Origin of the sequence: Sediminibacterium roseum (assembly GCF_009939005.1) — a bacterium.
GTDB classification, from domain to species: Bacteria; Bacteroidota; Bacteroidia; order Chitinophagales; family Chitinophagaceae; genus Sediminibacterium; species Sediminibacterium roseum.
Genome location: NZ_JAACJS010000015.1, coordinates 1,053,395 through 1,111,065, shown reverse-complemented (window position 1 = coordinate 1,111,065; position 57,671 = coordinate 1,053,395). Strand labels below are relative to the sequence as shown.

General features: G+C 46.4%; 52 protein-coding genes and 1 pseudogene (2 of these 53 running past the window's edge). 30 read left to right on the top strand and 23 right to left on the bottom strand.

Annotated features, from left to right (window positions below; translation table 11 throughout):
- Together GWC95_RS16045 and GWC95_RS16040 are read right to left on the bottom strand one after the other, a co-directional pair.
- Nucleotides 1–2,045, bottom strand: partial view of a hypothetical protein gene (locus tag GWC95_RS16045; protein ID WP_161819730.1) — the 5' portion only. The gene continues 346 nt to the left of window position 1, outside the view; only the first 2,045 of its 2,391 coding nucleotides appear in the window; the start codon lies at nucleotides 2,043–2,045; the stop codon falls past the left edge of the window.
- 133 nt (nucleotides 2,046–2,178) lie between these two features.
- Nucleotides 2,179–4,599: a hypothetical protein gene (locus GWC95_RS16040; protein WP_161819729.1), complete on the bottom strand. Its 2,421-nt coding sequence runs from the start codon at nucleotides 4,597–4,599 to the stop codon at nucleotides 2,179–2,181.
- A gap of 199 nt (nucleotides 4,600–4,798) precedes the next feature.
- Between GWC95_RS16040 and GWC95_RS16035 the strand changes: the two genes are divergently transcribed.
- The 16 genes from GWC95_RS16035 (at nucleotide 4,799) to GWC95_RS15960 (ending at nucleotide 17,717) form a co-directional block, all read left to right on the top strand.
- On the top strand, nucleotides 4,799–5,347 hold the full coding sequence (locus GWC95_RS16035) for a YceI family protein (protein WP_161819728.1): 549 nt from the start codon (nucleotides 4,799–4,801) through the stop codon (nucleotides 5,345–5,347).
- Nucleotides 5,348–5,357: 10 nt separating this feature from the next.
- Nucleotides 5,358–6,047 carry an SDR family NAD(P)-dependent oxidoreductase gene (locus GWC95_RS16030; RefSeq protein ID WP_161819727.1) on the top strand — a complete coding sequence of 230 codons (690 nt, stop codon included), beginning with the start codon at nucleotides 5,358–5,360 and terminating at the stop codon, nucleotides 6,045–6,047.
- A gap of 9 nt (nucleotides 6,048–6,056) precedes the next feature.
- Nucleotides 6,057–6,512 (top strand): DinB family protein, encoded by a 456-nt coding sequence (locus GWC95_RS16025; protein WP_161819726.1) that lies wholly within the window; start codon nucleotides 6,057–6,059, stop codon nucleotides 6,510–6,512.
- 115 nt (nucleotides 6,513–6,627) lie between these two features.
- The gene (locus tag GWC95_RS16020) at nucleotides 6,628–6,978 is read left to right on the top strand and encodes an NADH-quinone oxidoreductase subunit A (RefSeq protein ID WP_161819725.1); all 351 of its coding nucleotides are present in this window, start codon (nucleotides 6,628–6,630) and stop codon (nucleotides 6,976–6,978) included.
- Nucleotides 6,969–7,514, top strand: a complete 546-nt coding sequence (locus GWC95_RS16015) for an NADH-quinone oxidoreductase subunit B (protein ID WP_161819724.1) — start codon at nucleotides 6,969–6,971, stop codon at nucleotides 7,512–7,514. Before GWC95_RS16020 ends, GWC95_RS16015 begins: the two co-directional genes overlap by 10 nt.
- 8 nt (nucleotides 7,515–7,522) lie before the next feature.
- Entirely contained in the window at nucleotides 7,523–7,975 is a 453-nt protein-coding gene (locus GWC95_RS16010) for an NADH-quinone oxidoreductase subunit C (protein WP_161819723.1), read from the top strand.
- Nucleotides 7,976–7,979: 4 nt separating this feature from the next.
- On the top strand, nucleotides 7,980–9,113 hold the full coding sequence (locus tag GWC95_RS16005) for an NADH-quinone oxidoreductase subunit D (RefSeq protein ID WP_161819722.1): 1,134 nt from the start codon (nucleotides 7,980–7,982) through the stop codon (nucleotides 9,111–9,113).
- Nucleotides 9,114–9,212: 99 nt separating this feature from the next.
- Nucleotides 9,213–10,289 (top strand): NADH-quinone oxidoreductase subunit NuoH, encoded by a 1,077-nt coding sequence (gene nuoH, locus GWC95_RS16000; RefSeq protein WP_161819721.1) that lies wholly within the window; start codon nucleotides 9,213–9,215, stop codon nucleotides 10,287–10,289.
- Nucleotides 10,290–10,380: 91 nt separating this feature from the next.
- The gene (locus tag GWC95_RS15995) at nucleotides 10,381–10,857 is read left to right on the top strand and encodes a 4Fe-4S binding protein (RefSeq protein ID WP_161819720.1); all 477 of its coding nucleotides are present in this window, start codon (nucleotides 10,381–10,383) and stop codon (nucleotides 10,855–10,857) included.
- Complete coding sequence (locus tag GWC95_RS15990) at nucleotides 10,854–11,450, top strand: NADH-quinone oxidoreductase subunit J family protein (RefSeq protein WP_161819719.1); 597 nt, start codon at nucleotides 10,854–10,856, stop codon at nucleotides 11,448–11,450. Before GWC95_RS15995 ends, GWC95_RS15990 begins: the two co-directional genes overlap by 4 nt.
- Nucleotides 11,447–11,761, top strand: coding sequence for an NADH-quinone oxidoreductase subunit NuoK (gene nuoK / locus GWC95_RS15985; RefSeq protein ID WP_161819718.1), 315 nt, complete (start codon nucleotides 11,447–11,449; stop codon nucleotides 11,759–11,761). Before GWC95_RS15990 ends, nuoK begins: the two co-directional genes overlap by 4 nt.
- A 4-nt stretch (nucleotides 11,762–11,765) precedes the next feature.
- Nucleotides 11,766–13,694 (top strand): NADH-quinone oxidoreductase subunit L, encoded by a 1,929-nt coding sequence (gene nuoL / locus GWC95_RS15980; RefSeq protein ID WP_161819717.1) that lies wholly within the window; start codon nucleotides 11,766–11,768, stop codon nucleotides 13,692–13,694.
- Nucleotides 13,695–13,701: 7 nt separating this feature from the next.
- A complete protein-coding gene (locus GWC95_RS15975) occupies nucleotides 13,702–15,186 on the top strand; it encodes a complex I subunit 4 family protein (protein WP_161819716.1) in 1,485 nt (494 codons plus the stop codon).
- A 9-nt stretch (nucleotides 15,187–15,195) separates the two neighbouring features.
- Nucleotides 15,196–16,608 carry an NADH-quinone oxidoreductase subunit N gene (locus GWC95_RS15970; protein WP_161819715.1) on the top strand — a complete coding sequence of 471 codons (1,413 nt, stop codon included), beginning with the start codon at nucleotides 15,196–15,198 and terminating at the stop codon, nucleotides 16,606–16,608.
- Between the two features lie 11 nt (nucleotides 16,609–16,619).
- Nucleotides 16,620–17,006, top strand: a complete 387-nt coding sequence (locus GWC95_RS15965; protein ID WP_161819714.1) for a hypothetical protein — start codon at nucleotides 16,620–16,622, stop codon at nucleotides 17,004–17,006.
- Between the two features lie 81 nt (nucleotides 17,007–17,087).
- On the top strand, nucleotides 17,088–17,717 hold the full coding sequence (locus GWC95_RS15960) for a peptidylprolyl isomerase (RefSeq protein ID WP_161819713.1): 630 nt from the start codon (nucleotides 17,088–17,090) through the stop codon (nucleotides 17,715–17,717).
- On the opposite strand, the gene GWC95_RS15955 is transcribed toward GWC95_RS15960, so the two are convergent.
- Nucleotides 17,718–18,713: a LacI family DNA-binding transcriptional regulator gene (locus tag GWC95_RS15955; protein WP_237722180.1), complete on the bottom strand. Its 996-nt coding sequence runs from the start codon at nucleotides 18,711–18,713 to the stop codon at nucleotides 17,718–17,720.
- Nucleotides 18,714–18,956: 243 nt separating this feature from the next.
- On the opposite strand from GWC95_RS15955, the gene GWC95_RS15950 reads away from it, so the two are divergent.
- The 6 genes from GWC95_RS15950 to GWC95_RS15925 all read left to right on the top strand — a co-directional run bounded on the left by GWC95_RS15950 (nucleotide 18,957) and on the right by GWC95_RS15925 (nucleotide 29,300).
- Entirely contained in the window at nucleotides 18,957–20,582 is a 1,626-nt protein-coding gene (locus tag GWC95_RS15950; protein WP_161819711.1) for a sodium/sugar symporter, read from the top strand.
- Between the two features lie 232 nt (nucleotides 20,583–20,814).
- On the top strand, nucleotides 20,815–21,702 hold the full coding sequence (locus tag GWC95_RS15945; RefSeq protein WP_161819710.1) for an inositol oxygenase family protein: 888 nt from the start codon (nucleotides 20,815–20,817) through the stop codon (nucleotides 21,700–21,702).
- Nucleotides 21,703–21,886: 184 nt separating this feature from the next.
- Nucleotides 21,887–24,898: a SusC/RagA family TonB-linked outer membrane protein gene (locus GWC95_RS15940; protein ID WP_161819709.1), complete on the top strand. Its 3,012-nt coding sequence runs from the start codon at nucleotides 21,887–21,889 to the stop codon at nucleotides 24,896–24,898.
- 11 nt (nucleotides 24,899–24,909) lie between these two features.
- Nucleotides 24,910–26,607: a RagB/SusD family nutrient uptake outer membrane protein gene (locus tag GWC95_RS15935; RefSeq protein ID WP_161819708.1), complete on the top strand. Its 1,698-nt coding sequence runs from the start codon at nucleotides 24,910–24,912 to the stop codon at nucleotides 26,605–26,607.
- Between the two features lie 167 nt (nucleotides 26,608–26,774).
- The gene (locus GWC95_RS15930) at nucleotides 26,775–27,689 is read left to right on the top strand and encodes an alpha/beta hydrolase (RefSeq protein ID WP_161819707.1); all 915 of its coding nucleotides are present in this window, start codon (nucleotides 26,775–26,777) and stop codon (nucleotides 27,687–27,689) included.
- Nucleotides 27,690–27,857: 168 nt separating this feature from the next.
- A complete protein-coding gene (locus tag GWC95_RS15925; protein WP_161819706.1) occupies nucleotides 27,858–29,300 on the top strand; it encodes a Gfo/Idh/MocA family protein in 1,443 nt (480 codons plus the stop codon).
- Nucleotides 29,301–29,686: 386 nt separating this feature from the next.
- On the opposite strand, the gene GWC95_RS15920 is transcribed toward GWC95_RS15925, so the two are convergent.
- From GWC95_RS15920 to GWC95_RS15900, 5 genes are all read right to left on the bottom strand, one after another.
- Nucleotides 29,687–30,313: a response regulator transcription factor gene (locus GWC95_RS15920; protein WP_237722179.1), complete on the bottom strand. Its 627-nt coding sequence runs from the start codon at nucleotides 30,311–30,313 to the stop codon at nucleotides 29,687–29,689.
- 33 nt (nucleotides 30,314–30,346) lie between these two features.
- Nucleotides 30,347–31,168 (bottom strand): sensor histidine kinase, encoded by an 822-nt coding sequence (locus GWC95_RS15915; protein ID WP_161819704.1) that lies wholly within the window; start codon nucleotides 31,166–31,168, stop codon nucleotides 30,347–30,349.
- A complete protein-coding gene (locus GWC95_RS15910) occupies nucleotides 31,132–31,779 on the bottom strand; it encodes a hypothetical protein (RefSeq protein ID WP_161819703.1) in 648 nt (215 codons plus the stop codon). The genes GWC95_RS15915 and GWC95_RS15910 overlap by 37 nt, the downstream gene beginning before the upstream one ends.
- 53 nt (nucleotides 31,780–31,832) lie before the next feature.
- Nucleotides 31,833–32,327, bottom strand: a complete 495-nt coding sequence (locus tag GWC95_RS15905; protein ID WP_161819702.1) for a hypothetical protein — start codon at nucleotides 32,325–32,327, stop codon at nucleotides 31,833–31,835.
- A 320-nt stretch (nucleotides 32,328–32,647) separates the two neighbouring features.
- The gene (locus tag GWC95_RS15900) at nucleotides 32,648–33,304 is read right to left on the bottom strand and encodes a response regulator transcription factor (RefSeq protein WP_161819701.1); all 657 of its coding nucleotides are present in this window, start codon (nucleotides 33,302–33,304) and stop codon (nucleotides 32,648–32,650) included.
- Nucleotides 33,305–33,483: 179 nt separating this feature from the next.
- Between GWC95_RS15900 and GWC95_RS15895 the strand changes: the two genes are divergently transcribed.
- Nucleotides 33,484–33,783: a hypothetical protein gene (locus GWC95_RS15895; RefSeq protein ID WP_161819700.1), complete on the top strand. Its 300-nt coding sequence runs from the start codon at nucleotides 33,484–33,486 to the stop codon at nucleotides 33,781–33,783.
- Between the two features lie 16 nt (nucleotides 33,784–33,799).
- Here GWC95_RS15895 and GWC95_RS15890 read toward each other — a convergent pair whose 3' ends face one another.
- From GWC95_RS15890 to GWC95_RS15865, 6 genes are all read right to left on the bottom strand, one after another.
- A complete protein-coding gene (locus tag GWC95_RS15890) occupies nucleotides 33,800–34,999 on the bottom strand; it encodes an alginate lyase family protein (RefSeq protein WP_161819699.1) in 1,200 nt (399 codons plus the stop codon).
- 221 nt (nucleotides 35,000–35,220) lie between these two features.
- Nucleotides 35,221–35,775 (bottom strand): DUF4256 domain-containing protein, encoded by a 555-nt coding sequence (locus tag GWC95_RS15885; protein WP_161819698.1) that lies wholly within the window; start codon nucleotides 35,773–35,775, stop codon nucleotides 35,221–35,223.
- Between the two features lie 9 nt (nucleotides 35,776–35,784).
- Nucleotides 35,785–36,366 (bottom strand): YdeI/OmpD-associated family protein, encoded by a 582-nt coding sequence (locus tag GWC95_RS15880; RefSeq protein WP_161819697.1) that lies wholly within the window; start codon nucleotides 36,364–36,366, stop codon nucleotides 35,785–35,787.
- A 10-nt stretch (nucleotides 36,367–36,376) separates the two neighbouring features.
- Entirely contained in the window at nucleotides 36,377–36,760 is a 384-nt protein-coding gene (locus GWC95_RS15875) for a DoxX family protein (protein WP_161819696.1), read from the bottom strand.
- Between the two features lie 9 nt (nucleotides 36,761–36,769).
- On the bottom strand, nucleotides 36,770–37,264 hold the full coding sequence (locus GWC95_RS15870; protein WP_161819695.1) for an SRPBCC domain-containing protein: 495 nt from the start codon (nucleotides 37,262–37,264) through the stop codon (nucleotides 36,770–36,772).
- A 1-nt stretch (nucleotide 37,265) separates the two neighbouring features.
- Nucleotides 37,266–37,586 (bottom strand): ArsR/SmtB family transcription factor, encoded by a 321-nt coding sequence (locus tag GWC95_RS15865; RefSeq protein WP_161819694.1) that lies wholly within the window; start codon nucleotides 37,584–37,586, stop codon nucleotides 37,266–37,268.
- Between the two features lie 243 nt (nucleotides 37,587–37,829).
- Between GWC95_RS15865 and GWC95_RS15860 the strand changes: the two genes are divergently transcribed.
- Nucleotides 37,830–39,527, top strand: a complete 1,698-nt coding sequence (locus tag GWC95_RS15860) for a M1 family metallopeptidase (RefSeq protein ID WP_161819693.1) — start codon at nucleotides 37,830–37,832, stop codon at nucleotides 39,525–39,527.
- 148 nt (nucleotides 39,528–39,675) lie between these two features.
- Complete coding sequence (locus tag GWC95_RS15855; protein ID WP_161819692.1) at nucleotides 39,676–40,269, top strand: 3-keto-disaccharide hydrolase; 594 nt, start codon at nucleotides 39,676–39,678, stop codon at nucleotides 40,267–40,269.
- A 101-nt stretch (nucleotides 40,270–40,370) separates the two neighbouring features.
- Here the strand turns inward: GWC95_RS15855 and GWC95_RS15850 are convergent, their stop codons facing one another.
- Nucleotides 40,371–42,392, bottom strand: coding sequence for a M13 family metallopeptidase (locus GWC95_RS15850; RefSeq protein ID WP_161819691.1), 2,022 nt, complete (start codon nucleotides 42,390–42,392; stop codon nucleotides 40,371–40,373).
- Between the two features lie 163 nt (nucleotides 42,393–42,555).
- Between GWC95_RS15850 and GWC95_RS19815 the strand changes: the two are divergent.
- Nucleotides 42,556–44,690 (top strand): annotated as a pseudogene (locus tag GWC95_RS19815) (glycoside hydrolase family 95 protein); the annotation flags it as partial.
- 54 nt (nucleotides 44,691–44,744) lie between these two features.
- On the top strand, nucleotides 44,745–45,044 hold the full coding sequence (locus tag GWC95_RS20090) for a glycoside hydrolase family 95-like protein (protein ID WP_394351286.1): 300 nt from the start codon (nucleotides 44,745–44,747) through the stop codon (nucleotides 45,042–45,044).
- Between the two features lie 49 nt (nucleotides 45,045–45,093).
- Here the strand turns inward: GWC95_RS20090 and GWC95_RS15840 are convergent, their stop codons facing one another.
- The 3 genes from GWC95_RS15840 to GWC95_RS15830 all read right to left on the bottom strand — a co-directional run bounded on the left by GWC95_RS15840 (nucleotide 45,094) and on the right by GWC95_RS15830 (nucleotide 47,423).
- The gene (locus tag GWC95_RS15840; RefSeq protein WP_161819690.1) at nucleotides 45,094–45,951 is read right to left on the bottom strand and encodes an NAD-dependent epimerase/dehydratase family protein; all 858 of its coding nucleotides are present in this window, start codon (nucleotides 45,949–45,951) and stop codon (nucleotides 45,094–45,096) included.
- Nucleotides 45,952–46,043: 92 nt separating this feature from the next.
- A complete protein-coding gene (locus GWC95_RS15835) occupies nucleotides 46,044–46,916 on the bottom strand; it encodes a helix-turn-helix domain-containing protein (protein ID WP_161819689.1) in 873 nt (290 codons plus the stop codon).
- Nucleotides 46,917–47,051: 135 nt separating this feature from the next.
- Complete coding sequence (locus GWC95_RS15830) at nucleotides 47,052–47,423, bottom strand: hypothetical protein (RefSeq protein WP_161819688.1); 372 nt, start codon at nucleotides 47,421–47,423, stop codon at nucleotides 47,052–47,054.
- A 192-nt stretch (nucleotides 47,424–47,615) separates the two neighbouring features.
- Here GWC95_RS15830 and GWC95_RS15825 point away from each other — a divergent pair, with 192 nt between their 5' ends.
- Nucleotides 47,616–49,364: a glycosyltransferase family 39 protein gene (locus GWC95_RS15825; RefSeq protein ID WP_161819687.1), complete on the top strand. Its 1,749-nt coding sequence runs from the start codon at nucleotides 47,616–47,618 to the stop codon at nucleotides 49,362–49,364.
- A 517-nt stretch (nucleotides 49,365–49,881) separates the two neighbouring features.
- Here the strand turns inward: GWC95_RS15825 and GWC95_RS15820 are convergent.
- From GWC95_RS15820 to GWC95_RS15800, 5 genes are all read right to left on the bottom strand, one after another.
- The gene (locus GWC95_RS15820; protein WP_161819686.1) at nucleotides 49,882–50,814 is read right to left on the bottom strand and encodes an AlbA family DNA-binding domain-containing protein; all 933 of its coding nucleotides are present in this window, start codon (nucleotides 50,812–50,814) and stop codon (nucleotides 49,882–49,884) included.
- Nucleotides 50,815–50,861: 47 nt separating this feature from the next.
- Complete coding sequence (locus GWC95_RS15815; RefSeq protein ID WP_161819685.1) at nucleotides 50,862–52,355, bottom strand: hypothetical protein; 1,494 nt, start codon at nucleotides 52,353–52,355, stop codon at nucleotides 50,862–50,864.
- A complete protein-coding gene (locus tag GWC95_RS15810) occupies nucleotides 52,352–54,085 on the bottom strand; it encodes an NACHT domain-containing protein (protein WP_237722176.1) in 1,734 nt (577 codons plus the stop codon). Before GWC95_RS15810 ends, GWC95_RS15815 begins: the two co-directional genes overlap by 4 nt.
- A gap of 77 nt (nucleotides 54,086–54,162) precedes the next feature.
- Complete coding sequence (locus GWC95_RS15805) at nucleotides 54,163–54,660, bottom strand: DUF6650 family protein (RefSeq protein ID WP_161819683.1); 498 nt, start codon at nucleotides 54,658–54,660, stop codon at nucleotides 54,163–54,165.
- Nucleotides 54,661–55,028: 368 nt separating this feature from the next.
- Nucleotides 55,029–55,394 (bottom strand): hypothetical protein, encoded by a 366-nt coding sequence (locus GWC95_RS15800; RefSeq protein ID WP_161819682.1) that lies wholly within the window; start codon nucleotides 55,392–55,394, stop codon nucleotides 55,029–55,031.
- Nucleotides 55,395–55,496: 102 nt separating this feature from the next.
- On the opposite strand from GWC95_RS15800, the gene GWC95_RS15795 reads away from it, so the two are divergent.
- A complete protein-coding gene (locus tag GWC95_RS15795; RefSeq protein WP_161819681.1) occupies nucleotides 55,497–56,618 on the top strand; it encodes a recombinase family protein in 1,122 nt (373 codons plus the stop codon).
- Nucleotides 56,619–57,383: 765 nt separating this feature from the next.
- A protein-coding gene (locus tag GWC95_RS15790) for a hypothetical protein (RefSeq protein WP_161819680.1) crosses the window boundary here: on the top strand, nucleotides 57,384–57,671 show its beginning. The gene runs 372 nt beyond the window's last position; 288 of the gene's 660 nt are visible here — the first part of the coding sequence; the start codon lies at nucleotides 57,384–57,386; the stop codon falls past the right edge of the window.

The window sequence follows — 57,671 nt, the reverse complement described above, 5'->3', positions numbered from 1 at the left end:
AACATAAAGGGCGGGCGGAATACTTTGATCATGGCCACTTCGTTCATCGGCAGGTCGAGTATGGTTTGCTTGCTTTCGCTTGTGAGTTGCATTTCATTCAGGAACAACGACGTTTCAAAACCGCGCCATCCGATGTTTGCACCGCGTATTTCCAGCCCGGGAACTTTTCCCTGCAAGTACTCAAAAACATTTTGTGCGGTGATGTACCGGCTGTCTGTAAGATCAAAGATGGCGGCCTCGTTTCTTGCGAAGAAACCCGTTGAATATTTTTCGCTCAACACCTGTTCCTTTGTTTTCGCGGTTGTATTTACGGTAACCTCCTGCAGGGTTGCCTCCGACATTTTTTTACGCAGCAGCTCCTGTTCGGCAAGAATCACGTCGAGTTTCGATTTTGCAAGACTGTCGCTCCACGAAGAGGATGTATTGTTTGCCACTGTTATTTTTTTACCTGGCTCAGGTTTCATCAAACCTGTTTCAAACTGCGCTTTGGCTACGCCGTTCAATTTTGGATCGGTGAACGAATAGTATGCCCTGGCGGTATCATAAAAAAATACATCCTGCGAAAAACTTCCTGTTTTGTCAATCGGCACAACAACAAATTGCCTGCTGCTGTCTTTGGTACGCATGATGAGGTTCATAGAAGCCTCCGAATTGCGTTTCAACCCGGAAACCTTTCCCTTCAGCTTCATGTACTCCGTTTCGGCAACATGAGAAATTTTGGGCGGTACTTGTTTTTTGATCTGCTCCCAGTCGAACCGCCGCCATCCATTGGTCAGCATCACGAGATCCAGGTGATCCTTTACGCTGTCTGCATCGTTTGAGAAATAATAAGCAGGGTTGTGGATCTTACCTTTGATCTCACTGCTCAGCAACATATCCGAAAAGATCGATTCGTCGCCGGCTCCAGTCAACGATGCGTCTGTTACTGCAATCGACATATTGCTCAATGTTGTATCATCAACAGCGATCTCTAAAACATTTTTTGCGCGCTTTGCCAGCCCGCGAACCGGTGCGGATATTGTGGTATTGAACCTGTATGTTTGTTTGTTGATGAATACGATGCGTTCGGCAACAGGAATCTGGTCGGAAGTGAACAAAGTGAACTGCAATATTCCCGCCGGCAAATTCGCGATCGGGAGATCACCCGTGAGTGTTGTTTTCTCCGCGGCATTGATGTTAACGCGGTACAGCGCTATCTTGTTCATGTGAACAAGCAGGGTCATGTGTTTGAAATTACCCGTCGCCGTTGCGGTACGGTCTACCTGGAACCGCGCCTTATCCGGCGTTGTTTTGATGTCGAGCCTTGCCCCGTCTGTTTTTGAAACTTCAACAGGGGTGCTGCCGGCAACGCCGTTCTCATCTGTCCAGTTTATTTTGTAGGATTGCTGTGGCAACGGGTTGAGATAGAAACTACCCATGCCATCGTGCCTTGCAGCAAACGAATCAATGGTATTGCCCGTATTGTCTACCAATATAGCCTTCACAAAAACAGGCTGGCCATAAGGGTTGGTTGCTTTGAACGCGATGCGGGTGTTCAATCCCTGTACAAGAAAACCGCCTTCGGGAAAAATTTCAAATTTAGTTTTTTGTGCCGCCGGCCTCGCGGGCCGTTGCAGGGATCCGTTGTTAACGGGTAACTGCTTTTCATAAGCAAATGCGGGATCATCGTTCAGCATCCATTTTGTGAAAGCGCGTACGGTGAGGTTTTCTCCTTTGTAATCCGTGGGTATATCGAACGAACCTTTGGCAGTGGACTGGATCAGCGGTGCCACTGTTTGTTTGATCATCTTTCCGTCTGCATCGTACCATTCAAGGTACACGTTCTTGCTGGGCATGGAGGTTTCGGCGCTGTGAAGAATGTATACCTTGTACCAAACCGTTTCTGCTTTGTTGTAAATGTTTTTATCGAAATGGATGTGCATTTTTTCGAGTGGCAGCTTCTCCGCATACATAGCCATCATCGAATCGATGTCCTGCGCAGAAAGTTGCGCAACAAAAAATGTAAAAAGTAAGGCAGCTGCGGCGCGCAGGAGTTTTGGTTTCATTTAATGAATATATCATATGTGTTTGATATATCCTCTTAAATGGAGGTTAATAGATGTTGCGGTAAGTTAATATTTGTTAATGCCATACCGCGCGTTCCCGCGATAAGGCAGCGCTCATAACATCGTCGATCAATCAATCGGCTTTTGTGGCCGCATCGATCATTCTTACCACTCTCACCATTTTTCCTTTTGCATTGATGCCCTCAAGTACTACCTGGAATTTTTTAGTGAAGTCGTTGTTGAAGAACTGCACCCTTACACGCGGGCTTTTTTTATTGGTGATGATGTAGGGGTTCCAGTAAAGCGTGGTACGGCTGTCGGGATCTGCAGAACCATCTGTTGGCTTCTCATAACTAGGATTGTAAAATTCCTTGAACCTCGAGTACCCGCCCAGCAGTGCATTGTCGAGCCCTTTTGCATTGGGGTCGGCCTTTCTTCCGTCGGCGCCTTTCTTCAGGTAGATGGCGATCGCTCCGCCGCCGCCGCCGCCTGCTGCGCCAAAGAACGGCGGACGGAAAACTTTCACCATGGCGATATCGGTAACCGGGATACCCGTAACCATATCCATATCGGAAGGCGATTCGTTCACAAAAAGATCGGGTGTGCCGCCGCGCCAGGTCATGGTTGCGTTTGCGCCCTGGCCGCTGATCTGCAATCCTGCTACACGGCCCTGCAGATAGGCGATGATGTCCTGTGATCCGATCATTTTATCATCGGTCAGGTCAAAGGTCTGCGCATCTCCACCGGAGAACAACCCCGTTGAATATTTTTCGTCCAGGATCTGTTCCTTTGATTTTGTTCTTGTCTTCACAATTACTTCCTGTAGTGTAGAAGAGGCCATCCGCTTTTTGAGCAGTTCCTGTTCCATCAAAAGCTGGTTCAGTCTTGCCTGTGCAACGCTGTCGTTCCACACAAAAGAACGTGAGTTGTCGAGCTGAATCGTTTTTGCCTGCTGGCGCAACAAGCCATTGTCAAACTGCACCTGCGTGGTCTCAGACAGTTTTTTATTCTGGTTGAATGTATAATAAACACGCGCCGTATCGTAAAAGAACATGCGCTGCTGAAAGCTTCCGTCTTTTTCAACGGGCGTAAAAAGAAATTGTTTGCTGCTGTCTTTTCCTACCACGATCATGTTGAGCACAATGGGTACGCTGCTCGATCCGGGTTTCAGGCCCAATACCTTTCCTTCCATTTTCATATACTCCGTTTCAACAGGATAGGTAACTTTCGGCGGCGTATTGGCTTTGATCTTTTCCCAATCAAACCTGCGCCATCCATTCGTCATCATTACAAGATCCAGGTGTGCGGTTACCGAGTCTGCATCGCTGGCGAGATAGTAGCCGGGGTTGTATATTTTTCCCCTGATCTCGCTGCTTAATAAAATATCGGAGTAGATGGTGTTTTGGTCGGGCGGGTTCAGTGCGGCATCGGTAACTGCGAGCGACATGTTTGCAAACAAGGTATCCGGCACAAAAACCTCAAAAACGTTTTTTCCTCTTTTGTTCAGGTTGATGATAGGCGCCGTCACTTTTGCATTGAACTCGTGCATGCGGTTGTTGATGAACACGATCCGCTCCGCCACCGGCACCCAGTCTGATGTGAACAGCGTGAATTGCAGAACGCCGGTTGGCATTTCATCGATCGGCACTTCGGCATTCAGGTTTGTTCTTTCCGAAAGATTGAGGCTGATCTTGTAATAGGGATTCTGGTTCATGTGGACCAGCAAAGTCATGTGCTTGAAATTTTCGGGTACATCATCCGTACGCTCCACCTGGAACTTTGCCTTGTCGTTGGTTGTTTTAACCGAGATCTTCGCTCCCTGTTTTTTTGTAACGGGCACAGGGGTAGAACCGGTTACGCCGTTCTCGTCTGTCCAGTTGATTCGGTACTGCGTTTGTCCATCCGGCATCAGGTAAAAACTGCCCATGCCATCGTGCTTTACTTTAAGGGTGTCGAGTGTTTTGTTTTTTTCGTCTACCAGCAGCCCTTTTATAAAAACGGGGTTACCGAACTGGTTGGTGGCCTTGAATGCGATGCGCGTATTCAAACCCTGTATCAAAAAACCACTTTCAGGAAAGATCTCTACCTTGGTTTTATTGGGCGCCGGGCGCGATGTGGTTCTTACGGTGCTGGTGTTTACCAGCAGTTCTTTTTCGTAGCTGAAGGCGGGGTCGTCGTTCAGCATCCAGCGCGTAAACGCTTTCATGTGGATGTTGTTGCCCCTGTATTCGGCAGGAATGTCGAAGGAGCCTTTGGCGGTAGACTGGTACAGCGGCGCAACGGTTTGTTTGATGAGCCGGCCGGTAGTGTCGTACCATTCCACGTAAACATTCTTACTGAGGTTGGTGAGTTCGCTGCTGTTTTGCAGGATGTATATTTTATACCAGATGGTTTCTTCTTTGTTGTAGATCGTTTTGTCAAAATGAACATGGATCTTTTCAGCAGGAAATTGTTCAGCATACACCGTGATCATCGAATCAACCTGCGCAGAACCTTTTGCAATAAAAACGAAGGTGAATGCCACGGCCAGTAAACGGAAAAAATGGTTTTTCATCCAGTGGAATATTACGTGTTAGATAAATGCAAGTTAAAGGATCAACGGTATTTTTCCGCAAGAAATAGGCTAACGCGGGTTTACGGCCCACATTAACCAGGCATTAACATTTTTTAGGATTTACCGGCCTGGCCGGCAAAAAACTAAATCGCCGCAAATCGCCGCCCCACCGTAAATTTAAAGATCAAAAAAGTGCAAGATGGCCAGAATGGTACCGGTGTTCCTTTGTGTGTTTTTATTGGCGTATGGGAGGCCGGCCTTTGCACAATCGTACCATCCCGTTGACAAATCCTCTTCCGTAAAAGTGACGGTGAAAAATGCCGGCATGGATGTGGAAGCCGTACTCACGGGCCTTGAGGGCGAGATCAGCTTCAATCCTGCCGATCTCAAAACCGCCTCTTTCAACATCAGCCTCGATGCCCGTACCGTTAGCACCGGGATAGACGTACGCGATGAGAACCTGCGTGGCGAAGAATACCTTAATACCGGCGCCCATCCGCGCATCGGTTTTGTTTCGAAGCAGGTAACACAAATGAGGCCGGGCGCCTACACCGTTAAGGGAACGCTTACGATACGGGGCATCAGCAAGGACATCAGCATCCCTTTTACCGCGGTTGCTAAAAACGACGGACTCCTGTTCAGCGGCGAATGCAGGGTCAACCGGCGTGATTTTAAGATAGGGGAGGGCAGCCTTGTTTTATCAGACGGCATGCAGCTTTCACTCAGCGTATTTGCGAAGAAAATATAATATCCAGCTCATGAAAACAGTGATCATCACAGGTGCCAACGGCAATCTCGGAACTGCGGTAACACAAACTTTTCTCAACAAAGGCTACCGGGTCATCGCCACGGTATTCGAAGAAAAGATGATCGCAGAATTCATCAGTCACACCAACCTTGATGTGCGCGTAGTGAATTTGTCTGACGACGGTGCAACCGCCGGCTTCATCGCTTCTGTTATCCGCCAATACGAAAAGATAGATGCCGCCCTGATGCTTGTTGGCGGCTTCGCGATGGGCGGGATCGATGCAACGGCTGTTGCAGACATCGATAAACAGATTTCCCTCAATTTCAAAACAGCCTACCATGTAACGCAGCCGGTATTGCAGCATATGAAAGCGCATGGGGCAGGCAGACTGGTGTTCATCGGCGCAAGGCCGGCCATTGAAGCATCGCAGGGCAAGGATATGGTGGCGTATGGATTGTCCAAATCGCTTCTTTTCAAACTCGCAGAATACATCAACGCCGAAAACAAGGGCAGCAACATTACGGCCACAGTGGTTGCGCCTTCTACATTGGATACGCCGCTGAACCGCAAGAGCATGCCCAACACAGATCCGGAGATTTGGGTAAAACCTGCTGCGCTGGCGGAGATACTTGAATTTGTTGTTTCCGATAAAAGCGAAGTGATCCGCGAAGCCGTTTTAAAAGTATACAACAACGCCTAATTCACAACCATGCTTGCCAAAGACCTTGCCGTACTGTTCGAACGCGACCTGCTCAAATTAAAAACGGAGATCAATGCCTACACCGATGAAAAGAACCGTTGGCGCATCATAGAAGGCACCGCCAACACTGCCGGCAATCTCACACTTCATTTACTCGGAAACCTGCAGCATTATATTGGCCATGTACTGGGCGGCAGCGGTTACCAGCGCAACCGGCCCGCAGAATTCAGCAGCAAGGATGTTCCGCTGGAAACATTGAACCATGGGATCGATACCACGATCGCTGTTGTGGTAAGAACGCTGGGTGCATTACAGCCCGCGGACCTGGACAAACCCTATCCCGAAAATGTTTTCGACGATAGGAAGGACATGACCACCGGTTTCTTTCTTGTTCACCTGCTTTTTCATTTGGGATACCACCTGGGGCAGATCAATTACCACCGCCGTGTTGTGGAAGCGGCCTGACCCTTGCCCGTTCTATTCACTCCTTTTCCACACAAACCGCAGCCGGATCGTTTGATCTGATTTATTCGTACTTTACAGTTGAGCAGGTTCGCATTTCCTAAACAAAACGATTGCCATGGGAGCGATAGCACTGATTGCCCTTACGATTGCCGCGATACTTTTTTCCGCCGGCGGTATCATCGTTGGAAAACTGCTGGTAAAAAAAACGTACAACGCCCAGAAAGGGCAGGCTTACGAATGTGGCATTCCTACCGAAACCTCGCCCTGGCAACAGTTTCATGTTGGTTATTACCTTTTTGCTTTGTTGTTTTTGATTTTTGATGTGGAACTTGTGTTCCTCTACCCATGGGCCGTTGTGGTTAAGAAAATGGGCATGACGGCGCTTGCAGAGATCCTTGTTTTTCTCTTTATTCTTTTCATGGGTTTTTTATACGCGCATAAAAAAGGAGCACTGAAATGGAGCTGACGCAACCGCCTGTACAATCCGATTTTCCCGGGGAGATCCATCCCACACCCGGTGGCGGCATCGTGATCAGCAGTTTTGATGCACTGATCAACTGGGCACGCTCCAACTCACTGTGGCCACTCACATTCGCCACCAGCTGCTGCGGAATCGAAATGATGTCTACCGCTTCTTCCAAATATGATTTTTCAAGATTCGGTTTCGAAGTGGCACGCGCCACGCCGCGACAGGCCGATGTGATCATCATCGCGGGAACGATCGTGAACAAAATGGGCCCGGTATTGAAACGTTTGTACGACCAGATGGCCGATCCAAAGTACGTGGTTGCCATGGGCGCATGTGCCATCAGCGGCGGGCCCTTCTTTTACAACACCTATTCTGTAGTGAAAGGAGCGGACCACATCATCCCGGTTGATGTATACATACCCGGATGCCCACCAAGACCGGAAGCCTTGCTTCACGCATTGATCACTTTACAGGGAAAAATAAAAAGCGGGCTGACAAGAGAACAGATCAGGAACGAATCAAAAGAAGGTTAACAAGCAGTATGACAAACGAAGCCATCAAAGAACACATTACAGCATCGCTTCCGTCGGCTGCGTACGATGAAACCGGTGAGTGGCTCACCATACTGGTGGAGCCGGGCAACTGGATGCAACTTGCCAAATCGCTCCGTTATTCTTCTTTGGGGTTTGATTATTTGTTTTGTCTTACATGTGTTGACTGGAAAACGCATCTCACCATGGTGTACCATCTTTCTTCAACGGTGCACCGCCATTGTGTTGTGGTAAAAGCAAATCTCGACAGGAACGATCCCGTAATTGAAACCGTTTGCGATATCTGGCGAACCGCGGAATTTCACGAGCGCGAAACATTTGAGTTGTTCGGGGTGAAATTTCACAACCATCCCGATCTGCGCAGGTTGATATTGACAGATGATTTCGATGGATATCCTTTGCGGAAAGATTTTGAGGACCCGATCAACATGATAAAATTATAAACCAATGTATTCGCAAACCGAGGTCATATGCGACACTACAACAGATACCGGCGGCGAGCTGGTGATCAATGTAGGCCCGCAGCATCCGGCCACGCACGGCGTGCTCCATCTTGTGATTACATTGGAAGGGGAAACGATCAGAAAGATTGAGCCCCACCTCGGGTACATCCACCGCTCCATTGAAAAGATGTGTGAGAGCCTGAGTTACCGCCAGTTCATTTATGTAACGAGCAGGATGGATTATCTCTCATCGCACATCAACAATCTTTGCTGCGCCCACAATACCGAAAAATCCTTGCAGATAGAAGTGCCGCAACGCGCCAAAGTGATCCGCGTACTGATGTCGGAACTCACGCGCATCGCCTCACACGAACTGTGGCTTGGTGCCATGGCGATGGACCTGGGCGCTTTTACCCCGTTCTTCTACGCCTTCCGCGAGCGAGAGATGATCACAGAGATCATGGAAGACACCTGCGGCGCGAGGCTCACCATGAACTACATTGTTCCGGGCGGGGTGATGTACGATCTGCATCCGGATTTTGTAACGAAGGTGAAAGCATTTGTGAAGCAATTCAAAACCAAGGTAACCGAATACGAGGATCTCGTTACCAACAACGTGATCTTCCAGAACAGGATGAAGGGCGTGGGCGTCTTGTCAAAAGAAGATGCCATCTCGTACGGCTGCACCGGCCCTGTTGCCAGGGGAAGTGGTGTGCATTGCGATATCAGGAAGATCTATCCTTACGAAGTTTACGATGCGGTAGAATTTGACGAAGTGCTTGAAACCGCCGGCGATTCATTTGCACGGTACATGGTGCGCGTGCGCGAGATGAACCAGTCGGTCAGGATCATTGAACAACTCATCGACAACATTCCCGACGGCGATTTCCAGGCAAAAACAAAGGCCGTGCTTAAACCACCCAAAGGAGAATTTTATACAAGGGTAGAAACCGCCCGCGGCGAGTTTGGCGTATACATTGTGAGCGAAGGCGGAACAACACCCTACCGGATCAAGTTCCGTTCACCCGGCTTCTCCAATCTGTCTGCCCTCGGCCACATGGCAAAAGGCAGCAAGATCGGCGACCTGATGGCAACGATGGGAACGCTCGACCTGGTAATACCCGATATCGACAGGTAACAGTGAGAAGTCAGGAGTGAAATGAAAGGTCGGTATCGAATCAAAAACATATAATAGATCGCAAACAGATAAATAACCAAACCCGATTTCAAACAGAACATGCCTTCATTCGAAACCATAACCGGCTCTGTTCAAAACTGGCTATACGATACATTCACCCCAACATCCGCATTGATGCTGGAGTGCCTGATCGTGATATTGCTGGTAACAACATTGTTTGCGGTACTGGGTTTGGTGTTGGTATTGATGGAAAGAAAAGTGGCGGCCCATATACAGATCCGTTTGGGCCCTAACCGTGTTGGGCCCGGTGGAATGCTGCAGACGGTTGCGGATACGTTGAAGTTGTTGATGAAAGAGGGCCTCACGCCCGATCTGGCAGACAAATTTTTATTTAACCTCGCACCCTTTGTCGTTATTACCGTGGCAATGTTGCTGCTCGCACCCATCGCCTTTGCAAAAGGGTTCCAGATCTGGGACATCAACATAGGCGTGCTGTATGTTTCCGCAGTTTCATCGCTTTCGGTTATTGGCATTCTTATGGCTGGATGGGCCAGCAACAACAAATACTCCTTACTCGGCGCCATGCGCAGCGGTGCACAGATCGTAAGTTATGAGTTGTCTGCAGGACTCGCCATTTTATCCATCGTGGTTTTAACAGGAAGCCTGCAGATCTCTGATATCATTGAATCGCAGCGCGACGGCTGGTGGTTGTTCAAGGGGCATGTTCCCGCTGTGATCTCGTTTGTCTTGTTCCTGGTAGCCGTAACCGCAGAAACAAACCGGGCGCCGTTCGACCTCGCGGAAGCGGAATCGGAATTGACCGCGGGTTTTCATACAGAATATTCCGGTATGCGTTTCGCGCTCTTCTTCCTTGCCGAATACATCAATATATTCATCTTGTGTGCCATTGGTGCCACGCTGTTTTTAGGAGGATGGATGCCTTTGCATTTCGGCAATTGGGAGGGATTTAATCAGTTGATGGATTACATACCATCATCCGTCTGGTTTATGGGAAAAACATTTTTTCTCATCTTCCTCATCATGTGGTTCCGCTGGACGTTCCCGCGCCTGCGCGTTGACCAACTGCTGAACCTGGAATGGAAATACCTGTTGCCGATAAGCCTGTTCAACTTGTTATTGGTGACTGTGGTGGCGATAATGAAATGGCACTTTTAATTAGGAATTAGGAATTAGGAATTAATAATTAATAAATACTAATTCCTAATTCCTAATTAAAGTTGGTGTGCCATTTAAAAACAGAAAATAAATGTTCCTTAAAAACTACATAAAAGAAGTGTACACCGGTGTTTCTTCATTATTGAAGGGGATGAGGAAGACGGGGTATTATTTCTTTCACCCAAAGGAGATCATTACCCAGCAGTATCCCGACAACCGGGATACCTTGCAACTCGCGAGCCGTTTTCGGGGCGAGGTGGTAATGCCGCATGATGAGAACAACGAACACGCCTGCACAGGCTGCACGGCGTGTGAACTGGCCTGCCCGAATGGGACGATCAAAGTGATCACGAAGTTTGATGTGAACCCTGAAGGAAAAAGAAAAAAAGCAGTGGATACATTCATCTATCACCTTGAGCTCTGTACCATGTGTAACCTGTGTATCGAGGCTTGTCCTACCGATGCAATACGCATGGCCCAGAACTTTGAACACAGTGTGTTCGACAGGAGCAAGCTCACCAAGAAATTAAATTTACCGGGTTCAAAAATCAGGGAGGGCGTTGAATGATGAGTGCTGCCGCTGTTATATTTTACCTGATCTCAGCCCTTGTTTTGGGTGCGGGACTGCTCGCGGTTACCTCCCGGAAGATTTTCCGTTCGGCCATATGGCTGCTGTTTTCACTCATAGGCATTGCCGCTTTGTATTTCTGGATGCAGGTGGAGTTCATCGCCGCCGTTCAGATCATCGTATACGTAGGTGGTATCGTAGTGCTGATCATCTTCTCTATCTTTCTTACACAGCAATCAGGAAAAGAGATGCAGAAACCCCGCACGAAAAAAGTGGTTTTTTCTTTACTGGCAGCCGTGTTTGGACTCACATTCATCTATTCGCTGGTTGACCGCTACCGTTTTCCCACCACGATTGTGGAGCCACTCAATGCATCGGTGGGAGAGATCGGAACGCAGATGTTAAGTACCACGGAACATGGGTACATACTCCCCTTTGAAGTAGTGAGCATGTTGTTACTGGCAGCGATGATCGGGTGTATCGTAATTGCGATGAAAGATAAAGACAAGGAAGAAATGCAGGAACCGGAACGCGAAGCAAAACTGATGATACATTCAGATTTCTCAACCCTACAAAATCCGGACAACGAATGAGCAGCGTTCCGCTTTCACATATACTCTTTGTAAGCCTTGCCTTGTTTTGCATTGGCATGTATGGATTGTTTACGCGGCGGAACATGATCACCATGCTGATGTCTGTTGAGTTGATGCTGAACAGCACCAATATCAATTTTGTAGCTTTCAATAAATACCTGTATCCAGATAAGCTGGACGGAATTTTCTTTACCATTTTCATCATCACCATTGCCGCTGCAGAAGCGGCCGTGGCCATTGCGATCATCATCAACCTATACCGTACACACAGGTCGATCGATGTGGAAGATGCAACACAAATGAAATTTTAAAACGATGCCCAACTATTCTTACCTGATCTGGATCCCGCTGTTGCCTCTCCTGGCCTTCGTGTTGCTGGGATTGTTCGGCCGGAAATATTTCAGGAGCAGCGCCGGCTTCATCGGTACCGCGTCTTTGCTTGCATCAACCATACTTTCGTTCATTGCTGCAAAGCAGTATTTTTTTGTGGATGGAAAAGTGAATGGCATTTACCAGAAGATCACCGCATTCAAATACACATGGCTGGGTTTTTCGCCCGGTGTGTCAATAGACATGAGCATCATCGTGGACCCTGTTTCGGTGATGATGCTGGTAATAGTAACCTTTGTTTCGCTGATGGTGCACATCTTCAGCCTTGGTTACATGAAAGGGGAAGCGCGTTTTGCAACCTACTACGCATTTTTGTCGCTGTTTACTTTCTCAATGCTCGGCCTCGTGCTGGCGGGCAACCTGTTCCAGGTATACATGTTCTGGGAACTTGTGGGCGTTTCTTCGTTTTTATTGATAGGTTATTATTTCGAGAAGCCATCTGCTGTGGCGGCATCAAAAAAAGCATTCATCGTTACGCGGTTTGCTGATCTTGGTTTTCTCATCGGCATTCTCATCATCGCATTTTATGGAAGGTCGTTAGACATCAGCGTCCTGATCGAACGGTTGGCATCCACCCAAACCGCCGAGTTCACGGGCATTGCCACCGCCGGTTTCCTGGGTGTTTCGGCGCTCACCTGGGGATTGACCATGATCTTCATCGGCGGCGCAGGTAAATCTGCGATGTTCCCCCTGCACATCTGGTTGCCCGATGCAATGGAAGGGCCAACGCCTGTGTCTGCATTGATACATGCCGCAACAATGGTAGTGGCCGGTGTATACCTTGTGGCGCGTTTGTTCCCTGTATTTTCAATGGATGGGGCGGTGATGCTCATCATTACCTGGGTAGGTGCATTCTCTGCACTGCTCGCTGCGGTGATCGCGTGTACGCAAACGGATATCAAAAGAGTGCTGGCCTATTCAACCATGTCGCAGATAGGATATATGATGTTTGCACTGGGCATTTCAAAGCAAACAGGAGAAGCCGGCCTCGGGTACATGGCATCGATGTTCCACCTGTTTACGCATGCGTTCTTTAAGTCCCTTTTATTTTTAGGTGCGGGCGCCGTTATCCATTTTGTTCACAGCAACGAAATGAAAGACATGGGCGGATTGCGCAGGTACATGCCCGTAACGCATGCGGCTTTCCTGGTAGGTTGCCTTGCCATTGCGGGCGTGCCACCGTTTGCGGGTTTCTTCAGTAAGGAGGAAATATTGCTTGCGGCGTTCCATTCCAACAAGGCGGTTTATGGTGTTGCATTGTTTACTGCAGCGCTCACTGCGTTTTATATGTTCCGGTTGTATTTCTCCATCTTTTGGAACCGTACAACAGAATGGCACAATACACATGGCGAAGGAACGGCTTCCATGAAAGTGCCGCTGGTTATCCTGGCCCTCTGCGCCCTTGTTGTGGGTGTTGTTCCGTTTCCTGGGTTTGTAACCGCAACGGGCGCTCCTTTGGAAACGCACACCATTCCCTTGTTTTTTATTGCACCTGTAGCTTTAACAGTGATCGCTATCCTGGTAGCAGCATTGTTTTATAAAAATCAATCCGACAAACCAAACAGGGCGGCCGCGGCATTCGGCGCATTGTACCGCGCCGCACACAGGAAGTTTTACATGGATGAGTTATACCTGTTTGTTACCAGGAAAGTGATCTTCCCGCTCATCGGGCAGCCGATCGCGTGGATCGATAAAAATATTGTGGATGGACTGGTGAACTTATCGGCCACCACCACGGTCAGGATTTCAACGATGATCAAGGGGATACAATCCGGCCGCGTGCAGGGCTACGCATTGTTCTTCTTTGGAGGAATAGCCGCATTCGCCATTTTATTTATTTACTTATGGAAATGATTATTGCATGAATCTGTCTTTATTGGTCCTTCTCCCGTTGGCAACAGCCCTCGCCATCCTTTTCTGCAAAGGGTTGAAGCAGGTGCGTGCCGTGGCGCTTACGGGTTCGGTGGCACAACTGGGTATTTGCGCGTGGCTGTTGTTTCTGTATATGGCGGAAAGGAACAACGGCAACAGCGCGCTGATGCTGTTTGAAACGAGTTACACCTGGTTCAGGCCGCTGCAGGTAAATTATCACACCGGTGTCGACGGCATCTCCCTCGCCATGATCTTACTCACAGCCTCTGTAGTTGTTGCCGGAATCCTTGTTTCATGGACAATGGAGAAACTCAGCAAAGAATTTTTCTTTTTACTTGTATTGCTTTCCCTGGGCGCCTACGGGTTTTTTATTTCACTCGATCTCTTCACTTTGTTTTTCTTTCTTGAAATAGCGGTCATACCAAAATTCTTACTCATCGGCATCTGGGGCAGTGGCAAAAAAGAATACAGCGCCATGAAACTTGCACTGATGCTGATGGCCGGGTCGGCATTGGTTTTTGTTGGGTTGGTGGGCCTTTACTACAACACCCATTCATTCGATATCATGGAGATCTCGCGCATGAAGATCCCGGTTGAGGTACAGAAATTCTTTTTCCCCTTTGCTTTCCTCGGCTTCGGGATCTTTGCGGCCTTGTTTCCTTTCCATACCTGGGTTCCAGACGGACATGCTTCTGCGCCCACAGCTGCGTCTATGTTTCTTGCCGGTATCTCTATGAAGCTTGGTGGTTACGGCTGCCTGCGCGTTGCCACCTTCCTGATGCCGGATGCTGCGCATGCCTATGCATGGGTCATCATCCTGCTCGCCACCATCGCCATCATTTACGGCGCTTTCGCTACGATGATGCAGACGGACCTCAAATACATCAATGCCTATTCTTCCGTGAGCCACTGTGGTTTTGTGATACTGGGTATCGGGATGCTCACTGAAACATCCATCAACGGCGCGGTGTTGCAGATGGTTTCGCACGGGTTAATGACCGCGCTTTTCTTTGCAGCGATCGGTATGATCTACAGCCGCACGCACACAAGAATGGTATCGCAACTCGGCGGGCTTTTAAAAGTGATGCCCTTTGTTTCAACCATTTTTGTGATCGCGGGCCTGTGTTCACTGGGTTTGCCAGGCTTCAGTGGTTTTGTTGCCGAGATGACGGTGTTCATGGGCGCCTGGGAGAACCCCGATAAATGGTACAGGCTCGCAACCATACTTGCTTGCGCATCTATTGTTGTAACGGCCGTATACATTTTGCGCGCCGCAGGTAAAACAATAATGGGCCCGATGCAGGAAACCTATGCATCATTGCACGACGCTACCTGGAACGAAAAATTAGCGGCGGTCGTGTTGATGACCGGTATACTGGTTGTGGGTGTTGCACCTTTTCTCATCAACCAACTCATCCATCCGTCGACAACGAATATTATGCGGCAGGTGGGAGCCGTGGTTGTTCCAAAATGAAACTGAATTATGGGAATTGATTTTTTAATATTATTGAAACAGGAGCTCGTTGTAAGCGTGCTTATTTTTCTCCTGCTCATGCTCAAGCTGGGCAAAGACAGGAGCAATGAGGCCATACTGAACCTGGTAAATGTACTGCTGCTGCTCAATTTCGCATCCGGTTTTTTCTTTGGAAAAGAAGGAGCGGTATTCAACGGAATGTTCCGGTCCAATGCATTGGTGATATTTGAAAAGAACATACTCAACTTCGCCTTTTGCATCATCTCCATGCAATCGTATGCATGGCTGAAAACACACAAACACGTGATCGAGTTTTATGTGTTGCTGCTTTCTGCCCTGCTTGGCATGTTCTTCATGCTATCCACTTCCAATTTGTTGATGTTCTACCTGTCGCTCGAACTTTCAACCATACCGTTGGCTGCTGCGGTTAATTTTGACCTGTCGAAGAAACAATCATCAGAGGCCGCTTTTAAGATGATCATTTCATCGGCCTTTTCATCCGCCCTGTTGTTGCTGGGTATTTCTTTTTTATATGGCATAAGCGGATCCGTCGATTTTGCTGAATTGGCAGCGAAGCTCATCGCCGGCGATGCACTGCACCTGTTTGCATTCATTCTTTTTCTTTCCGGGGTTGCCTTCAAGATTTCGGCGGTGCCCTTTCATTTGTGGACGGCCGATGTATACGAAGGAGCGCCCGTTGCGGTAACTGCGTACTTGTCTGTGGTGTCGAAAGCCGCGGTGTTGTTTGTTTTTGTTCCCGTATTGTACACGGTGTTCAAACCGCTGCAGGAAGCCTGGTACCATATGCTGTTTGTATTGTCGTTGCTTACGATCAGCACCGGTAATTTATTTGCGCTGCGGCAAAACAACGTAAAACGGTTTCTTGCCTTTTCTTCTATCGCTCAGGTGGGTTTTATCCTGGTGGGTATTTCCGCCGGATCGCGGGAAGGGATGGCATCGGTTGTTTATTTTGTGCTCGTATATGTGTTCTCCAATCTTGCGGCATTTGGTGTGATCTCATTGATCAGTGCGGTAATGGGAAGGGAAAATATAGACGGCTACAAAGGGCTGTACAAGACCAACCCGATGCTTACATGGGTATTAACGATCGCGCTGTTCTCTCTCGCGGGCGTTCCGCCAACGGCTGGTTTTTTTGGTAAATTCTTTTTGCTGTTTGCCGGCGCCGCCAGAGGTAATTACTGGTTGATCGTTATCGCCGCATTGAATATGGTGATCTCTTTTTATTACTACCTGCGTCTTGTAAAAGCAATGTTCATGGAGGAGAGCGACACCCCGGTTGAGAAGATCGCTGTTCCGGCCTGGAGCAGGCTTTCATTGTACGCATGCGTGATCGGCATCATCGTTGCAGGCTTGCTTGGTTGTATTTATGATCATGTTTTTTCACTCAGTTCAGGAATCTAAACATCCGCAATATGGCTATCAATAAAAACCACGAATCTGAAGAACTGGATGGAACCAAATGTGCCATCGTGGAAAAAAACGTGCTGCCTGCACGTGTCGGTTTTTTAAAACAATTGCTCTCGCTCAACGGCTATACCGTTGTTGTTGTTGGCTCTCCGCCGGCAAAAACGGCTGCACCTGCGGCTGCCGCTACAGAGCCTGCTGAGCCTCCTGCAGAAGTTGCAAGCGCCGCGCCGGAAACATTTACGGTTGGTGTTACAGACCTGATGTTCAATCCCATCAACGCAATTTTTGGAAGGTTGCTCAAAACCCGCGACGGGCGGGTTGTAACACTTGCCTATTGGCAACAGCACGAAAGCATCGCGCACGATGAGGTGCCGTATTATGAGAACCGCTAAAGGATGGTCATTGTCTTTTGAAGCGGATCCGTATCCCGTCGGATCCATGTATTATATTTACGGCTCAGTAAACCAGGCAGCATGAAACCATTTTTCTTATTTGCAATCATCCTTGTCCTATCAGCTTGCGGGAAGCCGCTTTTCAGGGAGCGCTGGTTGAAACAAAAAGCGCCCGCGCATTTTACCGCACGTTTTGAAACATCAAAAGGAAACATTGATGCGGAGTTTACAAGGGAGTGGTCGCCGCTTGCGGTTGACCGCTTGTATACGCAGATCAAACACGGTACCTACGACCATATCTTGTTTTACCGGGTGGTGCCCAATTTTGTTGCGCAGTTTGGTACGGATGATTCTACGGAAGAAAAATTATGGAAGAACCATCCCGTTCCCGATGAGCCCGTTAAACAAGGCAACGACCGCGGCACCATCGCTTTTGCAAGAAGCGGGAAGAATACGCGGGGGATCCATCTTTTTATCAACCTCAGGAACAACAACCGCCTCGACACGATCACCTATAGCGGTGTAACGGGATTTCCCGTGCTGGGAAAAGTTACGGCCGGGATGGAAGTGGCAGATACACTGTACAAAGGCTATGGAGACAAAGTATTTGCGAAATACGACTCTATGTTCATCAGCAAAAAGGTGTTCCTTGAAAGATTTCCCTTGCTCGATTCCATCAAACGCATATACATCACCGGGAAAAGAAAATAATTATTTACCTGCAACAGTAGAACCGCGCACGATCAGCTCCGAGGGAAGGGTTAAGCATTCATCGTGCAACACAAAATTTTTTTTCTCCAGCGATTTGAAAAGAATGATCGCAGCCGTTTTTCCCATTTCATACGCGGGTTGTGTAACCGTTGTGAGCGAGGGGTTGAGAATGCTTGCTGAAGAAAGGTTTGAAAAGCTAACCACTTTCATATCACCCGGTATCGAGAGGCCCAGCTCCTTACAAGCGAGGTAAACATCGGTCGTTAATTTTTCAACAGAAGCGATCACGCCATCGGGACGGTCTTTTTTCTGCAGGATGGTTTTTAGCGCGGCCACATTTTTTGCAGGGTCGTTCCCGCAAAAAATATTCAAAGGCCCTTGCGGCACACGGTTATCGGCCAATGCTTTTTCATACCCTTCTTTCCGTTTGTTGCTGATGGAAAGGCAATCCGAAATAGACAACAGCGCAATGTTCCTGCAACCGCAATCAACCAGGTGCTGCGTGGCCTTGTAACTGCTTTCAAGATCGTTGGTCGTGATCTTTGCCGTATTGGCCTCTTCGCAAACACGGTCGAAAAATACCAATGGAATGTTCCTGCTGCTGAGATCGTTGATGTGTTTGTAGCTCGCTGTTTCGGCGGTAAGCGACATCAGCACCCCGTCTACGCGGCCGCTTTGAAAATCCTTCAGGATGGCTTCTTCGCGCGAAAAATTTTCGTGGGTAAGATAGATGAGTACATGGTATCCCCTTTCTTCTGCGATCGCTTCAATGCCATTGATGGCCTGCGAAAAAAAACTATCCGCCACTTCAGGAAGTACCACCGCAATGGTTTTGCTTTTCCTGATGCGCAAACTGCCCGCATAGGCATTGGGAATATAATTGAGCCGGCTCGCCAGCTCCTGCACCCGCTGCTTGGTGGGCGTACTGATCTCATGGCTGTCGCGCAGCGCCTTGGAAATGGCGGCGGTAGACAGGTTCAGTTCCTTGGCTAACATTTTAATCGTGATGTTGTCCATGCAGCAGATCGATTGACTGTAAATTAGGGAAATGGACTGATATGACAAGGTTTCGGGAAGGCGCCATGGCCCGTGGTCTTTGGTCAACGGAACCGTTCCCGGCGCGCCGCTTAAACGGTTAAGTAGTTTTTTTCCTATAAATTCGATTTCGGTACTATTTTCAGAAAAGCTCCGGGATCAATCAAGCCATAACCGCCCGGGCTAAAACCAACGATTGCCACCATGAACAAGCTCCAGACTGCTGACTACATTGTATTTTTTATTTATTTCATCGCCATCAGTGCCTACGGTTATTATGTTTACCAGAAGAAAAGAACGAAGACAACTACTTCTACCGAGTTCTTTCTGGCCGAAGGGTCGCTTACCTGGTGGGCCATCGGGGCTTCACTGATCGCGTCCAATATTTCGGCAGAACATTTTATCGGCATGTCGGGCTCAGGTTTTGCATTGGGCCTCGCCATCTCTACGTACGAGTGGATGGCCGCCGCTACTTTGCTGGTGGTTGCCGTTTTCATCATCCCCGTTTACCTGAAGAACCGCATCTTTACGATGCCGCAGTTCCTCTCGAAAAGATACAACGACAAAGTAAGCACCATCATGGCCGTATTCTGGCTGCTGGTGTATGTGTTTGTAAACCTTACTTCCATCATTTACCTGGGAGCGCTTGCGATATCGTCTATTTCGAACATCAGTTTTGAATGGTGTATCGCAGGACTCAGTTTGTTCTCCGTGATCGTTACGCTTGGCGGAATGAAAGTGATCGGTTATACCGATGTGGTGCAGGTACTGGTGCTGATCGTTGGCGGGCTCGTTACCACTTACCTCGCGCTTACGCTGTTATCGGAAAATTTTGGTTTTGGAAAAGACATATGGAAAGGCCTGGGCATACTGCGGAAAGAGGCGCCGGATCATTTTCACATGATCTTTAACAAGGGGGATAAATATTATCCCGAGCTCCCTGGCATTTCTGTTCTCATCGGGGGGATGCTCATCAACAACCTGGCCTACTGGGGCTGCAACCAATACATCGTACAACGTGCGCTGGGTGCAGACCTGCAAACGGCGCGGAAAGGGATCTTGTTTGCCGCCTTTTTGAAAATGCTGATCCCTGTTATCGCCGTTCTGCCGGGCATCGCCATGTTTGTGCTGTTTAAGAACGGCGGATACCAGGCGGAGATGTCGGACGGTGGAATTGTAAAACCCGATCATGCCTACCCAACATTGATGAACCTGTTGCCCCCGGGTTTGAAAGGCGTTGCCTTTGCCGCACTTACCGCGGCCATTGTTGCATCGCTTGCGGGGAAAGCAAACAGCATCTCCACCATTTTCTCACTGGATATCTACAAAAAATATTTCAACAGGGAGGCCACCGATAAGAAACTTGTGCGCGTGGGCAGGTGGGCCGTGATCATCGCGATGCTGGTGGCCGCGCTGGTAACACCGGCGCTTCGCTCGCTCGACCAGGCCTACCAGTTCATACAGGAATATGTCGGGTTTATTTCGCCCGGCGTGCTGGCCATTTTCTTACTCGGCTTCTTCTGGAAACCAACCACCGCAGGCGCGGCCATGTCGGGCGCATTGCTCACCATCCCGATCTCTACGGTGCTTAAATTTTTACCGAACTGGACCAACGGCGCATTTCCTGCACTGCCGTTCCTCAACCGTATGGAGATCGATTTTGTGCTGATCGTACTGGTGATGATCATCGTCAGCAAGATCTGGCCGAAAGACAAAAACGACCATGTGATCGAAGTTGATACCGCGATGTTCAGGGTTCCCATGAGCTTTGTCATAGGATCGGTGATCATTTGCGGAATGCTGGCCGCACTTTACACGGTATTCTGGTAAAAACAACATATTATTGAGTTGTTCTATGCAACAAATACGGAGTTTTTTTATTGATGACCGATCATGCACAATTCCGCAAAAAGCCTCAAACCTGTGGTGTAAAAGGCACGAGGTAAGCCGGATCCGTACTTAATCGGTTAAGTAAATAAATACCCCCAAACCCACGCAACTCGCTGTCCAACATTCTAATTTTAATAAGACGATTGATGTAATCATTTTAAACCTGCTTGTCATGTCAGCCAACACCAATTTACCTGAAGAGATCATTGCGCCTCTGGCGAACCTGGATGAATGGGAGAGGGATGTGCTGGAACGCTATCCCGATCCGAATGCCATCGCCACCAACAAATCCACCGAAGAGTTCCGTAATTACGAAACACCCGGCCGCGATACGGTGAAAGAGTTTTACCGCCTCAACCACACTTACCAGACCTACGATTTTGTACTGGAAAAGAAAGCCGACTACCTCCGGTTCAACAAAAGGGAAATGCCCATCTGGGATGCTTTCAATTTTTTGAACGAGCTGGTGGACGATTCAGACCCTGATACAGACCTCGACCAGATGCAGCACCTGCTGCAAACCTCCGAAGCGATCCGCAACGACGGCCACCCAGACTGGTTTGTGCTTGTTGGCCTGATCCACGATATGGGAAAAGTGCTGTGCCTTTTTGGCGAACCGCAATGGGCCGTGGTGGGCGATACCTTCCCGGTAGGATGCGCTTTCTCGGACAAGATCGTTTACCCTGAGTTCTTTCAATTCAACCCAGATATTCACAACGAAAAATACAACACCAAATACGGCGTATATACACCTAATTGTGGACTGAAAAACGTACACATGTCGTGGGGCCACGATGAATACGTGTACCACATGATGAAGGATTACCTGCCGGAAGAAGGGTTGTATATGCTGCGTTACCATTCCTTCTATTCACAACACAGGGAAAAAGCTTACGACCACCTGATGGACGAGCACGACCATGCGATGTTCAAATGGGTCGACAAGTTTAACCCGTACGATCTCTATTCCAAAAATCCAAACCAGAAAAGCTGGGCGGAGCTAAAACCCTATTACGAGGCGCTGGTGGCAAAATACCTGCCTGCAACCTTGAAATTCTAGGGCTCCGTTCAATAGTTAATAGTAAAGTAACATACACTTGCAGATACCTATGTATTGACCTGATAGTTTTGCGCGAAAACCGGTAACCGGGTGTTCTTTTATTTTTTGCGCAACGGTTTTCAGGATTAAATGGTCTATGTTGCATGCTTTCTGTTTTTTTGTAACCAAAACAAAACTTCTTCAAATGAGTAAAATCTTTTTTTTACAGCGTACGCTCAAACTCATGTGCGCTGTAATGCTGGGCTGTATTTGTTTGTTTCCGCCGGCCGATGCTATGGCCGCAGGAAAAAACGGTACAATGGCCCCTTTTGATCAGACGGTAACCGGAACGGTTCGCGACAATGCCAATGGCAACCCGCTTTCCGGCGCCACAATCATGATTAAGGGTACCTCGAAAAGTACCACTTCAGATGCCAATGGTGCATTCAGCATCTCGGTGCCGGGTGGTAACAGCGTACTGGTGATCACCTATATCGGTTACGAAGCACAGGAGATCACTGTGGGCTCACGTACCAGCGTTTCCATTTCCATGATGCCTTCTGCCACCGAACTGTCGGAAGTAGTAATGGTAGGTTACGGCTCACAACGCAAAAAAGATGTGACCGGCGCCGTTAAATCCGTACGTGCAGAAGCGTTCAATAAAGGTATCGTTAACACACCGCAGCAATTGCTCCAGGGTAAAGTATCGGGTGTGAACGTTACTTCTGCTACCGGCGAGCCGGGTGCAACACAGGGCATCACCATCCGCGGGCCCGGTGGCGTAAGAACGGGTAACACACCTTTGTTTGTGATCGACGGGTTCCCGCTCGATAACGCAAGCACCGGAAGCGGCGACCCGCTCAACTTCCTCAACACCGCAGATATCGAATCGATCGATGTATTGAAAGATGCCTCCGCAACCGCGATCTATGGTACACGTGGCGCAAACGGTGTGATCATCATCACCACCAAAAAAGGAAAAGCAGGCACGGCCAAACTCGCACTGAACTCAAGCGTTGGCTTTTCGCAGATCGCAAGAAAAATAAATGTTTTGTCGGCAGCCGATTTCCGAAGCAACGTTCCCAAAGTTGGTGGCGTATTGGATGATGGCGGCGCGAGCACAGACTGGCTGGATGTGATCACCCGCAACGCGATCACCCAAAACCATAACCTTACCATGAGCGGCGGTTCTGATAAACTTACCTACTTCGCATCATTCGGTATGCAGAAACAGGAGGGTATCATCAAAGGAAATTCACTCGACCGCTACACAGGAAGGTTCAATGTAACCCAAAGGCTTTTCGACGACAAGCTTACCCTTGAAGCGAACATGACCTATTCTGCTACCAACAACAGGAGGCCAAGCGCACTCAACGGGATCATCGGTGATGCATTGACCAATAACCCTACCTATAAAGCCGTAGATGCAAACGGTAATTTTATCGGTTACAACAGCTTCAACAACCCATTGCTCAACATTGCGCTCGATAAAGAAGTTTCCGACATCAACAGGATCCTCGGAAACATCACCGCAACCCTGAAGCTCACCAAAAACCTTTCGTACAAACTGAACTTCGGTATCGACAATTCAACATCAACACGTGATGTGGAAGCATTGCCATACCTCGTTCCGGTTCGCCTGGGACGTCTGGAAAACAACTATTACGTTAACCGCAACAGGCTGGTTGAGAACTACCTTACCTATAACCTTACCAGCGGGCAACATAGTTTCTCTGCGCTGGCGGGTCATTCTTACCAGAAGATCTTTATCCAGACAAGATGGAGCAGCATCAGCGGTTTCCCTGTTACCAACCTCGACCCGATCTACAACCCGGGACTGGGAACCACGCTCACGCTGGCAGACAACAGGCCGGGTGGAACAGCGATCGAAAATGAATTGCAATCTTTCTTCGGGCGTTTGAACTATTCGTATGCCGGTAAATACCTGCTGACCGTTAATTTCAGGGCAGATGGTTCTTCCAAATTCGGTGAGAACAATAAATACGCATACCTGCCATCGTTCTCTGCAGGCTGGAAAATCTCAGACGAGGCCTTCATGAAGAACTCGTTCTTCAGCAACCTGAAACTGAGAGCCGGCTGGGGTATTACAGGTAACCAGGAGATTCCTTCAAGAATTTCCAAAGCCTTGTTTAACCCGGGTACAGGAACCAGTTATCCTTTGGGATCGGGGCCTTATCCTTCAGGACTTGTTTACACAAGAACAGAAAACCCGAACATCCAGTGGGAAACCTCTTCACAAACGGATGTGGGATTGGAATTCAGTTTGTTCGGCGGAAAGCTGACCGGTACGATCGACTGGTTCAACAAAGTATCGAACAACATTCTCCTGCGCGTACTGCCGCCGGATCCTGTTGCGCCAACCACCTACTACTGGAACAATTTCAAAGACATGAAGATCACCAACAAAGGTCTTGAGCTGGAGTTGGAATACACACAGAAAGCGTCGAAAGGCATTGGTTACAACATCGGTGCGAATGCAACGTTTATCAAGAACAATGTTTCCGGATCCCCTTCAAGCGTTATCCCTTCAGGGTCTGCACAGGGTTCGGGTTTAACAGGTGCAACCATCAACGGTTACATCAACGGGCAACCGATCGGTACCTTCTTCCTGAAAGAGTGGACAGGTGTTAATGCATCAGGCATCAGCACTTTCCGCGACCTGGATGGCGACAATGCTATCACAGATAACGACCGTGTTGCTGCAGGAACGGCGCTCCCCAATGTTTTGTACAGCTTCTACGGAGGTGTGAACTACAAAGGATTTGACCTGAGCGTGAACTTCAATGGCGTATCAGGAAACAAAGTATACGACAACACCGCCAATTCGAATTTCTATAAACTGAAATTGTCTAAAAACGTGAATGTAACGCCTGAGGCGATCGCACTTACCGCTGAGTCTGTAAACAACTCGGCACCGGTAAGTACCAGGTACCTGTACGATGCAGCTTACCTGCGTTTGAACAATATGTCGCTCGGGTATACTTTCAACACAGCAAAACTGGGTATCAGCAAATATGTTTCTTCGATGCGTTTATCTGTAACCGGTCAGAATCTTTTCGTGATCACCAAATACAAAGGGTTTGATCCGGAAGTGAATGTTGACAGGGCCATCGATGATGCGTTCTCTTATGGCGTAGACTATTTGAGCTACCCTAAAGCAAGAACCTTTATTATCGGATTAAATCTTACATTCTAAAATAACTGACAATGTCAAAGAGAATAACCAAATTGCTGTCGCTCATTGCAGTCATTACAATGATCAACGGCTGTACCAAACTCCAGGAGAAGATCCTCGATGAAACCTCGGCTGCCGGTCTTTCGGATAAGCAGGTTGCCGACGGGCTTCTCGCGCCCACCTACGCGAAGCTGGAAGATGTGTTCCTGCACACCAACTATTTTTCACTGCAGGAAATTTCAACCGATGAGGCCATCCTCCCATACCGTGGAGGTACCGATTGGGGCGACAATGGCATCTACATGCAGCTGCACAAACACGAGAACGTTTCTTCAGATGCAAACGTGCGCAATACATGGAACAACATCTTCATAGGCCTTTCGAGAGCCGTGACCGCGATGGATGGCCTTGCAAAGAATACCGACGCCAATGCAAAACTCTATTATGCAGAAGCAAGGGGAATGGCCGCTTACTATTCTTTACTCACCCTCGACCTGTATGGTGTGGTGTTTAAGAAAGCCGATCTCAACAAACCCTCAGAGATCCTGAGAGGCAACGACGCGGTGGAATACCTGAAAGCAGAATTTCTTGCCGTAGAACCAACGCTGAGCACAGTGCCTACAGTAGGAACCGGTCGTCTTACCAAGGCCGCTGTTTGGGGATTGCTTGCGCGTCTTTACCTGAACGCAGCGGTGTACCGCGATGTGTATGCAACTACTTTCACTTTTTCACAGGCAGACATGGACAAAGTGATCGAGTATACAGACAAGATCATTGCATTACCAGAACATGGCCTGGTTTCAGATTATTTCTCACTGTTCAACGATAACAACCATACCAACAAGGAGATCATTTTCGCGGTAGACCAGCGCGCAGACCTGGCAGGGCACAACCGTATGGCATATTTCTCGATCTCAGGCGACCAGTTCCCTCTTCCTGCATACACCGGGGCGAACGGAACGGATGGTCCTGGTATCACTTCCGATTTCTACCGTACATGGGTAAATGCAAATACACTCGACCCTGCACAGGCAGATCCGCGTTTTTACAAAGAGAACCTGTCTATTTATTCAAACCCCGCCGATTCATGTGTGGATGCTTCCGCATTCAACATCAACCGCGGTATTTTAAGAGGGCAGCAATACGGGTTGATCAGGAAGAACGGCGTATTCTCAAAATGCGTGAACGGGAAAATGCTGGTTGGAAAACTGTTCTACGATACAAGAAGCAAACCAACCAAACCGGTTGAGTTTACAGAGCTCTGCGATTTTACAACCGCGGGCAGCGATTACAACACCGGTTTCCGTGTTTCCAAATACGAGTTCAGCAAAACATCTGTTAGCGGAAGAAACTTTGGCGAGCACGACATCATCATCCTGCGTCTCGCAGATGTTTACCTCATGCGCGCAGAAGCCAAACTCAGGAAGAACAACGATGCGGCTGCAGCTTTGCTGGATGTGAACAAGGTGAGAACGGCACGTGTAAACGGTACGATCGCACAGACAGGACTCGGCGCCATTACGCTCGACCTCCTGTTCCGCGAAAGAGGGTTTGAACTGTACTGGGAAATGGTTCGCCGTACAGACATGATCCGTTTCAACAAATACGAAGGTACCTGGACAGAAAAAACCAGCACCGATGTTAAGAAACGCCTGTTCCCGATACCGCAAACCGCCATCGATGCGGCAGCGGCCACACCGGGCTATCTCAAACAAAACCCAAGCTACTAACGCATAAAAATCTGTTTTGCGCAGTTGGTTGCACAATACAATCGAGGTCCGGAGCTTTTCAGCTCCGGATTTTTTTTGGGGTAAATGCAGGATAACCGGCACCGCCCCCGCAGTCTTTTTGAATAGTTTGAAGAAAGTGGTAATTTTTGATCCGCAATCGGTCCAACATGAAAAAACTTCTTTCCATTACAACGGTAATCTTACTTGCTTTTCCCCTCATCACTTTAGCTCAAATGAAAAAGATCTCTGAACCCATCCGCCTCTGGCCAAACGGAGCGCCCGGTGAACAACCCAATCCCCCGGCAGAAAAAGACAACACCAAACCCACCGATAATAAACCGGCAGGCAGGCCGGTAATACGACTGGCCAATGTGAGCGATCCGATCATTACCGTTTATTATCCCGATAAAGAAAAAAATACGGGTGCGGCAATGGTGGTTTGCCCGGGCGGTGGCTATAGTATTTTAGCGATCGATCTCGAGGGAACAGAAGTATGCGAATGGCTTAACTCGATAGGCATCACCGCCATATTGCTGAAGTACCGCGTACCGGCAAAGAAAGATGTTCCAAGATACCAGCCGCCCCTGCAGGATGCGCAGCGAGCACTGGGGCTCGTTCGTTACAACGCACAAAAATGGGGCATCGATGCAGCAAGGATCGGGATCATGGGCTTTTCTGCAGGCGGGCATTTGTCTGCAACGCTCAGCAACAACTACAGCAAACGCACTTACGACCCGGTTGATGAAGCAGATAAAATAAGTTGCCGGCCCGATTTCGTGGCGCTTGTCTACCCGGCTTACTTAACCGTAAAAGACGAGGGCGACAAGATCGCCAACGAATTAACGATCACTGCAGAAACACCGCCCACCTTCCTGGTACAAACAGAAGACGATGGCGTAAGGGTGGAAACAAGCCTGTTCTATTACCTCGCATTGAAAAAAGCAAACATACCCGCAGAAATGCATCTCTACGCAAAAGGCGGCCACGGGTACGGGATGCGGGCCAGGGGCACCGGCATAGAAACATGGCCCGAACGAATGAAAGAATGGCTGATGACAGGGAAAATTATAAGCGGTAAGTGAAAGGCCGGGGACTACAAATTGCGAAATCGAAATATATGATCCGCCTTTAGCGTTGCTCAATTCCTACTCCGCATTCCGTGCTTCGCAGTTAAAATGAAACCGATTGCATTTTTAAAAACAAAGACTATATTTAGAACACCAAGTTTTACCAAACCACACAATTGCCATATGAAAAAAGAAAAAAAACCGGGTGTTTCAAGACGTGATTTTATCACTACTTCAGCAAAGGCAACCGCTGCTTCGGCCATTGCGGTCAGCGGTTTTCCAACCATCGTTCCTTCAAGTGTGTTCGGTCAGAACGCACCGAGCAACAAGATCAATGTTGCGCAGATCGGTATCGGCCGTATCGCGCGGGGGCACGATCTTCCCTGTGTTTTTAAATGTGATGATGCGCGTGTGATCGCTCTCGCCGATTACGATGGTGCGCGCCAGGTGAGTGGAAAAAAATTCATCGAAGATGCTTACGCAAAAAAAACCGGGCAGGCGAATTATGTGGATGTGAAAATGTACGATAACTACCAGGAGCTGCTCACCAATAAAGACATCGACGCGGTAATGATCAGCACACCCGACCACTGGCACGCACAGGTTGCCATCGAAGCCGCGCTGGCGGGCAAACATATTTATTGCCAGAAGCCCACATCGCTTACCATCGAAGAAGGCCGTAAGATGAGCGACATCATCCGCAAAACAAATGTGGTTTTCCAACTGGGCAGCCAGCAGCGTTCCGCCGATCCCTGGCCGCAGTTTAAAAAAGCATGTGAGCTTGTACGCAATGGCCGCATCGGCACGCTGAAAACAGTGCGCGTTGGTTTGCCCGGCGATCCTGCGGGTGGCGATGCGAAAGAAATGCCGGTGCCCGATCGTTTCAATTACGATGCATGGCTCGGATCCACTCCTTATATCTATTACACGCTCGACCGCGTGCATTCAACAACGGATGTGAACTCAAGACCGGGCTGGCTGCGCCTCGAACAGTTTGGCGCGGGTATGATCACCGGCTGGGGCGTTCACCACATCGATATCGCGCACTGGGGTATGAATACAGAGTACACAGGGCCGGTTGAAGCCGAAGCCACAGTAGACTTTCCAAAGGCCGGGCTGTGGAACGTGCATGGCGATTTTGAGGTGAACATGAAATATGCCAATGGTGTAACGATGGTGGTAAACGGCAAATACCAGAACGGCATCAAGTTCGAAGGAACCAAGGGATGGATCTTTTGCACACGCAGTGGCGGCGGCGCCACCGCGAGCGACCCGAAATCAAACGGCGGAAGAATGGCGGCATTTGATGCGAGCGATAAAAAAATACTTGAGTCGGTTATCGGTCCAAACGAAACACATCTATACGATAGCCCCGAACAACACCGCAACTGGCTCGATTCCATCAAAAACAAAAAGCCAAACATCAGCCCTATCGAAGTGGCGCACCGCTCGTGCAGTGCATGTCTTGTTGCACACGCTGCAATGAAATTTCCAGGGCAAAAATTATACTGGGATCCAACCACGGAAAAATTCAAAAGCAATGTGGAGGCCAACAAATTGCTGTCAAGGCCACAACGTTATCCTTACGGAACCAATTACATCAAAGTTCCCAAAGCAAAAGTATAAGACCAACGAAAGCCGCTCCCAGAGCGGCTTTTCTTTTGGTTTGAACGTAGCGCCCGGTAATACATTCCGGTTGAAAAATCTCCGCATTCAAACGGTTCATCATGCACAAATAAAAACGTGCGCCCCCCGACGCACGTTTCATTGACTACTGTGGTTTCTCACCAGTAAAGGACAAGAACCAGGATTAGTTCCGCGCGCTCTCCACACAATGTTCCGCATGTTTTAGCCGCGCCAGGATTTTAAGCATGATCAGTAGCTATACTGCTTTGCCAGTACAAATTAACAAGATGGATTTAATTTTATTAGGGGTAAAAACCCCTAATTTTTGCGTAGAACTACGTAATTTTTAAAAGGACAGGCCAGTTGTGCGTAATAAATGCCAGTAATTACCGCAATCCGTTGTTGATCGCGTAAATGATCAGCCCTGATTTGCCTTTCACGTTCAGTTTTTTGGTGAGTTTGATCCGGTAATCGTCGATTGTTCTCGGGGAGAGGAACATCCTGTCGGCGATCTCTTTGTAAGAAAGCTCCTGGGTTAACAGCGAGAGAAATTCTTTTTCCTTCGCGGTCAATTCGAGCCCCGGTTCTTCGGGTATGGCGAGCACATTGTTTTTGATGCCGCTGAATAATTTTTCGGATAGCGACTCGGGCAGGTAAATCCCTTTTTGGTATAAGGTGTCGATCGCTTCTTTCAGTTTTTCAGGATCGTTGTTTTTGGTGATGTATCCTTTCGCACCAGCCTGTATCATCCTGAGTATCGTTGCCTCATCGTTGAACATCGAGAGTGCCAGGATCTTTACCTGTGGAAAATGCGAGCTTACCCACTGCGCGGTTTGCTGCCCGTCGCGGCCGGCCATGTTTACATCCAGGATCAGCACATCGGGGATCTTGTGGTTCTTCAGTTGTTCGATCACTTCATTCCCGCTGTCTACATCAAACAACGCATCGTAATTACCGATCACCGTCAGGAGCTTGATGAGCCCTTTGCGCAACATGGCATGGTCATCCGCCATTGCTATCGATATCTTTTTTGTTGGGATCATATGCTAAAGGCCCGTTCCTGCCGCCGGTATAAAGATACTGATCGTGGTGCCTTCGTGCAAAATACTATCTATGTGTATACTTCCCCTGAAAAGATTCACACGCGATTGCAGGCTCCGCAAGCCAACACCGTTGAACGCAGATTGCTCGCCCGCTGCGGGATTAAATTCAAAACCAATACCATTGTCTTTAACAGACAATTGCAGGCCACTTTCGTTTTCTTCCACAGAAATCGTTACCAGCGTGGCCTTTGCATGCTTGATGATGTTGTTGCACATTTCCTGGAACATCCTGAACAAAAGCAGTTGCGTTTCTTTCGGCAGCGATTTTCCATCGATGTGGTTTTGATTGATGATCGCCGACTGGAACAAACCTTTCTGCGACATCAGTTTCAACTCGTGTGTGATGGCCGCAAAAACACCGATCTCCGTGATCCTGTCTGAATTAAGGCTGCGCGATAATTGCGAAATATCTTCTGTGGCCTTGCTCAGCATCAGTTTGGTTTCTTTGATCAGTTCAGGCGCGCCATCGGGCAAAGGCATGGTTTGAAGGATCGAAATGTTGACATTGGTGAGCAGCATGATCTGTCCGATGTTGTCGTGAATCTCCATCGAAATGTTTTTCAGCACATCTTCCTGGATCTCGAGTTTGGTCTGGAGCAATTCTTTTTCAAAAGCGGCGCGCATGCTTTGTACCTGTTTTTCCTGCACCAGTTTTTTTCTTTGGTACAGGAGAAAAATGGTTACGATAAACCCTACAAGAAGTACGGCGATCACGATGGTGACGGCGGTCAGTATAAAGAATTCCGGGTATTCTTGCTGCGGCATAAGAATGCGATGATAAAGAAAAGATAGGCGAATGCGTCGATAAGCTTCAGTATTTTTTTAAGCATGAGCCGTGTAGGAACGGGCAGGTGCGCTATATAATTCATAAGGCTCACGAAAGAAAGGCTGCAGATATAAAAGAATACGATGCTGATGCTGATCCAGAATGCGGGTTCGCGCAGCAGGTCGAGGCGGTCGTCGCTTTTGAACAGCCTGTAAAAATAGGTCACGCCCAATAGTATCAGCGTTACGCTGCCCAATGTAAATGTGTACGAATGAAAAACATGTGTGCCCTGTATAAAAAAAATATTGATGAGGCACAGCAAGGGGAGGAGCCACATCAAATGCGAGATCGCTTTGTTCCGGTCTGCATAAATGGCCTGCCTGAAGAAATAGAGATAGAAAATGAATTGCACGATGCTCAGGAAATTATACAGCATCGTATTGTTGATGTAATAGTATTGCGTGATCTGCCCTGTAAATTCAACGCACAGGATCAGCAGCAGGAAAAAAGGAAGAAGCCTGAGATAGCCTTGTTTTTTATGCGCGCCTTTGACAAAGCCGGTCGCAATCGCCAGCATCAATATGGCGAGGTCTATGGTAACATGAAGCATAAAATTAACTCCCGTTTTATACGGAAGTTAATTTTATGCTTTTTTTCTGATTGTCAGGCAATTTTTATTTCACCATTGTGATCGATCAGCGAGAAGCCAAGCATTTCAAGATCGAACCCGATGTTGTCTGGTGGCTTTGTGCCGCAGTACGGGGGACAGCTCTCTCCAAAATTGAATGCGAGGATCTCCGATTTTCCGTTCCTGTTCACGTAAATGTTTTTATTGATGGTGCCGAATTCTGTTTCTTTTTTCTTTGTAGCTACCAGCACCACTGTTTGCCTGCCTGCATAGGCCGGGTCTTTTGCAAAATCTTCCGGGTACACGCCAAAATACATTTTGATGCCATCCGCCTGGTGTTCACGTGCCTTGCCGAGAAACGAAAAAAGTTCGTCGATTCCGTACCAGGTGCTCAGTGCATCGGCTTTGCCCAATCTGTCTGTGTTGTAAACCCAGCGTTGCTTTTTGTACCCACGGATCAATTCTTCTACGTGTTCTGTGCCGACCAGCTCGCCGGCCCGGGTTGTTTCAATGGTTGTAATGGTTGTCATATGATTGATTTAGAGATGAAGTATTTCACCGCCAAACTAGTTTCATACGGCCATTATATACGTGTTAAAAGATTGAAAATCAATTAATAATAATTAAGTAGAATGTATAATATAATATTGATCAAAACATAATACAATTCAAAATAAAAAAATACCGTGAAATTGTTAGTTTATTTCAGTTTTTATACGGCAAGCAAATCCAGCTGTTTTACGGTGTGTAAGTACCGTGATTTTACGGTGCTAAAGTAAACCCGGAAACCAATGGGATGTTTCGGTAAAGGGAATTTGCGGCAAAAATCACGTAATGGTAACGCGAAGTATTACGAGGAAAGATCGACCAGGCCGTTTTTAAAGCCGTAGAGGGCAAGCGCCGCCCGGTTCTTGATCTCGAGCTTCATGAAGAGGCTGTCGCGGTAATTTTCAACGGTTTTGGGGCTCACCTCCATGCGGTCGGCGATCTCTTTGTAGTTGAGATTGGTAGCGGCCAGTTTTATAAAAGCAACCTCTTTTTGGGTCAGCAGTTGTTTACCGGTAAATGCCGGTCGCCTTTTCACGGTAGGGTCGGTGTCAAAATATTCTTTTTTCACAAGCTCACCGAGATAGAATCCTTTTTCATACACGGCGATCACGGCTTCTGAAAGCAGCAACGGGTCGGCAGTTTTTGAAATATAGCCGCACGCGCCGAGCGTGATCATATTGATCACCGCGTCTTCTTCAAAAATCAGCGAAAAGGCAATGATTTTTACGGATGGATAATATTTCTGCATTTCCTTAACCGTATCAAAACCATTCATTTTTGGCATATTGATATCTACAATGGCCACATCGGGAAGGGTGGAGGCGCGGGAGAGACAGTCCAGTAATTCGATCCCATTCGATGCCTCGATCTCTACCTTGATAAGTTTGTGCAACTGGAGAATGGTTTTAATGCCGGCACGGGTAACCAGGTGATCGTCTGCGAGGGCTACGGTAATCATAAATGCGTGGATATCAATTTCTGTTGTAAGATTACGGATTTTTTCAGACGGAGACGTGTCGCCAAAATACAACGGGCGGGTTGGGTTATCCACCGCATGTACATGTGATTTTTCTCTTTGTGAATAACTTGGGCCTCGGCGCCCCTGTTTTTTTCGTGAATCCCGATTATCTTGTATACATGGATAAGCGATATGTTACCTTACAAACGCTGGCGAAGATCGTCCGTGAAACACCGCACCCAACGCAATATCTCTGTACACCAAGAGAGATGATCCTCCATTCCGTTTTTGACTGGGAACTGATCAATTCCCACCTGTCTTCCCTTGAAAAAGAAGAGCTGGTTGTGATTGTCCAGGCAGATATATTACAATTCTACATTACCCAAAAAGGCCTCGATAAGATCAATTCCGGCGAACCGGCAGAAGACAAGCTCCAGCTTTTGTTCAGGCAGGAGACAGAGGTGGGCGTAAGGAGCTAAGCATTGGGGGTGAGCCTCAGTCGCCCCTCATCATCCGGTCAAAAAATAAGTCACTACCCTTTTTCTGTGTTTTGTCGGCTTCAACCAGGTATTCTTTGCTGTAGTAGCGGGCCGCGTAGAGCATCAGCTCGTACAATTCGTTTTTGCTAAAAGGATTGATCTGCTGGTATTCCCATTTTTTTTCGCCCGCCACATAGGGCACAAGCCAGTCGATGGCCTTGCGGATGCCGGCGCCCTTCGCATTGGTGTATTGCCAGAGATCGGTTCCGGCTTTTGCGGCAAGTACGGCGAATTTACTCCAGGCAACCAGGTTGAAAATACTGTATCCAAGCGCAGTGGTGCGTTCCAGTTCCAATGGCATTTTTCCTTCTGCGGTAAACTGGCTGTCGATGCGGCGCCTGCCTTCTTCCGCAAGTGCATGTGCCAGCTTCGCATCGCCGGTGAACAGCGCATAACTTACTACCTGCGCATTGTACCAGGTGCCGTGGTTGTTTTTTGCGGCTCGTTCGTCTTTCCCGTTTTTGCTGGTGAGCATCCAGTTGAGAAATTGTTTGTACCATTCCTGGATCCCGTTGTTGTCGGCCGCCGTCCAGGCCTTTGATCCCGCCAGTAAACCAACGGCATCTGCTATATCCATCAGTGAACGCGTTTCTATCAAACCGATGCCGCGCCCGTCTGTAACGCCCGGGATACCCTGCGCATAATTGAGGTTCGGATTCATTTTTGTATCTGCATCCAGGAACCAGCCACGAAGAAGCGATGCGGCTTTTACTGCGTATTTTTCTGTGCCGGTGAAATAATACGCCAGTGCCAGGGCATGCACGGCTTCTTCCAGCTCATCCAGGTGTTTGTGGTCCTCTATTTTGTTGATCTCCGGGTTGCGCACACCATCACGGCGCATGTAGGGGCGGCCATTGGGCTTGCTGCTGTCGTACCAGAAATACGGCGCCTGGCTCATGTAGTCGTGCTTGTTCCCGCTTACGGGTGTGAAGCCTTTGTCCATAACCGAGAGCCGCGGAATCTCTAAAAACCGGTCCGCTTTTTTTGCAACATCGGCCACCATCGTTTTTACAGCATCGCTTTTTGCTGCAGACCCTTTGAGTTCTTCGAGCCTGTTTGCATCCAGTAAAAATGTTACCGGCTTTTGCGCATAGGTATTGCTGAGAAGAAACAGTCCTGCAAACAGCACGATAAATTTGACCAAGGTGTTTTTCATATTCTTTTGCGTATGTTAAAAAAGCAGGAACGTATTTGCTGCTTTTCTTTCAGCAAAACGGGATCCGCATCACAATAGATGGTGAACTGTGATTAAATGTAAGCGCGTATTTCGACAAACGGGAAGATTTTGCGCGCCATTTCGCAACGATCTGCGAAAACGTTTTCAGAACGCAGTATAATGGTTAACCGGGGTGTTGTCATCAAAGCACAAAGGCGTTGCTACACCTTTAACATTCCCCTGAATCCCCTTGCGGCATAATAGGAGTCTGCGCCGTTGTGGTAGATAAATACGTGGTCGTAGCGGCAGTCCCCAAACAAGGCTCCCCCCAGCTTGCGTATGGCGGCGGGTGTTTCTATCCAGCTTGATGTTTTGGTATCGAATTTCCCGAGTGTTTGCAGGAACCTGTATTGCTCCTCGTTCAGTAATTCAATGCCCATTTCTTCCGCCATGTCTTTGATGCTGTTTGCGGGTTTGTGTTCTTTTCTTGCGTTTAACGCGGCGCGGTCGTAACAAAGGCTCCTGCGGCCTTTTGGTGATTCCGCGGAGCAATCGAAAAACAGGTAAGTGTCATTTTTCTTATCATAATCCACTACATCCGGTTCGCCGCCTGTGGCTTCCATTTCTTCGAGCGACCAGAGTTGGCCTTCCGTCAGTTTTGCTTCCACGTTCTCCCATTTGATGCCCTTGTGCCGGCTCATGTTCTTTTCGAACCGGGATCTCAGTATGGTGAGAAGGTTATTACGTTGCGAGGCGCTTAGTTTATTTTTGTTCATAACAGTTTTTTAAAGATCATTCAATCCTTTTCCGGCCAGTATTTTCGGAATGCATTTTTCGATCCTTGCCACGCGTGTGCCCGGTTGTTTGGCCGAGGAGAAATGCAGCAGGTAACCCCTTTGCCTGCCGGGTGTTAATTTCCCGAATGCTTTTTTTACGGCCGCTTTTTTATCCAGTACGTTTTGAAATTCTTCGGGCATATTGAACTCGGTGGTTTTTTTCAGTTTCACTTTCAAACCTGCTTTCTCAACTTCGATCGCTTCATAGATGTAGGCCTTCAGCGTTTTCTCCAGCTTTGCAATTTGTTTCGCGTCGGTGAACCTGGCTTGCCTTGCAGACTGCACATTTGCTGTTTGCTGTGTAAGAATTCCTTTGGCATCGTTCAGCAGGGCACCTTTGAAGAACAGGTAAGCGCAGTATTCCTTGAAGGTATGAATGAGTACCACGTTGGCCTTGCCGAGTGTATAACACGGGCAACCCCATTTCAGTTCTTCTGTAAGCCCGCAACCGAGCGCGATGTTCCTGAGCAATGAAATTTCCTTTTGCCAGTTTTTGGCTTTATCGAAAAAGAAATCAACTTTCGGATTCATGGGATTTGTTTTATGCGTTGACCGAAACAACTTTCCGGCTCAAAGGTCTGAAATACCACGATACGGTGGTGAGCACAAGCAACAATATAGGACCGAACAGTTCTTTTGCTTCATCGTTCATGGCGAGGTGCGAGATCACGGCACCCGACATGGCAAAGAAAAAACCGGCGTAGGCCCATTCTTTCAGCAAGGGAAATTTAGGAACCAGTACGGCAATCACGCCAAGTATTTTCCAGGCACCCAGCATGGTTAACAGGTATGCAGGATAACCGAGGCGGGCAAACAGGTCCGCTTCCTGCTGCACGTGAATGAGTTGAACAATGCCGGTTGACAACATGCCCAATGAAAGCCATATGGTAGCGATCCAGTAGATGATCCTGTTCCTTTTTTTCATGGTGAAGGTTTATGAGTGTTCGGTGTTTTGTTTTTTATTCATCCTCATGTGAACTACATCTTCCAAACGTTTGTGCGCCATGTTAATGCCTTGCGCAAATGGAAGTTTGAGCATTGCGTCGCGGTCGGCAACAGACCTGTAAATGATGTGCATGGTAAGTTTGCTGGTATCTGCTGAGGTCGCTTCAAAGTCGAGAAACTCCAGCTGAACGGGAAATGATGTGTTCTCCATTTCGAATGTTCTTGTGATCCTTTTTTCTTCACTGAATTCGTGGATGGACCCGTGCATGCGCACAACGATGTTCCCTTTCGCATCTGGTGTTTCAAAACGGTATCCGCCGTGCTGTTTGTTTTCGAGCTTGAGTACTTTGGTGCCCATCCACTGTTCAACGATCTCTGCTTCGGTATAGGCTTTGAAAAGAAGTGCCAGCGGCAGCTCAAACTCGCGTGTGATCACGAGGTCGTGTTTGCCATCTTCAGCATGGATCTTGGTTTTCTGTTCCATCTTATTTGTGTTTGTATTTTTTCATAACAGATTCCAGTTTGTCAAACCTCGATTCCCACATCATACGGAAGGGTTCGAGAAAATCGGCAACCTCTTTCATTTTTTGTACGTTGGTATGGTAAAAGATCTCGCGTCCGTTCTGTTCCTGCCTGAGCAATTCACATTCCGTAAGGATCTGGAGATGCCTGGAAACCGTTGGCCGCGCCGTATCAAAATTTGCGGCTATTGCGCCGGCGGTAAGCGATTGCGAGGCCACGAGCAACAATATGGCCCTGCGCGTAGGGTCGGCGATCGCCTGGAACACATCCCGTCTTAAATTCATTGAGTAGCTATTTGGCTACAAATATATGTGTAGTTATTTGACTTCACAAAATTTTTGTTTCTTCCGGGCCTTTTGTATACTGCTTTGGTTCTTTTTGTAGCGAGCCGGAGTGATTTATAGATCGATCCATCTATCGCCTTCCCTGTTGCTTTGGTCAACTTTGGTAAAGCCTGTGCTAATTCATGCACATACATTGTTGCGGAAGTAGATCATATTTGAAAGAGCTACTTAACCAGCAACCACATGATCACTCCTTTGCTCCGACGTAATTGTTTATTGATCCTGCTGTTTTCCTGCAGCGCATTGTTGCATGCGCAAACCGCAAAAGTGTATACGCGTGCAGACAGCCTGCGTGGTTTTCTCAACAAGGAGAGAACCTGGTGGAACGTGCTCCGTTATGATATTTCGGTTACGCCCGATTACCTCGCTAAAAGCATTTCTGGAAAGAACACCATCACTTACAAGGTGGTTAACGGGAACAACGGCACTCCAATGCAGATCGATCTGAAGGATCCGCTTGTGATCGACAGTATTGTTTACAACGGGCGTCAGAAACTCGCGGTCACAAAAGATAAGGATGGCACCGCATGGCACGTAAGTTTTCCTTCACAGATAAAAGATGCGAGGCATCGCATCGATATTTATTATGGAGGAAAAGTGCACGAGGCCGCAAGACCGCCATGGGATGGCGGCTGGTCGTTCACCAAAGATTCCCTCGGAAGGCCCTGGATGACAGTTACCTGCCAGGGAGCAGTTGGCGCATCCATGTGGTATCCATGCAAGGATCACCAGAGCGACGAACCCGACCTGGGCGCATCGCTTGCCATGACGGTGCCCGATACATTGATGGCGGTTGCAAACGGCAGGATGCTTTCTAAAAAGACCAACAACAACGGCACAGCAACCTATAAATGGGGTGTGGTAAACCCGATCAGTAATTATTGCATCATACCCTACATTGGTAAGTATGTGAATTTTACTGAGAAATACAAAGGCGAAAAAGGCCCGCTTGACCTGAGCTATTGGGTGATCGATTACAATTACGAGCGTGCAAAAACCTATATGCCGCCCCAGGTGCACAACATGCTGAACAGTTTTGAATATTGGTTCGGGCCCTACCCGTTTTACGAGGATGGTTACAAACTCATCGATGCCCCCAACAGCGGGATGGAACACCAGAGCGCCGTTTCTTACGGTAACAAATACAAATTTGGCTACGGCGGTCGAGATGGCTCGGGTACGGGTTGGGGAATGAAATGGGACTTCATCATTGTACACGAAAGCGGGCACGAGTGGTTTGGGAACAACCTCACCACAAACGACCTCGCAGACATGTGGGTACACGAAGGTTTTACCAATTATAGCGAAACACTTTTTGTCGACCGCATCTTTGGAAAAGAAGCGGCAGACGCTTACAATCATGGCATCAGGCGCGGCATACGGAACGACAGGCCGGTAATTCCTGCATACAATGTAAACGCGCAGGGAAGCGGCGACATGTATCCGAAACCCAGCAACATGCTGCATTCCATCAGGCATGGACTGAACAACGACTCGCTGTTCAGGAAGATATTGCGCGGGCTCGGCAGTACATACTACCACAAAACAGTGAACTCCTCCGATGTGGAACAATACATTTCCCGGAATTCAAAATACGATTACAGCAAGGTGTTTGACCAATACCTGCGCACCACGCAGATCCCAAAACTTGAATATTATTTCAGCGACAATGAAAGGAAAATGTTTTACCGGTGGACAAATGCGGTGAGCGGTTTTAATCTGCCTGTACTGTTAAACCTAAACGGGCGGGCACTGCGTTTTGTCCCTTCCGCGGAATGGGCGTCTACTGATCTTACGAATGGTGAGGCTGCATTGATCACTCCCGAATCGATCGAAAAAATGTATTATGTAAAAGTTGAAAAAACAACAAGTGCACAATAAGCGTCTACACCGGTTTTGGATAAACAGGCAATGAGGAAAGGGCCAGGATTTTTCCTGGCTCTTCCGTTTTTATTGTGGGCCGACACCTGTTAAGTAAGAGGAATGAGCCTGTAGGCAGGAATGTTTTGTTTTATCAGTATATTTAAGAATGAAAAAAATTATATTCCTTGTTGTTGCGATGCTTGCCATCCGGTCTGCCGCAAATGCACATGAGCCATCGTTGAAAAAAATATTCAATGGGAAAGACCTGGATGGCTGGGTTGTTCCGGATAACAACCGCGACAACTGGACAGCGCGTGATGGCGTTCTTTATGTAAAAAGCGATACGTCGAGGAAAGGCAGCATACTCTGGACGAAACAACAATACAGGAATTTTGTGATCAGTGCAGAGTTCCTGATGGTGGATGGAACGGTGGATTCCGGGATCTTTTTACGTTCGGAAAACGACCAGATCCAGATCGGCATCTCCGGTTCTTTGAAGCGTGACCTTACGGGATCGCCTTATCTTCCCAAGCTAAAATATCCGGTAGAGGCAGATGTGAAAAACATCCTGAAAGAAAAAGAATGGAACACCATGAAGGTACAGGTGATCGATAAAACCTACACGGTTTGGCTCAATGGGAAACAGGTGATGACCTACACTTCAGAGTCGATCGCCGATAAAGGCCCTGTTGGCCTGCAATTGCATCCCGGTAATGTAATGGCGATCAACTACAGGAACATTATGCTTGCGGAATTATAGATTCGTTGCGGTGCTGATGCAGACAGGAAAAAATTAAAAAAGGAACGTCCTTTATCGGGACGTTCCTTTTTTTCTGGCCACGCATCTGAGCCGGGGCTTTCTTACCATATTTTTATCCGGTCGGCTTCTGCTTTATAATTTTTATCACCCGGTTGTACATTGAAGGCTTTGTAGAAAGCGGGCATATTCATCAGCGGACCGTTCACGCGCCACATAGCGGGTGAGTGTGGGTTGTTGTTTACGTAGGTTCGGAGAAAAGCATCTCTCACTTTTACGCGCCAGATCCTTGCGATGGATAAGAAGAAACGCTGGTCAGGTGTAAAGCCATCGATCTTCGTGGTGTCTTTGCCTTGTCTCGTCATTTTAAATGCATCATAGGCAATGGCCACGCCGCCATTGTCTGCTGTATTTTCACCTACTGTTAATGCGCCTTTGATGTGCATGGTGTCGAGCACCGTAAACGAACTGTAGAGATCTATTACACTTTTTGTTTTGGCCGTAAATTTTTCATAGTCCTCTTTTGCCCACCAGTTCTTTACGTTCCCTTCTTTATCGTACTGCGCGCCCTGGTCGTCGAAGGCATGTGTCATTTCGTGGCCGATTACCATACCGATCCCGCCATAATTGATCGCATCATCTGCTTCAAAATCAAAATAAGGGAACTGCAGTATACCCGCAGGGAAAACGATCTCGTTGAATGAAGGATTGTAATAGGCCGTTACCGTAGAAGGCGTTGTTCCCCACTCTGAGCGGTCTACCGGTTTATTCAACTTGGCAAGTTGAAAATTGAAGTCATTTTGATTGATGGAAACAAGGTTCTCAAAGTAGGTGCCCCGGTTGATGTTAACTTTGTCATAGTCGCGCCATTTATCCGGGTAACCGATCTTTTTGGTGATGGCGTAAAGTTTTTCTTTTGCTTTTTGTTTTGTGCTGTCGCTCATCCAGTCGAGGTGATTGATCCTGTTCTCGAAGGATTTCTGCAGGTTGTTCACAAGGTCGAGCACCCTTTTTTTAGCATCTTCGTTAAAGTATCTTTTAACATAGAGCTGGCCCAGTGCCTGGCCCAGGAGCCTGTCAACATTCTGCGTCATCACCTGTTTACGCGTTTTTTGCGTGGCCTGCCCCGATAATACTTTGTCAAACTCAAAGGATGCATCCACAAAAGATTTGTCCAGCGCGTTGGCATAATTTGCCAGCGTATTTGCTTTCATGTAAATTTTCCAATCGCTGATCGGGATCGATGTTAGCAATGCGTTCAGTTTATCATAGTAAGCGGGCTGCGCCACATCGATCGAATCTGTTTTTGCGCCGATGTTGCTGAGAAAATTGTTCCAACCGATGTTGGAATGTTTCTGGTTGAGAACGGCAACGGGCCATTTGTTGTAGTTTGCTTTAACATCCCTCAATTCAATATTTGTTTTGTGCGCGGTGGCCAGTTGCTTTTCTATATTGTACACGATGGCGGAGTTTTTATCAGCAACTGCTGCATCGGCACCGATGAGCCGGAACAATTTGCTGATGTATACCTGGTACGCGCGCTGGATGTGCAAAGTGTTTGAATCCGTTTTGAAATAATAATCCCTGTTCGGGAGATTGGTCCCTGTCTGGTATAGGTGCGCAATGTTGATACTGCTGTTCTTGTCGTCGGGCGAGATGCCAAACCCGATGATGGAAGCATTGCCTGTTTTCATTTCGTCTCCTGCAAATTTCACAAGCGCATTTACATCGGTGATGGCATCGATGCGTGTGAGGATCGGTTGAATGGGTTGGTAGTTGCGTTTATTGATCGTAGTTGTGTCCATCCCCGAAGCATAAAAATCACCCACTTTCTGGTCAATGCTTCCTGTTGTGTGTGTTCCTTGCGAAACGCTGTCGAGGATGTTTTGCAGCAATTGTTTTTGCGGGATATTGAGGAACGAATAGGAGCCAACACCAGACTGGTCGTCGGCGATCTTTGCCGTATCGTCCCATTTTCCGTTTACATAGCGAAAGAAATTGTCACCGGGTTTGATGGTGGAATCAATGCCGTTTACATCAACAAATCCCTTCTGCTGGTCTTTGTTTTGTTGCCTGCAGGCCAGCAGCGAGGCCATTGCTGCAAAAAGCAAAATGTGTTTATTCATAAACAGGAGGTTTTCTAAAGATAACCAATCTCAGGGCTAAACGAAGCAGGACTGGAATTTACCGGGAGCGCCGCTGTTTTGATGTCAACCGTAATAGATATATTTGACAGGCGGCGTTGACCATGGAGAAGCGGACTATTCTCAATTCATTCAAACAAAAAAAATGACGATCAAAGGGTGCCTGGGTTTTCAAATCAAACGCTGTATGCTATTTCTTTCCTGCATTGTGCTTACGTCGCAGGCATTCTCCCAGAAGGATCTGGCGCTCTGGTACAGCAAACCCGCGCAGGTATGGACGGAAGCGTTGCCAGTTGGCAACGGGCGTTTGGGTGGTATGGTATTCGGTGGAGTGACGGAAGAGCTCATTCAGCTCAACGAAGCCACATTGTGGAGCGGTGGGCCGGTTAAGAAAAATGTGAACCCCGCTTCGAAGGATTACCTGAAGCCTTTGCGCGATGCATTGTTCGCATCGGATTACAAAAAAGCAGATGAGCTTGCACACCAAATGCAGGGGTTGTATTCAGAGAGTTACCTTCCACTGGGCGATCTTGTGTTGAAACAAACATTTGCCAATAAAGAAGTTTCCAATTACTACCGCGACCTGGATATACAGGATGCAGTTTCTACAACAAAGTATACGGTTGATGGCGTGAACTACCGAAGGGAGGTATTTGTGTCTGCGCCGGACAACATCATGGTCGTTAAGATCACTGCAGACAAAGCCGGATCGATCAACCTGCAACTTTCGGTAAAAAGCCAGTTGAAATACCAATTGCAGGCGAACAATAATACGATTGTTCTGAAAGGCAAAGCGCCCGCGCATGTAGAGCCGAGTTATTACAATCCCAAAAGAGAACTTGTTGTTTACGACGATACCACGGGTTGCCGCGGTATGCGTTTTGAATTGTTGGTGAAAGCGGTTGCAACCGGCGGAACAAGCGTTGGTGATACGAATGGGATCAGGATCAGCAATGCATCAGAAGTGATGCTTTATTTAGCTGCAGCCACAAGTTTTAATGGATATGATGTTTGCCCGGATAAGAATGGAAAAGATGAACACCGGCTTGCGGCATCTTATCTTGAAAAAGCATCCCGTAAAAGTTATGCATTGCTGCTGAAAGATCACCTCGCTGATTTTCATAAATATTTTAACCGCGTATCACTTCAGTTGGGAAGCAGTAAAGAGAGCCGTTCGCAGGTTCCGACAGATGAGCGATTGGAGATGTATCGAGGGTCGGGCAACGATCATGGATTGGAAGCGCTGTATTTTCAATATGGCCGTTACCTGCTGATCTCTTCCTCGCGAACGCCCAGTGTGCCGGCTAACCTGCAAGGCATATGGAACAAGCAATTGCGCGCGCCATGGAGCAGTAATTATACGACGAACATCAATGTGCAGATGAATTACTGGCCGGCAGAGAGCACCAATCTTTCGGAACTGCACCGGCCATTGTTTGGCCTCATTAAAGAACTCTCGGTAACAGGCAAACAAACCGCAAAAGAATTTTATGGCATCAACAAGGGTTGGGTAGTGAACCACAATTCAGATATATGGGCATTGAGCAACCCGGTAGGGGTACCGGGCAGGGCGATCCGCAATGGGCCAACTGGCCAATGGGTGGAAACTGGTTAACGCGCCATGTGTGGGGGCACTACCTGTATACGGGAGATAAGGTTTTTTTACAGAAAAGGGCTTATCCACTCATGAAGGGCGCAGCGGAATTTACCTTACAGTGGTTGATCAAGGACAACAGCGGGCGTTGGGTTACCGCACCCTCTACCTCGCCGGAAAATAATTTTTACGATGGCGATAAAAAAGCATCCATCTCCATAGCCAGTACGATGGACATGAGCATCATACGCGATCTTTTTCACAACACCATCGCTGCTGAAAAAATATTGGGCATTGACAAAAGTTTTGGCGACACTTTGCTCGACAGGCTCGCCCATCTCTATCCATACCAGGTGGGAAGCAAGGGCCAGTTGCAGGAGTGGTACAAAGATTTTGCGGATGTGGATCCGCATCACCGCCATACATCGCATCTGTATGCGTTGCATCCAGCCAGGGAAATTTCGCCGGTTGCCACGCCTGCGCTTGCACAGGCTGCAAAGAGAACCCTAGAGCTGCGTGGCGACGATGGTACCGGCTGGAGTCTTGCGTGGAAGGTGAACATGTGGGCCAGGTTGCTGGATGGAGATCATGCCTACCTGTTGTTTAAAAATTTATTGCGTTTAACAAAGGAAAACAGCACGCAGTATGGACGCGGCGGTGGCGCCTACCCCAACCTGTTCGATGCGCACCCGCCTTTCCAGATCGACGGCAACTTTGCCGGAACGGCAGGCGTTGCAGAGATGCTGTTGCAGAGCCACAACGATGAGATCCATCTTTTACCTGCATTACCTGCCGCGTGGAAAGAAGGCAGCGTAAAGGGATTGGTTGCACGCGGGAACTTTGTTGTAAACATAACCTGGCACGACGCAGCCATGGCCTCCGCTACGATACTGTCGAGGAAAGGCGGGCAATGTGTATTGCGGGCCAACCAACCGATCGTGTTGAAGGGAACCAACCAGCGTTCCAAAAAATCCTCGATAGGAGAGGTATTGACGTTTAATACGGTTGCAGGAAGAACGTACGAGGTGGTGGCTTTGTAGCGAACCTTGCTTCGTTTATGCGATGGGCCGATCTTTCGTTTATCAACCGCTACAGAAGATCCAGATCCCGCGCCACATAATAGCTGGGTACCAACGGACGGTAGCCTGTTACCTTCCTGATCTTAGAGAGATCCATAATGCCTTCGAACGGGGCTTTTAACGGGGGCTCTTCTGCAGGAAAAGAATCGCCTGCAAGACCAAAGGAATCTGCTAGTTCGTAAAGCGATATAGGCGCATCGTCTGCAATGTTAAATACTTCACCGTCCAGTCCATCAAGTTTCAGCATAAGGTTTACACCCTGGAACACGTCGAGGTGGTGTAGCATCTGCATACGCCAGCCGGAGTGACGGTTCCATTTCCTGAGCAGGGGCAGGATTTCTTCAATGTGAGGATCCTTGTCGCCATACACAAACGAAAGTCTGAGAATGCGCACATCAAAGCCATGTGTTTTATGCAGCGAGAGGAGTTCCCGTTCTGCGGTTACTTTGGAAGATGAATAAGCGCGCGGATCTTTTTCGTCAACGAAATCTTCTTCCCTTGCCGGGCGCCTGAGGTCCGGTCCGTAAACATTCCCGGTGCTGGTGAAAACAAATCTTTTGACCCCGGCCGCCAGCGCTGCATGGGCGAGTATCACGGTGCCATCGTGGTTGGTGTTGGTGATGGCCTGGTTGTCTGGGGTGCGGAACAGCGCCGCCAGGTGAACGATAGCGTCGGTACCTTCTATGGCGGCAGTTAAGCTTTCAGGTTTAAACAGGTCTCCTGTATATGGTTTTGCCCCAATGCCGATCAGTGCTTTTGCTTTGGCTGCATCGCGAACAAGGATGCGGACTTCGTGGCCGTTTGCGATGAGGCGGGGAACCAGCCTTGAGCCCACTTTCCCTGTTGCGCCGGTAACTAAAATTTTCATACGATTGATTTAAAATGATCGCACAAAGATCCGTGGGATGGCGTACGACGTGGTAACGATTATCAAACCAATACTTATGATTTTCAAACCTGTTATTTTCTGAAGGAAGTTGGTGTGGCCCCGGTTACCCGTTTAAAATAGTTATTGAAATAGGTCGTGTATTCAAAGCCGAGGGCGTCCGCGATTTCTGCAATGGTGCAATCTGTATAGAGCAGCAGTGCTTTCGCTTCGGCAACGATGCGTTCGGCGATGTGCACTGAAGTAGGTTTGCCGGTGATCTCCTTAACGGCGCGGTTGAGGTAGTTGACATGCACAGAGAGTGCAGCTGCAAAATCGTGGGCACTCCTTAGTGCGAGTGTTTCGCCGGCGCGTTCGATCGGGAACTGGCGCTCCAGCAGATCAAAAAATAAGTGGGTGATCCTTGATGATCCGTTTTTGAAGTCGGGTACATCTTTCGGTGGCTGGATCCGGATAGATTCGCGCAGGATGAGTTCAATACAACTCCGCACCAACTCTGCTTTATGTGCATAATCACCTGCGCAAACCGAAACGATTTTCTTGAATATACCTGCCATAAAATCTGCCTGTTCGTGGTTCAATGCGATGTGCGGAGGATCGCCTATGCGAACGAGCGGTGAATTTTTCAGGAGGGCTGTTCTTTCCCTGCCAACAAAGAAAGACTGGGTGAACAGGCATGAATAGCCTGTTCGTTTTTTGGACCGGTGTAAAACACCGTGTGGTATTTTGGGGTTGATAAAGAACAGAACGGGACCATCTGTTTCGATTACCTGATCGCCATAGGAGATCATCATATCGCCTGTCACGAGTCCCATTTTGTAAAAGTCGCGCCGGCCAAGCGATACGGGAAGATCAGGGGGATTGGTGAGCACATGTGCTCTGAACCCTTTTAACCTGAGTTCACTCATATTTACTCCCGGAATTTCCGCATCGTGTTTGGGTTTCATCAAACGAAATTAATAAAATCAAACCTGAAATGGATAACCAGAAAATCTCAATTGGTTTGTTTATCAAAGACGGCTCATTTGCGGACCGCGATCTGAAAATAAAAAACAGATCCGGCAGGGCTTCCAAAGTCCGGTCTACATCAATTTGCTTTTTTGGGTAACCCGTCCAATCCGGATGTCGCGGTAAGTGATGAGATCGCACAGGGTTGTTGCGGCGTTTTCAAAATCGTTGTGTTGGTCGTTGAGCAGCAGCCATGCAGAGTCGATCTCCTGTCCTTCGTCAAAAACAAAATCGGTTATAGCAGGTATCTCTTGTTTCAGGCTTGCATGGTGTTCGCGGGAGCTGGGGATCCAGAGGCCGTTGTGTTGCGGGTTCTTTTTTGTTTGCCTTGCGATAAGCACGATCTTTTTGTTCCAGTAAATATAAAACATACCGATGGCGGGTTGAACGATGATGTTGCGGGGAAGATGGTTGAGGATGAAATCGAAAGGGAATTGCGTTTTCATGTGGTAGGGTTGGGATGTGGTTTCTTAAAGTTAGCACACAATTGTTCATTACGCAACCACCAATGGGATCGCGTAAACGATCAACACAAAGAATGAAACGGTAGATTTGCCCGTAATTGCGAAAGGTGTATATTATATGCAGGTAATTTCTACAAAGCATTCTGCAACGGGGAAATTCCTTAAAATGGAATAATGAACAGATTCTCTAAAATCGCATTTGGTGCATGCTGTGTTTTTATTTTTCTCACGGGTTTTTTTTATTACCCCAAATGGAAACAACAGGCAACAGAGGCAACCCTCAGCTGGGATGTGTCGGGCTATTATTTGTACCTGCCGGCAACCTTTATCTACAAAGACCTGAAGCAGTGCAGGTTTTTTGACAGCGTTTTACAGAAGTATCACCCCACACCTGATTTCCAACAGGCAATCCGCCAGGAGTCTGGCAATTGTGTGATGAAATATACCATGGGGCAGGCAATACTGTTTGCCCCCTATTTTTTTGCCGCGCATGGATACGCGCTGCTTACTGCTTACCCCGCAGATGGTTTTTCATCGCCATACCAGGTTTGTATTGGTCTGGGGATGCTGCTCTATTCCTTTATCGGGTTGTGGTTTTTAAGAAAAATACTGCTCCGTTATTTTCACGACCGCGTAGTTGCCATTACTTTACTCATTGTTGCTTTTGCAACCAACTATTTAAATTATTCCGCCATCGATGGAGGAATGACCCACAATACACTGTTCATGCTGTATGCATTATTTATGTACAGGGTCATCCGGTTCTATGAACAGCCAACAAAGAGAACTGCCGTCGCAATAGGATTGCTGGCGGGGTTACTTGTGCTTGTCAGGCCTACAGAGATCATTTGCATATTGATCCCGTTGTTATGGAATGTATCCGGTTTCACAGATCTTAAACAAAAAATTTCCCGAACGATCGTTGGTATTAATACATGGATCATGGGCGCCATCGCTTTTGTACTACTTGTTTCCCTCCAATTGATCTATTGGAAATGGAGCTCAGGTCGATGGGTCTTTGATGGCTACCGGAACGAGGGCTTTGATTGGTTGCGTCCACACATCGGCCCCGGATTATTTAGTTACAAAGGTGGGTGGTTCACTTATACGCCTGCGATGCTGTTTGTGCTACCCGGATTTTTCGTGTTGTATGTTCGTTTCAAAAAGATCTTTTTTGCTGTGTTTTTGTTCAGCCTGTTTTTTTTATACGTATGCTTCTCTTGGAAGGAATGGTGGTATGGCGCAAGTCTTGGTCAGCGAGCGATCATACAGGCATACCCTTTGTTTTGTTTTCCCATTGCCGCTTTCTTTGATTGGCTTGGGCAACGCAGATTACTTGTTTTCATCACAACACTTTTTATTTCATTCTGTATTTTTTACAATCTCTGGTTAACGCACCAGGCCCACCGGGGCCATTTATTTCAGGGCGGCAGCATGACCGGCGCATACCTGTGGCGTATTGCAGGAAGATTTGATGTTCCTAAAGAAACGCAGTTGTTGCTCGATAATGAAGAGCAGGTGCCGGCATCTATGCTAAAAGATTCAGTTGCCATCCAAACGGACCCAACTGCTACCGCAGCCATACTCGATTCCGTACACCCATATTCGCCGGGCTATTCATTAATGATTCCAAAAAACATTGAATGGGTGAGGGTGAATGTGTTGGTCAGTACACCCGTTAAAGAATGGGATGTCTGGAAAATGCCGCAGGCGACAATTCTTTTCTACAACGGCGACGAGGTTATCAAAACAAATTACATCCGCATCAGCCGCATTTTATCCGATGGAGAAACCGGTGTTGTTTTTGTGGATGCAAAAGTTCCCCCACAGTACAACAAAGCGAAACTATCGTTGTGGAACGGAGATAGCCAAAAGGTTTTGACGATTCATAAGATCAGTGTTTTGGGATTTGCCGGTAAATAATAGATGTGTTTTCCCCGGATGGAACGATTTAATCAGAAAATCAAGTTGGGTTTCAAGCGGCTGAAAAGAAAAGGGAAATTCGTGTTGACTTCCTTTAACATAGTAGCCAAACGGCACCAATGTCGAACCAATTTTTTCCGGTTTGAATTTATTGGCAGGTATGCATCGGTAGCGTTATGCAAAAATGTTCTCACGCCGTTGTTGGTCGCCCGGCCAACAACAAAAAACCCGCTCAAGAGCGGGTTTGTAGACCAAACGCGTCCATTATCCCAGGAATTCGTTGCTCATCTGAAATTATTGGCCAATATCCATACCCCAATTTTACCGCCTTATGAATTGAAAAACAACTTGTTATGAGAAGTTTGTTTTTGAAAATCATGTTTTTATTTTTCCGAAAACGCTTGCTTAAATTTTAAGCAAGCGTTTTCATGATTTTCTCAAGAAAATACATATTGGCCTTACGACTGGATTTTGTGCATATGTGCAAAAACCGATTGCATTGACAGCGGAAGGAATGTTACGAAATAACGTTTACACGCGTCTTTATTTCAGATCCACTAGTCAGTTTTATGATTGCTGTTATCTCAGGGAACAAACTAAGCTGTGACAAAAATGTAATTACTGTTGGCGCGTACCTATCGATTGATTTAAAAGTAAGGTCTGTTATAAGCTGAATGTGGCCGGGAGGAATGATAATATTGCTAACCTTAATTAATGAATTGTATTTGTTGTCGGCTGATGAGGTCGAAACAAACTCAAATGGTTTACTCGGTTTGTTTTCAAAAGTTAATATTATTTCGTGAATAGACACAGCCCTTCTGCCGGTGTTTTCAATTGACATAGTTAATTGAATTACTGCTGTATTATCATGCTGGATAAAGCTAGCTCCGTAAGATACCGGAGAGAAACTCAGCTGTAGGTCGTATTCGGGAATATGGTTGGCCCGGTCAAAAGCGATGAAATCAAAATCATATTTTGTGGCCAATTTAGTGTTACTTCCGCTCTTTGTAAATACACGATGCTGTTGTTCTTCTCCTTTTTTTGTTTTATAATTCCTGATAACGTGCGGTTTATCAAATGATGGCGGTATATGTAATACACTCAAAGTAGTACCTTTAAATTGAATTGGATAGTGGGAAATGTGAAAAACCCGATCAACTCGCCTGTTTATTAATCCTGTCAATTCATTTTCATCACGTAGACCGCAATCGGTGAAATTTGCTTTTTGAAAATCTTTTTGCTTTTGATCAAAACCTATTACTATAAAGCCGTCCAGACCCGGCGAGTTTGCCATTGCCGAACTGTCTTTTAAAAATTCGTTTATTGATAGCTCGTCAAAAAGATTATACCACTGGCGCTTGAAATCCAGTTTAGGATACTCACTTTCCTGTCCATCTAGCACCATTTGAATTTGGGAAGATACTATATCAGTGATGTTCTGTAGGGTCATAATTTATTTTTATATTCTTACCTATTTAATTTACTCCCAATTGAAAATTATACCATTATCATGTTTGAAGAAAGCTTTGATATAGGAGCGATTTGAATTGTAAACTTTCTAATATCTATACTCACAATACGGAACTTTAAATCGTGAGCGAACCGTAGCTCACCAAGGTTAGGCGCGTCTTTCACGGTAAATGATTTTTTAGGAATAAATAAAGGTTGTGTTGTTTGAAATGTATCACAATGAATATAAACTCCATATTTTCTAATTTCAAGAACTCCACCTGTGAAGGCATATCGACGCATTGCTTTACTTATATCCTGGAAACTGATATTAAAAGAGCTGAAAAGAAGACCAATTAAAAGCTCTATTGATAGCGAACTTTTTGATTTGAAATATTGAAGGAATATCGCTGACAGAATTTCGTGTGGCTGCGATAGTTCTGAATTTAAAATATTAATGTCGCAGTCTGATACAATTTTTTGAAATTCTTCGTTATCAGATTCAGCCACCTCTGTTCCTAAAAAAGTAAAACGCTCACGTTTCCCCAACATCTCCTTGATATTGGGTTGGTTTAATCTGATAACATCTTGATATTTAAGAAATAATTGATAATCGTTATTTTCTAGATATTCCGAACCTCCTTTTTTAAAAAATATCTTGATTAATTTAATCGATTTTTTATTTTCTTTTCCGTTGTTAATTCCATCGACACTAGATAAAAGATCTGCGAGTTTTTTGTTAATCCGCTGTATGTCGGCTACATTTTTTTCATCAACCATGCGGATGGCTGTCAAGATACCTTTAATACCGATTGTGCCTGTAAATTTTCGTATAAAAAAACTTTTTGAAAACACATCGTAGGCGTTGTAAGCCGCCACAATTGAGTATGCTAAATTAATTGCAGTATATTTTTTTACATTTAGTATTTTATTTACTTCTGTTTGAATATCTGATTGCATAATATACAAATAATCGTCGGCTATTGAAAACTTCTCGAGCATCACTCTTAAAGTTCCGTAATGAGTATTCGCCAAAAAATCTGTGAACATATTTTTAAGAACTTGACGATTAACAGAATCCACTCTGACAGCACCATTGTAAGATGAAATTGCATATTGGACTAAATGTGGGAGCTTTAATTTGTCACAGATTTCGAGAAATTTAAAAAATACACTTTGATCTGCATTGGCAAGAATCCGATGAAAGACCTGACTGTATATTCTTTTAGCGGTGGTTACTTGCGATAGCAACGTTAGGATGTCTTCAAAGCAGTCGAATTCCGCTAGTGCGAGAAATCCGTGTGCTGACTGACTGGCATTAGAGAAATGTTGAGCCTTGTCTAATGCAATTTTCTTTAACTGAATTTCCAGACCAACGTCTTCCTGGCCTGTTAACACACATTGGGAGGCAAGAAAAATATTTTCTTCGGCAATTGTTTTAATGAATTCCGGTCTTTTATCGGGTGGAAGTGTGTGATAGAAATACTTAATACTGTTATAGTATTTTTCCTGCACAGCTTTGATATGGAGATCGGCCATCATAGATTTGCAATAGCCTTTTCTTCTTGTGAATGAAAATAATCCTGGTAAGCTTGGTGAGCAAAAGTGTATTGAGTACCATTTCTTTCCAGAATATTTAGTTGCGTAACGGTATCGAGTACATATATGGTGTCAATTTCAAAACCATATTTCGTTTTGCATTCGACGAAGTGGTTTAACACTTCATCTTCTGAGATCCCTGAATTCGTTCCATATTTTTCCAAGGTTATATGGCCTAGATAGCGCAAAAGCCGGTCAATTTTTTTTACATCGAAATTTGCATCTTTCTTTTCCTCTCTTTCTCGACGATAAAGTGAATTAATAAATGACCTGATGATCTCTCCTTCACTTTTGGGAAGCTCACCCATTACCCGTGAGATTTCAATTAACCGGGATAACATCAGCGGCGTCTTGATAATTCGGAAAAGCCGCTCATCTTCATCAATTGCGGTTAAAATCTGGCCGGCAATATTTGGATTGTCCGAAGTGTTTTTTGTGACAAAATCTCTTACCTGATCCCGGTCCATTTTTTGAAGCATGAATACAGGGATATTTCTGAAATCGTTTATGTCCTGTGGCCGGTTAGATAAGATAATGAAGGTTTCCTGATATTGTGTAAGTAGATTTTGAATTTCTCGATGTCGGATGGTGCGAAGCGAAAAATTATCATCTTTAGGAATCTCATTTAGTCCGTCTAAAAAAAGATGAATTTTCCCTTCTGAAAGTAATCGATCTCCGTATTCTGCATCAACCCCAATTTTAATCAGTATACTTTGTTTGATTGTTACATTCTTGTCGGTTAGGAGCCCTAATGCAAGATAGACAGGAAGTGGTTTTTGGTTATCTGTTAGTTTGTCTTTCGAATCTAAATATGATAGATATTCCAGAGTTGTTGTTTTGCCCATGCCTGCGTCCGCCCATATCGCCATCCTTTTTTCAGGTATTTCATTATTTCTTAGATCTAATATATTCCCCTTTCGTTCAGCCCTTTCCTGATCTTTTTCCGGAGCAGATAGTTCAATCGCTATCGACGAAGACAGCTTGAAATCTTCTTTTCCCCGAATATGTATAAACCGTTTCATTTTTTCTTCGAACGTATTTATCACCATGTTCAGGTAATCTGTAAAATCTTTTCCCTGGTTAGCGAAGTAAGGGTCTAACACTTGAGAAATTTGTTGAAGGTGCTTGTCAATAGTAAAAAGACAAACGATCAGAGCGTTCTGAATATGAGAATGTAGTTCGGCGCTTGTCCATTCATCGCATTCATGGCTCTCGATATTTCTAAGATGATAAACTTCAATGATCTTGTCGAGAAGCTGAGGATTGTTCTGATAATTTGATGCACTAGCCATTGCGAGTTTGATATTGCCTGAGTTGAGTCCTAATTCTTTTACAAATGAATTTAATCCCGATCTTGTGGCTGCAAGCTGTTGATATCTTTCCGGATTAATCAAGTACAAAATTTTTCGCAGAAATGGTTCAATCTTCGCTATCTCCAGAAAATATGAATGGTTATCAGCTTTTGTTTGTCCATTGTTAAACACCTTGTCCAGCGCATGCATTACTCGTGTTTCAAGGCCATTGAGTCTGATCGCTGGATTGTTAATAGGAAATATCAAAACTTTTCGAAAGACTTCTATTAGATCCAGCTCATTACAGTGAAACCTGCCAGCTATTGCTTTTTTGGTTTCTTTGTGTATGTGAATTTTTATTTTGTCCCAATTCTCTTGCATCAAAGTAAATGTTTGAATTGTTACTATTAAGCGTTGGCTTTGGATTAATAAGATTGTGCTTGTAACTGATATGTCTGCTAAGAATCGTCTTCTGTAAATGGAATTATTGATAACAATTCACTCTCGCAGTCAATCCCGTGCATCACTAAGACCTTAGCGATCAAAACACCCGTCAGTGCCCTTAATACTCCCATCGCGTTAAAGAAATGAATTTCTCCTCCTAAACCCAATTGATTCAATTCTAGTCTTTTACTATCTTTTGAATAATGAGCGTTCTGAACCTCATTCAAAAACGTTCTACATGCGCTGCGCATTGCTTTAAGTACATCGCTAAGTTCTGAATCTGCATTGATCTCAAACAAAGTAGTAGTAAGAAATTCCCTGATTTTAAGTACTGAGTCCACACAGTGTTGTGGTGTTTCCAGTTGATAGACAACATATAGAACTCTACGGTCTTCCAGAAAAGCGATCACTTTACGAGCAATTTCTATTTCCGGTTTGGTAGGTGTCCAGGAAACACCAAATACAGGGAAACTGATACCAGTAATCTTATTTGCAATTTCTTTGAATGTCATATTTGAATTTTTGAAGGACAAACTACTCTAACGATTAAGTAAAGCTGCGCGAAAGGGGGGGGACTGTCAAAATAGCTATTTCTTTTGAAAATCAGCTGCTTTCTGTACGAATTTTTCACAGTACTGACGTAGTGGGTATCGACAGCTTCAAAAGTGAAAGGAATACTAGCGACTTTCAATTCGTGAAGTGTGCAATCAAAAGCAAGGTATTGCCAAGCAGTATTAAACAGCAGGATTTCATAGCCCAATATATAGGTGTCTGTAAGATGGTCCAGACTGTTGTTAATAGTGCAGAATTTGTCTAGTTCCAGCAATACCCGATTAATATGTCCTTTCGTTTTCTCGTGCATGATTAGGAAGGACACGGTTTAATCACCGCCATAGAGCGCAAACATGCGGGCAATTTTTGGGTGGTTTAAACGCCGTAAATATTTGCGCACTGCTTCACGCAAACCTGGTACGCGGAAAGCATTTTTCAATAGCTGCGACACATCATTATTTACCAACCACATGGGATCGAACTTCATATAATCAAAGTGCTCCAAATTAGTTAGCCAGTCGTAGTAAGGCGATATACCACGGAATTGGCTCAAGAATTCTTCTGGTAAGGGGACAGTCTTGATGTGCGACAAATAAATGATCTCATCTAGGTGCGGCATTAGTTTGTGCGATTCGCCCCAGAATGGTTTTTCACGAATCTCCGCGGGACGTTTGTATTGACCCAGAAATTCCAAAAGATAGTTTTTTGCAGGCAGGATATCATACAGGCAGGCACCGTAGAACTTTCGGTGCTCATATTTAGATCTTAGTGAGGTAAGGATAATGTAAAGGAAGGAATGAGAAGAGCAAAAGAACAAGGCCGCTGGGTAAATAAAGCTCCGATAGGATATTCAAATTATTGTTCACCAGATGGATTGAAATCTATCATACTGAAAGAACCGGAAGCATCTATCATACGAATCGCATTCGAGGAGGTTTCAAGTTTTCGAGGTACTACTATTGATGCTTATCTCAATGCAGTAAATGCAGGGCTTAAATGTAGTCGCTCAAATTTCTGGCGATTACTGCAAAATCCGGTTTATGCTGGTAACATCCCGATTGCAAAGATTGAGACTCCTGTTCGTATTAGTCCGGGGCTGCACGTTGGAATTGTTACGGTAGAGGTTTTTGAGAAAGTCCAACAACTATTCAGAAAAGAAGATAAAAAACGAAGTGTTGGGTTTCACCCTAATTTTCCATTACGGGGATTTATTCATTGTAATAAGTGCGGTAGAAGGCTAACCGGATCTGGTTCATCTGGAAGGTCGGAAAAATACTATTACTATCACTGCGTTTCTCCATGCTACAATAGAATCCGCACAGAAGTTGTCAGTGAAGTTTTTCTGAGAAAACTTAAAACATTCAAGTTGCCGGAGGAATATCTTTTGCTATACCGGAATATTGTATCTGAAATGTATCGAAAGGAAAGTAACCGGATTGAGCTTGGGAAAGGGAATGCCATAAAAGCGATAGAACAATTTGCCGACCGGGTTGCGAAAGCAAAGAATTTATTGTTGGATGCACACATAGATTTTAAGGCCTATGGCGATATAAAAAGAGATTTTGAAACTAAGATTGCGATGCTGGGTAATACCATTTCTTCTTATTCGAAAGACCAAATTGAATTTTCATATAGAGTAAATAATGCAGGAAAATATTTGTCTAAAATGGATGCTTTCTATACAATGCTTGATGAAAAAAGTAAACGAAGTTTTTTAAATAATGTTCTTACTAAAGGGGCTTGTTGGGAAGGAGGAAGTGGCGATGAATTGTTCAATCTATCATTCAGAAAAATGTATAGTTCGGAACAAGTAGCGGAGATAAAAAATGAAGACAATAGCCTAGCCCAGATAACACAGTTGCTGAAAAATCTGGCAGCAATTAAAGTGGATAATAGGGTAGAATTTGAAGGAGTATAAATTGAGTTCGATTCCCGTATGGGTGATCGATTGGGGAATCGAACCAAGGATGAAAATATTAACGAAAGGATGAAAGTGTGATCAGAAACTATTGATTTTCAGATATAAAAGGCATAAAAAAAGGAAAAGTTGCATTAACTTTTCCTTAACATTTGGTAGCCCAAAGTCCAGACATATCCGATCACTTTTTGACTGACTTAAAATCGTTAGCCAAGATTCATCTAGATGAAATGTGGTGATTATGAATAGGTTATGAGGCCTTTTTCTTTGTGAAAAGGCTTCAATTATCAAAAATTGATCGGTTCGTAAAACGCCATTTTCCCACGCGTGAGTTCGAAACTTTGGTTACTAAAAATGAGATCATTTTGCCTTTTTTTGTTCTCAAAAATCACTGTGTGATTTAGAATCATTTTCCATTTTCCAGAAAATGGAAAATGAAGTTTTAGAAGTATGAAGTAAACAACTACCTGGCTGACGCATTTGCATATTTGGCAATTGCGTCGGCCATTTTCTTTTTATTCATTTGCTGTAATCTACCTAGAAGTTTATCAAGAATAATATGTGCTTCTTCTAGATCGCGGTCAACACATGTTGACCAATTGATAAAATCACTTCGACGATAAACAAGAGCTCTCTTCAAATGTTTTAACAGGCGGTTTTCTTCTGTTATACTAAGAGTACAAAGTAAAGATGCTTCAATGGAATATTTGACACAAAAATGGCTCGCATCTTATTTCTGTGAACTACTTTGCGGAAAAATCCAATATGTCAAAGAACAAACTGGGCAGCGCCATGTCCAAACAAGCCATGGAAGAAGCCTGTGATCGTGCTCTTTCAAACCATGAGGCACAGAAGGAAAAAGAGCTGATCGATTTGATTGCGCATATGGTGGTCGATGTTACTTTTATGGAATTGACCAGGGAGAAGAAACTCCTCGAACATCCAAAAGGTTATCACTTGGACGGCAGTCATTCCTGTGAGATCTGTGGTTGTATATGCAAAGACGAATCAACCTGGTATGACCGATATGGTGTTAAGTGTATAACCTGCCAG

What these genes read in the sequence shown, in the direction of transcription:
- GWC95_RS16010 (WP_161819723.1), top strand. Translation starts at nt 7,523, where the DNA reads ATGACAAACGAAGCCATCAAAGAACACATTACAGCATCGCTTCCGTCG.
- GWC95_RS15910 (WP_161819703.1), bottom strand. Translation starts at nt 31,779, where the DNA reads ATGCTTCATGTTACCATAGACCTCGCCATATTGATGCTGGCGATTGCG.
- GWC95_RS15880 (WP_161819697.1), bottom strand. Translation starts at nt 36,366, where the DNA reads ATGAATCCGAAAGTTGATTTCTTTTTCGATAAAGCCAAAAACTGGCAA.
- GWC95_RS15975 (WP_161819716.1), top strand. Translation starts at nt 13,702, where the DNA reads ATGAATCTGTCTTTATTGGTCCTTCTCCCGTTGGCAACAGCCCTCGCC.
- GWC95_RS15955 (WP_237722180.1), bottom strand. Translation starts at nt 18,713, where the DNA reads ATGTTAGCCAAGGAACTGAACCTGTCTACCGCCGCCATTTCCAAGGCG.
- GWC95_RS15875 (WP_161819696.1), bottom strand. Translation starts at nt 36,760, where the DNA reads ATGAAAAAAAGGAACAGGATCATCTACTGGATCGCTACCATATGGCTT.
- GWC95_RS15830 (WP_161819688.1), bottom strand. Translation starts at nt 47,423, where the DNA reads ATGAAAACGCAATTCCCTTTCGATTTCATCCTCAACCATCTTCCCCGC.
- GWC95_RS16020 (WP_161819725.1), top strand. Translation starts at nt 6,628, where the DNA reads ATGGGAGCGATAGCACTGATTGCCCTTACGATTGCCGCGATACTTTTT.
- GWC95_RS15930 (WP_161819707.1), top strand. Translation starts at nt 26,775, where the DNA reads ATGAAAAAACTTCTTTCCATTACAACGGTAATCTTACTTGCTTTTCCC.
- GWC95_RS15855 (WP_161819692.1), top strand. Translation starts at nt 39,676, where the DNA reads ATGAAAAAAATTATATTCCTTGTTGTTGCGATGCTTGCCATCCGGTCT.
- GWC95_RS15870 (WP_161819695.1), bottom strand. Translation starts at nt 37,264, where the DNA reads ATGGAACAGAAAACCAAGATCCATGCTGAAGATGGCAAACACGACCTC.
- GWC95_RS15860 (WP_161819693.1), top strand. Translation starts at nt 37,830, where the DNA reads ATGATCACTCCTTTGCTCCGACGTAATTGTTTATTGATCCTGCTGTTT.
- GWC95_RS16040 (WP_161819729.1), bottom strand. Translation starts at nt 4,599, where the DNA reads ATGAAAAACCATTTTTTCCGTTTACTGGCCGTGGCATTCACCTTCGTT.
- GWC95_RS15905 (WP_161819702.1), bottom strand. Translation starts at nt 32,327, where the DNA reads ATGACAACCATTACAACCATTGAAACAACCCGGGCCGGCGAGCTGGTC.
- GWC95_RS15950 (WP_161819711.1), top strand. Translation starts at nt 18,957, where the DNA reads ATGAACAAGCTCCAGACTGCTGACTACATTGTATTTTTTATTTATTTC.
- GWC95_RS15970 (WP_161819715.1), top strand. Translation starts at nt 15,196, where the DNA reads ATGGGAATTGATTTTTTAATATTATTGAAACAGGAGCTCGTTGTAAGC.
- GWC95_RS16025 (WP_161819726.1), top strand. Translation starts at nt 6,057, where the DNA reads ATGCTTGCCAAAGACCTTGCCGTACTGTTCGAACGCGACCTGCTCAAA.
- GWC95_RS15920 (WP_237722179.1), bottom strand. Translation starts at nt 30,313, where the DNA reads ATGGCGGATGACCATGCCATGTTGCGCAAAGGGCTCATCAAGCTCCTG.
- GWC95_RS15885 (WP_161819698.1), bottom strand. Translation starts at nt 35,775, where the DNA reads ATGAACAAAAATAAACTAAGCGCCTCGCAACGTAATAACCTTCTCACC.
- GWC95_RS16030 (WP_161819727.1), top strand. Translation starts at nt 5,358, where the DNA reads ATGAAAACAGTGATCATCACAGGTGCCAACGGCAATCTCGGAACTGCG.
- GWC95_RS16035 (WP_161819728.1), top strand. Translation starts at nt 4,799, where the DNA reads ATGGCCAGAATGGTACCGGTGTTCCTTTGTGTGTTTTTATTGGCGTAT.
- nuoH (WP_161819721.1), top strand. Translation starts at nt 9,213, where the DNA reads ATGCCTTCATTCGAAACCATAACCGGCTCTGTTCAAAACTGGCTATAC.
- GWC95_RS15850 (WP_161819691.1), bottom strand. Translation starts at nt 42,392, where the DNA reads ATGAATAAACACATTTTGCTTTTTGCAGCAATGGCCTCGCTGCTGGCC.
- GWC95_RS20090 (WP_394351286.1), top strand. Translation starts at nt 44,745, where the DNA reads ATGCTGTTGCAGAGCCACAACGATGAGATCCATCTTTTACCTGCATTA.
- GWC95_RS15840 (WP_161819690.1), bottom strand. Translation starts at nt 45,951, where the DNA reads ATGAAAATTTTAGTTACCGGCGCAACAGGGAAAGTGGGCTCAAGGCTG.
- GWC95_RS16015 (WP_161819724.1), top strand. Translation starts at nt 6,969, where the DNA reads ATGGAGCTGACGCAACCGCCTGTACAATCCGATTTTCCCGGGGAGATC.
- GWC95_RS15810 (WP_237722176.1), bottom strand. Translation starts at nt 54,085, where the DNA reads ATGCAAGAGAATTGGGACAAAATAAAAATTCACATACACAAAGAAACC.
- GWC95_RS15915 (WP_161819704.1), bottom strand. Translation starts at nt 31,168, where the DNA reads ATGCCGCAGCAAGAATACCCGGAATTCTTTATACTGACCGCCGTCACC.
- GWC95_RS15825 (WP_161819687.1), top strand. Translation starts at nt 47,616, where the DNA reads ATGAACAGATTCTCTAAAATCGCATTTGGTGCATGCTGTGTTTTTATT.
- nuoK (WP_161819718.1), top strand. Translation starts at nt 11,447, where the DNA reads ATGAGCAGCGTTCCGCTTTCACATATACTCTTTGTAAGCCTTGCCTTG.
- GWC95_RS15795 (WP_161819681.1), top strand. Translation starts at nt 55,497, where the DNA reads ATGAGAAGAGCAAAAGAACAAGGCCGCTGGGTAAATAAAGCTCCGATA.
- GWC95_RS15935 (WP_161819708.1), top strand. Translation starts at nt 24,910, where the DNA reads ATGTCAAAGAGAATAACCAAATTGCTGTCGCTCATTGCAGTCATTACA.
- nuoL (WP_161819717.1), top strand. Translation starts at nt 11,766, where the DNA reads ATGCCCAACTATTCTTACCTGATCTGGATCCCGCTGTTGCCTCTCCTG.
- GWC95_RS15865 (WP_161819694.1), bottom strand. Translation starts at nt 37,586, where the DNA reads ATGAATTTAAGACGGGATGTGTTCCAGGCGATCGCCGACCCTACGCGC.
- GWC95_RS15900 (WP_161819701.1), bottom strand. Translation starts at nt 33,304, where the DNA reads ATGATTACCGTAGCCCTCGCAGACGATCACCTGGTTACCCGTGCCGGC.
- GWC95_RS16005 (WP_161819722.1), top strand. Translation starts at nt 7,980, where the DNA reads ATGTATTCGCAAACCGAGGTCATATGCGACACTACAACAGATACCGGC.
- GWC95_RS15805 (WP_161819683.1), bottom strand. Translation starts at nt 54,660, where the DNA reads ATGACATTCAAAGAAATTGCAAATAAGATTACTGGTATCAGTTTCCCT.
- GWC95_RS15965 (WP_161819714.1), top strand. Translation starts at nt 16,620, where the DNA reads ATGGCTATCAATAAAAACCACGAATCTGAAGAACTGGATGGAACCAAA.
- GWC95_RS15960 (WP_161819713.1), top strand. Translation starts at nt 17,088, where the DNA reads ATGAAACCATTTTTCTTATTTGCAATCATCCTTGTCCTATCAGCTTGC.
- GWC95_RS15815 (WP_161819685.1), bottom strand. Translation starts at nt 52,355, where the DNA reads ATGATGGCCGATCTCCATATCAAAGCTGTGCAGGAAAAATACTATAAC.
- GWC95_RS15990 (WP_161819719.1), top strand. Translation starts at nt 10,854, where the DNA reads ATGATGAGTGCTGCCGCTGTTATATTTTACCTGATCTCAGCCCTTGTT.
- GWC95_RS15835 (WP_161819689.1), bottom strand. Translation starts at nt 46,916, where the DNA reads ATGAAACCCAAACACGATGCGGAAATTCCGGGAGTAAATATGAGTGAA.
- GWC95_RS15895 (WP_161819700.1), top strand. Translation starts at nt 33,484, where the DNA reads ATGGATAAGCGATATGTTACCTTACAAACGCTGGCGAAGATCGTCCGT.
- GWC95_RS15890 (WP_161819699.1), bottom strand. Translation starts at nt 34,999, where the DNA reads ATGAAAAACACCTTGGTCAAATTTATCGTGCTGTTTGCAGGACTGTTT.
- GWC95_RS15820 (WP_161819686.1), bottom strand. Translation starts at nt 50,814, where the DNA reads ATGACCCTACAGAACATCACTGATATAGTATCTTCCCAAATTCAAATG.
- GWC95_RS15925 (WP_161819706.1), top strand. Translation starts at nt 27,858, where the DNA reads ATGAAAAAAGAAAAAAAACCGGGTGTTTCAAGACGTGATTTTATCACT.
- GWC95_RS15945 (WP_161819710.1), top strand. Translation starts at nt 20,815, where the DNA reads ATGTCAGCCAACACCAATTTACCTGAAGAGATCATTGCGCCTCTGGCG.
- GWC95_RS15940 (WP_161819709.1), top strand. Translation starts at nt 21,887, where the DNA reads ATGAGTAAAATCTTTTTTTTACAGCGTACGCTCAAACTCATGTGCGCT.
- GWC95_RS15995 (WP_161819720.1), top strand. Translation starts at nt 10,381, where the DNA reads ATGTTCCTTAAAAACTACATAAAAGAAGTGTACACCGGTGTTTCTTCA.